At 47.7% G+C, this 40,557-nt stretch carries 33 protein-coding genes, 1 pseudogene and 1 riboswitch; of the genes and pseudogenes, 3 read left to right on the forward strand and 31 right to left on the reverse strand.

Annotation, left to right across the window (positions count from 1 at the left end):
• Window positions 1–636 precede the first annotated feature (636 nt).
• The 4 genes from rlmD to AC4EVX_RS09925 form a co-directional block, all read right to left on the reverse strand.
• On the reverse strand, window positions 637–2,010 hold the full coding sequence (rlmD, locus tag AC4EVX_RS09910) for a 23S rRNA (uracil(1939)-C(5))-methyltransferase RlmD (protein WP_177977244.1): 1,374 nt from the start codon (window positions 2,008–2,010) through the stop codon (window positions 637–639).
• 484 nt (window positions 2,011–2,494) lie between these two features.
• Window positions 2,495–3,052: a hypothetical protein gene (locus AC4EVX_RS09915; RefSeq protein ID WP_490160116.1), complete on the reverse strand. Its 558-nt coding sequence runs from the start codon at window positions 3,050–3,052 to the stop codon at window positions 2,495–2,497.
• Between the two features lie 131 nt (window positions 3,053–3,183).
• Complete coding sequence (locus tag AC4EVX_RS09920; protein WP_490160117.1) at window positions 3,184–4,131, reverse strand: 3'-5' exoribonuclease YhaM family protein; 948 nt, start codon at window positions 4,129–4,131, stop codon at window positions 3,184–3,186.
• A 75-nt stretch (window positions 4,132–4,206) separates the two neighbouring features.
• A complete protein-coding gene (locus AC4EVX_RS09925) occupies window positions 4,207–5,520 on the reverse strand; it encodes a S1C family serine protease (protein ID WP_308450793.1) in 1,314 nt (437 codons plus the stop codon).
• Window positions 5,521–5,895: 375 nt separating this feature from the next.
• On the opposite strand from AC4EVX_RS09925, the gene AC4EVX_RS09930 reads away from it, so the two are divergent.
• Entirely contained in the window at window positions 5,896–8,286 is a 2,391-nt protein-coding gene (locus AC4EVX_RS09930; RefSeq protein WP_177977240.1) for an endonuclease MutS2, read from the forward strand.
• Window positions 8,287–8,326: 40 nt separating this feature from the next.
• Window positions 8,327–9,037, forward strand: a complete 711-nt coding sequence (locus AC4EVX_RS09935; protein WP_308450795.1) for a response regulator transcription factor — start codon at window positions 8,327–8,329, stop codon at window positions 9,035–9,037.
• 15 nt (window positions 9,038–9,052) lie between these two features.
• On the opposite strand, the gene AC4EVX_RS09940 is transcribed toward AC4EVX_RS09935, so the two are convergent.
• From AC4EVX_RS09940 to AC4EVX_RS09975, 8 genes are all read right to left on the reverse strand, one after another.
• Window positions 9,053–9,265, reverse strand: coding sequence for a FeoA domain-containing protein (locus AC4EVX_RS09940; RefSeq protein WP_177977238.1), 213 nt, complete (start codon window positions 9,263–9,265; stop codon window positions 9,053–9,055).
• A gap of 238 nt (window positions 9,266–9,503) precedes the next feature.
• A complete protein-coding gene (locus tag AC4EVX_RS09945; RefSeq protein ID WP_490160118.1) occupies window positions 9,504–10,520 on the reverse strand; it encodes an N-acetylmuramoyl-L-alanine amidase family protein in 1,017 nt (338 codons plus the stop codon).
• 243 nt (window positions 10,521–10,763) lie between these two features.
• On the reverse strand, window positions 10,764–12,173 hold the full coding sequence (locus tag AC4EVX_RS09950) for a HAMP domain-containing sensor histidine kinase (protein WP_177977237.1): 1,410 nt from the start codon (window positions 12,171–12,173) through the stop codon (window positions 10,764–10,766).
• Window positions 12,174–12,545: 372 nt separating this feature from the next.
• The gene (locus tag AC4EVX_RS09955) at window positions 12,546–13,451 is read right to left on the reverse strand and encodes a hypothetical protein (RefSeq protein WP_490160119.1); all 906 of its coding nucleotides are present in this window, start codon (window positions 13,449–13,451) and stop codon (window positions 12,546–12,548) included.
• Window positions 13,452–13,531: 80 nt separating this feature from the next.
• On the reverse strand, window positions 13,532–14,146 hold the full coding sequence (locus tag AC4EVX_RS09960) for a cytidylate kinase-like family protein (protein WP_490160120.1): 615 nt from the start codon (window positions 14,144–14,146) through the stop codon (window positions 13,532–13,534).
• 131 nt (window positions 14,147–14,277) lie between these two features.
• Complete coding sequence (locus AC4EVX_RS09965; protein WP_490160121.1) at window positions 14,278–16,329, reverse strand: hypothetical protein; 2,052 nt, start codon at window positions 16,327–16,329, stop codon at window positions 14,278–14,280.
• An 80-nt stretch (window positions 16,330–16,409) separates the two neighbouring features.
• Entirely contained in the window at window positions 16,410–18,638 is a 2,229-nt protein-coding gene (locus AC4EVX_RS09970; RefSeq protein WP_490160122.1) for an efflux RND transporter permease subunit, read from the reverse strand.
• Between the two features lie 103 nt (window positions 18,639–18,741).
• Window positions 18,742–19,554 carry a hypothetical protein gene (locus tag AC4EVX_RS09975; RefSeq protein ID WP_490160123.1) on the reverse strand — a complete coding sequence of 271 codons (813 nt, stop codon included), beginning with the start codon at window positions 19,552–19,554 and terminating at the stop codon, window positions 18,742–18,744.
• A 379-nt stretch (window positions 19,555–19,933) separates the two neighbouring features.
• Between AC4EVX_RS09975 and AC4EVX_RS09980 the strand changes: the two genes are divergently transcribed.
• Complete coding sequence (locus tag AC4EVX_RS09980; RefSeq protein WP_177977232.1) at window positions 19,934–20,551, forward strand: hypothetical protein; 618 nt, start codon at window positions 19,934–19,936, stop codon at window positions 20,549–20,551.
• A gap of 247 nt (window positions 20,552–20,798) precedes the next feature.
• Here the strand turns inward: AC4EVX_RS09980 and AC4EVX_RS09985 are convergent, their stop codons facing one another.
• From AC4EVX_RS09985 to rpsF, 19 genes and pseudogenes are all read right to left on the reverse strand, one after another.
• Window positions 20,799–21,413, reverse strand: a complete 615-nt coding sequence (locus AC4EVX_RS09985) for a histidine phosphatase family protein (RefSeq protein WP_490160124.1) — start codon at window positions 21,411–21,413, stop codon at window positions 20,799–20,801.
• Between the two features lie 898 nt (window positions 21,414–22,311).
• Window positions 22,312–22,809, reverse strand: a complete 498-nt coding sequence (locus AC4EVX_RS09990; RefSeq protein WP_490160125.1) for a tRNA (cytidine(34)-2'-O)-methyltransferase — start codon at window positions 22,807–22,809, stop codon at window positions 22,312–22,314.
• An 80-nt stretch (window positions 22,810–22,889) separates the two neighbouring features.
• Window positions 22,890–24,050: pseudogene (locus tag AC4EVX_RS09995) on the reverse strand (aminotransferase class I/II-fold pyridoxal phosphate-dependent enzyme); the annotation flags it as partial.
• Window positions 24,047–24,529: an Lrp/AsnC family transcriptional regulator gene (locus AC4EVX_RS10000; protein ID WP_177977229.1), complete on the reverse strand. Its 483-nt coding sequence runs from the start codon at window positions 24,527–24,529 to the stop codon at window positions 24,047–24,049. The pseudogene AC4EVX_RS09995 and the gene AC4EVX_RS10000, both read right to left, overlap by 4 nt.
• 31 nt (window positions 24,530–24,560) lie before the next feature.
• Complete coding sequence (locus tag AC4EVX_RS10005; RefSeq protein ID WP_490160126.1) at window positions 24,561–25,295, reverse strand: AIR synthase-related protein; 735 nt, start codon at window positions 25,293–25,295, stop codon at window positions 24,561–24,563.
• A gap of 37 nt (window positions 25,296–25,332) precedes the next feature.
• Window positions 25,333–27,024, reverse strand: coding sequence for a VanW family protein (locus AC4EVX_RS10010; protein ID WP_177977228.1), 1,692 nt, complete (start codon window positions 27,022–27,024; stop codon window positions 25,333–25,335).
• A gap of 20 nt (window positions 27,025–27,044) precedes the next feature.
• Window positions 27,045–27,170: a hypothetical protein gene (locus AC4EVX_RS10015; protein ID WP_490160127.1), complete on the reverse strand. Its 126-nt coding sequence runs from the start codon at window positions 27,168–27,170 to the stop codon at window positions 27,045–27,047.
• 61 nt (window positions 27,171–27,231) lie between these two features.
• Window positions 27,232–27,954, reverse strand: a complete 723-nt coding sequence (locus tag AC4EVX_RS10020; protein ID WP_490160128.1) for a 3'-5' exonuclease — start codon at window positions 27,952–27,954, stop codon at window positions 27,232–27,234.
• A gap of 46 nt (window positions 27,955–28,000) precedes the next feature.
• The gene (locus AC4EVX_RS10025) at window positions 28,001–28,501 is read right to left on the reverse strand and encodes a deaminase (RefSeq protein ID WP_177977226.1); all 501 of its coding nucleotides are present in this window, start codon (window positions 28,499–28,501) and stop codon (window positions 28,001–28,003) included.
• 88 nt (window positions 28,502–28,589) lie between these two features.
• Window positions 28,590–29,645: an L-threonylcarbamoyladenylate synthase gene (locus tag AC4EVX_RS10030; protein ID WP_177977225.1), complete on the reverse strand. Its 1,056-nt coding sequence runs from the start codon at window positions 29,643–29,645 to the stop codon at window positions 28,590–28,592.
• Between the two features lie 166 nt (window positions 29,646–29,811).
• Window positions 29,812–30,438: an ECF transporter S component gene (locus AC4EVX_RS10035; protein ID WP_177977224.1), complete on the reverse strand. Its 627-nt coding sequence runs from the start codon at window positions 30,436–30,438 to the stop codon at window positions 29,812–29,814.
• 440 nt (window positions 30,439–30,878) lie between these two features.
• Window positions 30,879–31,013, reverse strand: a riboswitch (FMN riboswitch).
• A 157-nt stretch (window positions 31,014–31,170) separates the two neighbouring features.
• On the reverse strand, window positions 31,171–33,150 hold the full coding sequence (locus tag AC4EVX_RS10040) for a fructose-1,6-bisphosphatase (protein ID WP_490160129.1): 1,980 nt from the start codon (window positions 33,148–33,150) through the stop codon (window positions 31,171–31,173).
• Window positions 33,151–33,342: 192 nt separating this feature from the next.
• A complete protein-coding gene (locus AC4EVX_RS10045; protein WP_177976682.1) occupies window positions 33,343–34,050 on the reverse strand; it encodes an N-acetylmuramoyl-L-alanine amidase in 708 nt (235 codons plus the stop codon).
• A gap of 84 nt (window positions 34,051–34,134) precedes the next feature.
• Entirely contained in the window at window positions 34,135–35,751 is a 1,617-nt protein-coding gene (locus AC4EVX_RS10050; protein WP_490160130.1) for a metallophosphoesterase, read from the reverse strand.
• A 119-nt stretch (window positions 35,752–35,870) separates the two neighbouring features.
• Entirely contained in the window at window positions 35,871–37,550 is a 1,680-nt protein-coding gene (locus AC4EVX_RS10055; RefSeq protein ID WP_177976684.1) for a glycosyl hydrolase family 18 protein, read from the reverse strand.
• A gap of 266 nt (window positions 37,551–37,816) precedes the next feature.
• Entirely contained in the window at window positions 37,817–38,338 is a 522-nt protein-coding gene (locus AC4EVX_RS10060) for a hypothetical protein (RefSeq protein ID WP_490160131.1), read from the reverse strand.
• 1,074 nt (window positions 38,339–39,412) lie between these two features.
• Window positions 39,413–39,679 (reverse strand): 30S ribosomal protein S18, encoded by a 267-nt coding sequence (rpsR, locus tag AC4EVX_RS10065; protein ID WP_177976686.1) that lies wholly within the window; start codon window positions 39,677–39,679, stop codon window positions 39,413–39,415.
• Between the two features lie 60 nt (window positions 39,680–39,739).
• Window positions 39,740–40,207 (reverse strand): single-stranded DNA-binding protein, encoded by a 468-nt coding sequence (locus AC4EVX_RS10070; RefSeq protein WP_177976687.1) that lies wholly within the window; start codon window positions 40,205–40,207, stop codon window positions 39,740–39,742.
• 24 nt (window positions 40,208–40,231) lie between these two features.
• Entirely contained in the window at window positions 40,232–40,525 is a 294-nt protein-coding gene (rpsF, locus tag AC4EVX_RS10075) for a 30S ribosomal protein S6 (RefSeq protein ID WP_177976688.1), read from the reverse strand.
• Window positions 40,526–40,557 lie beyond the last annotated feature (32 nt).

A 40,557-nucleotide genomic window follows, 5' to 3' on the forward strand; every position in this document is an offset into this window, starting at 1 on the left:
TCAGGGTTTTAAACACTGTTCAATCTTTCATTTTCAAGGTTCAGTTTGTTGCTTTGTTTTTCAGCGGCAACTTTTACATTTTATCACGTTGCTTTTGAATTGTCAAGCACTTTTTTATTTTATTTTGAAGTTTTTTGACTTCTTCGTTGTTCACATCTCAGCGGCAACTTTTATATCATATCACATTGTCATTGATCTGTCAATAACTTTTTTATTTTTCTCTGATTTTCTTTTTAAATCAGCGCCCCTTTTTCAGGGGCGAGATTTATAATATCACACACAATCGAGAACGTCAAGCATTTTTTCTACTTTTTCTGTTTTTTTCGTTTATATATATTTTCACGTTTTTCGCGGATATATATTCGCCTTTTCTTTTTCTCTGTTGTTCTCCTCTGCTATCCGTGGATCAACCGTTTCCCCGATCTTCTGCCAGACCTATATCCTACCACAAGAACCAATAATTTCATATAGTAAAATCTCTGACTTAATCTCCGCCAGATAAAAAAATACTGGCAAGAAAGCTATGATCACTCGCCTGCCAGTTTTGATTTTCTGCTCGTTCCAATCGTTCCAATAATTTAATCAAGATAATCAAGACACAATCCCAGCATCGCTAGACCGGTCACTTAATCTTTTCTAATCTTCTCTTGAAAATAAAATCACGGTTTCCACATGACCCGAATTGGGGAACATGTCGCAACCGCGGACGCGCACAACCCGATATCCATGCTCCCCTAAATACTTCACATCCCGTGCGAGTGTCGCGGAATCACAGCTCACATAGACAACGCGCTTCGGTGCCATCTTCACAATCGTGTTCAGGCAGACTTCGTCACAGCCCTTGCGTGGCGGATCTACCACAATCACATCCGCATAGACCTGATTTTTCTCATACTGCTCAGGCAAAATCTCCTCCGCCTTTCCGACAAAAAATTCCACATTCCCAAATCCATTGATCTTGGCATTCTCGCGCGCATCATCGATCGCCTGCGGGACGATCTCAACGCCATAGACCTTCTTCGCCTTCTGTGCGAGGAACAGAGAGATCGTTCCAATTCCACAGTAGAGATCCCAGACGATCTCTCCGCCGTTTAATCCAGCATACTCAAGCGCAGTCTGGTACAGACGCTCGGTCTGAACCGGATTGACCTGGTAAAACGAGAGCGGAGAAATCTGGTATTTGACATTTCCAATATAATCCGTGATAAATCCCGGTCCGTACAGGTTCACGATTTCCTTTCCCATAATTACATTCGTCTTCTCAGTGTTAATACTACAAGAAATACTCATCATGTTCGGATAAAGGATTCTCAACTTTTCCACAAGCTGATCGATTGCCGTAAACTTCTTTACTTTTCCATTCAGGACAAGGCACACCATCATTTCTCCGGTTCGGAAGCCTTTTCGGATCAGGACATGGCGAACAAGCCCGGTATGCGCCGTCTCGTCATACGGGGCAATGTGATATTCTTCCATATGAGTGCGAATGCAGTCGAGAATCTTCTGGTTCTCCTCGACTCCGAGCAGACAGTCTTCGCTCTCGATAATCTGGTGGGTTCTGCCCGCATAGAATCCTGTGATGATTCTTCCGTTCTTATCTCGTCCAAATGGAAACTGTGCCTTGTTGCGATAGCGCCACGGCTCCTCCATCCCGATGATCGGCTCCATCGGAATCTCCGTCAGCCCACCGATTCTCTGCAAATTGTTGCGGATCTTATTCTCCTTGAATCGAAGCTGTGCCTTGTAGCTCATATTCTGAAGCTGACATCCTCCGCACGGACGGGCAACCGGACATTTCGGCTCCGTGCGATCCGGCGACGGCTCTATCACGCGGATGAGTCTCGCAAACCCATACGACTTTTTCGTCTTCATCACACTTGCTTCCACGAGGTCTCCGGTCACCGTGTCTTTGATAAACCATGCAAAACCATCGGTCTTTCCGATTCCCTCACCCTCACTGCTCATGTCCTCGATTCTTACCTGAAACACTTCATTCTTCTTAAATTCCATACACTTATTCCTTTGCTCAATTCTTAACAAAAACTCAAAATTTCGTTATACTTTCTTTCTAATCTTCCCAAATCCTTTAGAAACCGCTCAAACTTTAGACACATTTTTCCAGTAAGATATAACCATGATGTGAGGGAGACAGAAAAACCTTCCGAAACATTCCATAATGAACAATCAACTAAAAAGGTTCGTTATATTATTTACCATAAAAGGGCCTGGTGGCAAACCGCGCGCAACCGTTACCAGGACCGTCCAAAAATATGACGTGACATGATTCCATGACAGAAGACATCACAACATTACATCATAACATTCATCGTCGCGTTTTACCATAGATAGAAAACACCATACAACTACCTCCTTTTGAAAAGGGCTACCACAGGATACGGAATGAATCCGCTTTCTGCGGTAGCCCTTTTCTTTTTCACTTCCACTTTCCACTTTTATTTCGGTATTCTCGGTACTTTTTCTATCAAACAGTTACTTAAAAGTACTCCCTTTGTTTTAGCAGGATAAGACCGCCTTTTTCCCGGTATCCAGTCTCCCACAGCTCCTGAAAGTCCAGCCACTGTGATTCACTGTATGTAACCGTCTTCACCCGCAGACGTGCGTTCGGCGCATCCGGTGTATCCTCCACCTTATAACCAATGAGGAGAAACCAGTGCCACACATAGTCTTCCATCTTAGGATTCTTGTGTTTGAGGATCAGGCATGGAACCGGGTAGCCCGCATCAATCTGATTGCGCAGTCTCTTCCCCGCTTTCTCCCATGGAAGATCTCCGGCGAGAGGTTCGGTGACAAGCTCCGGTGATCCCGCATCACGAAAATACTTCTCGATTCCCTCCATATAGATGTCGAGGCGGTTGATCCCCATCGGACGCGGACTTAAGTATGGGCGCATTTTATCCGCAAAGCGCACATAGTCATCTTTCTCCACGGGATCAAGACTGTACGGGTACAGGTTCGTCATGCCGAAATACTTTGCCAGATAAACGCTGATATCACACGCAGTCTCCGCACCGCATCCGCCTTTTTTCATCATAAATCCCGAGAACCACTCCTGGTTTCCACCAAGAGAGTCCCCAATATAGAAATAGTTCAGTTCTTTTTTCATAATTAAATTAAAACAGTATTCAAACAGTCTTTCCGTCTTTTTTGTTCTCAAAAATCAGATCAATTCTCAGAAGTCTTTCGGATATTGGTCTCGAGGAAACGGTTGTATCCAAGCCATCCCGGATTCTCGCCACCACTCTCAAGTGCCTCAATCATCGTCTCCAGCTTTGCGTCTGCATTGTCTGCAAAGTTCAGTGCAAGCGCCTCAAGCAGAGCCGGCTTCTTCGGGGAACCGTACTCCAACTCACCGTGATGCGCCAGAATACAATGTTCCAACTCAGATGCCAGCTTTTTCGGGAATCCCGGAATCGTCTTGATTCGCTCGCTGAGCATCATCGTGCCGATGATAATATGCCCGAGGAGCTGACCGTCATCGGTGTAATCATTCTCTGGGAACACGGACAACTCTTTCATCTTGCCAATATCGTGGAACATCGCCGAGGTCAGCAAAAGATCACGGTTGAGCGTCGGATATGCATGGGAAAAATAATCGCACATCTTTGTGACACCGAGCGTATGCTCGAGAAGACCGCCCACAAATCCATGATGAACACTCTTTGCTGCGCTGTGAAACTGGAAGGCTTTCGCAAAATCTGCATCCTCCACAAAGTAGCTCTCTGCCAGCTTTTTCAGGTAAGGATTCTTCATGCTTGCAATCAAGTTCAGAAGCTCTGCGTACATCTTTCCAATGTTCTTCTTGGAAACCGGAAGATAGTCTGCCGGAATATACTCGTCCTCGTCTGCCTTGCGAATTCTCTTTACATTGAGCTGACAGGAACCCATGAACATCGTCACATCTGCATCCACAGATACATAGTCCATCGCATCAAAATTTCCGATTCCCGGGGAACCCAGATCCCAGATCTTTGCATCCACGGTTCCCGTCTTGTCCTGAAGCACCAGACTTCCGTACTCTTTTCCCGCCTTCGTCAGAGAGATCTGTCTGCTCTTGCACAGATACACCTCCGAAATTCGCATTCCTTCCTTCAAGCTACCAATATACTTCATTTTTTTCGTTTCCTCTTCTTTCTTTTTTACCTCGTCTGACTTACTTTTCTGACTTTTTTATGCGATCTCTGATCTTTACCTTGAACCGATCGTGACCGGAAATTCCAGCTGTGCGTACTGCTCACGCCCGTTGCGCTCCACGCTAACTGTCGCCTGCTGTCCGACTTCCATTCCATCGACAGCACTCTGATACTCTTTCATCGAAGTAATCGAAGCTCCATTGATTCCGACAATCACATCACCGCTCTGGATGCCCGCATTGTAGGCAGGGCTGTCCGTAACTACATTCATCACATAAATTCCGCTCGGCAGTCCCTGAGCAGTCATGCTCTCAGACACTTCCTGACCAATTACACCGAGATATGGCGCTTGAGCACCATTTGTCAACCTTTCGAGAATCCCCTTATAGTCAGAGATACCCATAATCTGTACCGTCGAATTTACGCTCCCGTCCGCATTTCCCTGGGGTTCCATCGCCCATCCGATGAGTTCTCCCGACGTATTCAGCAGAAATGTTCCCTTCTGAGCATCTGCCGAAATGCGTGAGTACAGCACACGGCACACACGATCTGCCATCAGGGCATTTTTCTGCACATAGGATACATACCCGTAATCGAGAGAATGTACAATTCCGGAAGGACCTCCGACTGCCAGAATCAGATCGCCCTGCCGAACGGTGTAGGAATTTCCCAGTGTGAGAACCTCGAGAGAATCTTTCACACTGTTCTCGAGTGCTCCGATACTGACACTGACAACTGCCATACCCGACACGGTATCTTTCTGCTTGATCTGACCATCCGTCTCCTGTTTCTCTCCAAATACTACCCGGATCGAATCGGCATTCTCAACTGCTGAATCGGGAGTCAGAATCAGGATCTCCTGCCCGTTATCTGCCACAATGGCTCCGGCATACAGACCTGTCGTCTCCATGGAATTGTCGAACCAGTCTGTCCCCTGCTGAACGGAATGAACCGTCACAATTCCCTTCTCTGCCTTCTGCACCTGCATCCGCAGACTGCTCAGCATGGAATTCATATCGTCCACCGTGAAACGGTAATTTTCCATAACCGTCTGCACCTGCTCTTCAATCGGCTCACTCTCTGTCGGTTCCGTCTCATCAGGTGCTGAGACATCGGTCGGTTCATCTTTCGGTATGAATACGGGTGTCTCAGTCGGCTCTTCCTCTCCGAAAAGCCGTCCAGCAAACGGCTTCACTGCCATAAAACTGAACGCAGACACCGCACCAAATATCAGCGCCGTACAGACCACAAAGACCCCGCGCGTGGCAACCTGCCTCTTTGTCAGAGGTTGCTTTACGATCTTTTCGCTGATAAACTGCCGGCTCTTTTTTTCGCCAGATCCTTTCTTAGGACCCTGTATTTCAGGCATCGTAAACCTCCTAACCTCATAATCCTCCCTGAAAAACCTAACCTAATTATAAGGTTCTTCGTTTAATTCTGCAACTACAAACTTTTCGCCATCCTTGTTCCGAATTTGAAGCAAAAGTACATTTCTGTCACGAAAAAACTTTCCGGAAATGATTTCTCAAATTTCAGGAGGTCTTTCACGAAAAAAAAAATCATGATATAATGAGCGTTAACAAGGGAAAACAAGTTTACTTGTTCATCCCGAGTGGCGAATGGCGATCACGATAGCTACGAAGTAGCTTCAAGTACCGAAGGTATGAATCGTGGTATAATGAGCGCAAAAGAAAACCCATAAAACATTATAGAATTTTAGAAATGAGGATTTTGAGATTTAATTATGAATAAAAAAGCATTAAAGACTCTCGAATACGAAAAAATCATCTCCCAGCTGACCGAGTACGCGGGCTCTGCTCCCGGAAAGCTGCTCTGCAAAAATCTTGTTCCGTCCTCGGATTTAAACGAGATCCGTCAGGCACAGGCAGAAACCAGCGATGCCGTAACCCGTGTCCGCATGAAAGGAAATCTCTCGCTGAGCGGAGTTCGCGACATCCGCGACTCCTTAAAGCGTCTCGAGATCGGAAGCGCCTTGAGCATCCCGGAACTGCTCTCGATCAGTTCCCTTTTGACTGTCTGCGCGCGTGCACGCTCCTACGGTCGCCACGATGTGTCCGAGGAATTTCCAGATGACTCCCTCGATGAGATGTTCCGCGAACTTGAGCCCCTGACTCCTGAAAATAACGAGATCAAGCGCTGTATCCTCTCCGAGGATGAGGTTGCCGACGATGCAAGCCCGGGACTCCACAAAGTCCGCCGTTCGATGAGCACCATCAACGACCGGATTCACACCCAGTTAAACAGCGTACTCAATTCCTGCCGTACCTATCTTCAGGATGCCGTCATTACAATGCGTGACGGTCGCTATTGTCTGCCGGTCAAGGCAGAGTACAAGGGACAGGTAAACGGTATGGTTCACGACCAGTCTGCAACAGGTTCCACGCTCTTCATCGAGCCGATGGCAGTGATTCAGCTGAACAACGAACTTCGCACGCTTGAGATTCAGGAGCAGAAAGAGATCGAGGCAGTGCTTGCAACCTTGAGTGAGCGTCTCGCCCCGTACACCGAAGTTCTCGCGATCAATTTACAGCTTTTGACTCACCTCGATTTTGTGTTTGCAAAAGCCGCTCTCTCCCGCCACTACAAGGGAAGTGAGCCGGTTTTCAACACCGAGGGACGCATCCACATCAAGGACGGTCGCCATCCTCTGCTCGACCCGCAGAAGGCAGTCCCGATCACGATCTGGCTCGGTCAGGACTTCGACCTGCTGATCGTCACGGGTCCGAACACCGGTGGTAAGACGGTTTCTTTAAAAACCGTCGGTCTGTTCACTTTAATGGGACAGTCTGGTCTCCACATTCCGGCATTCGACGGCTCCGAGCTTGCTGTCTTCGATGAGGTATTTGCCGACATCGGAGATGAGCAGAGCATTGAGCAGAGTCTGAGTACATTCTCCGCTCATATGACAAGCATCGTCGATATTCTCGGAAAAGCCGACAGCCACTCTCTCTGCCTCTTTGATGAGCTTGGTGCCGGAACTGACCCGACCGAGGGTGCTGCCCTCGCAATCGCAGTGCTGAATTTCCTCCACAATATGAAATGCCGGACGATGGCAACGACCCATTACAGCGAGCTCAAAGTCTACGCCCTCAGCACACCGGGCGTTGAGAATGCCTGCTGTGAATTTGATGTTCAAACGCTTCGCCCGACCTACCGCCTTCTGATCGGTGTTCCGGGAAAGAGTAATGCATTTGCGATCGCAAGCCGTCTCGGTCTTCCGGATTACATCATCGAGGATGCAAAGAGCCATATTGAGACCGAGGATGAGACATTCGAGGATGTGATCAGTCGTCTCGAGGAGAGCCGTGTGACGATCGAGAAAGAGCGCGAGGAGATCCAGTCCTACAAGGCTGAAATCGCAAGCCTGAAGTCCCGTCTGGAACAGAAGGAAGAGCGGTTTGATGAGCGCAAGGACAAGATGATCCGCTCTGCAAATGAAGAAGCCCAGCGCATTCTGCGTCAGGCAAAAGAGACAGCCGACCGCACAATCAAGAACATCAACAAGCTCGCTGCCTCCTCCGGCGTCGACACCCGCGCACTTGAGGCAGAGCGAACGAAGATCCGCGAAAACTTAAAGAAAGTCGACAGCAAGCTCTCATTAAATCAGGAGAGCAAACCGCACAAGGCGATCAATCCGAAGACCCTGCGTCTCGGCGACAGCGTCCGCGTCCTCTCGATGAACCTCAAGGGAACGATCAGCTCCCTTCCAGACGCTCAGGGCAACCTCTTTGTCCAGATGGGAATCCTTCGCTCCAAGGTAAATTTGAGCGACCTTGAGCTGATTCAGGAGAACTCAATCAGTGCACCGGGACTTGACACCCGCAGAAAGGGAAGCGGAAGCAGTTCGATCAAGATGTCGAAATCTTCCACGGTTTCGATGGAAATCAACCTGCTCGGAAAGACTGTCGACGAGGCAATCCCGGAACTCGACAAGTACCTCGACGATGCCTATATCGCCCATCTTCCGCAGGTTCGCGTCGTTCACGGAAAGGGAACCGGTGCTCTGCGCGCAGGTATTCACCGCCATTTAAAGAAGCTGAAATATGTAAAAGAATTCCATCTCGGCGGTTTTGGAGAAGGCGATGCCGGCGTTACGATCGTTGTCTTCAAATAAACAATAAATACTAGACTAACAGGAAAGGGATGAACCGATCATGGCTGAAAAACAGCGAATTTTGATTGTAGATGACGATGAGAACATTGCAGAATTAATCTCTCTCTATCTCATGAAAGAATGTTACGAGACGAAGATTGTAAATGACGGAGAGATGGCACTTCGGGTCTTTCCTGATTTTAAACCAAACCTGATTCTGCTTGACCTGATGCTTCCGGGCATTGACGGATATCAGGTCTGCCGGGAGCTTCGCATGACCTCCCAGGTTCCAATTATCATGCTCTCCGCAAAGGGCGAGATCTTCGACAAAGTGCTCGGTCTTGAGCTTGGCGCAGACGACTACATAATCAAACCGTTTGATTCGAAGGAACTTGTCGCCCGCGTCAAAGCGGTTCTTCGCCGTTATCAGGCAGTTCCGTCACCGGCGACGACAGAGCCGAAACAGCAGGGCGAATATGTGGAATACCCGGATTTAATCGTAAATCTGACAAACTACTCCGTCACCTACTGCGGACACTCCGTGGAAATGCCACCGAAAGAGCTTGAGCTTCTGTATTTTCTGGCTTCCTCCCCGAATCAGGTGTTCACGAGAGAACAGCTTCTCGACCACATCTGGGGATATGAGTACATTGGTGACACAAGAACTGTGGATGTCCACATCAAACGTCTGCGTGAAAAGATCAAAGATCACGCAAATTGGGCACTGACAACCGTCTGGGGAATCGGCTACAAGTTTGAGGTGAAAAAGTAATAAAAAAAGAGCGGATCAAATTTTGATCCGCTCCGCTACTTCCCCGGCAATCGCAAATCGTCGATTTCCAGTTCCGGCAATCACACCGCTCTTTCCTTTCTGAAACACTCGAATCAGATTTCCCTCCTTAATCTCGTGCCTTCTCAGAAATTCCATCACGGCAGAATTCCCCATCATCCATTTGACTGTACCAGATTCTCCAACTTTCATTTCCCACAACGACTGCATGATTCACCCTCCCATGCCTGTGTATGCAACACACAACTCTACTGAATCTTTCCGGTTTTTCTATGTTATTGATCTATCAATACATTTCTTATCCTTTGCAGGTTCTTTGGTTTCTATTCGGTTTTTATTCCTTTTTTTCAGTATAATCATGCAGAGGGCTGTTAGTCAATAGCAACATTTCCAGCTAAATTTTCTGACATTTATTGCTGTTCGCGCACTGCACAAATAGCGACGACATTTACGAAATCCACACTCCGTCTGCACCCACCGAATATCCGTCCGGCGTCTTTGTCCCAGTAAGCATCGCTCCACTCTCGTCACAGTAATACCATTTTGTCTTGTACTTGATCCAGCCAGTCTTCATATAGCCATTTTCATCAAAGAAATACCACTTGCCATTGATTTTTGCCCAGCGTGAACTCGGATAATTGCCATCTGCATAGCGATACCACCACCCTGTCTCATCTTTCTCCCAGCCTTCCGCAGACTTTCCATCTGTCACCGGAAGAACACTCGTTATAGCAGAACGTTCGGAAGCCGTCATCCCTCCCGTCAGATCCTGATCCTCATCTGCCAGCACATGCCAGATTTCAGACGTCTCCCACGCTCCGCGCTCAGACCCGGTTCCAACAGCGCGCACCATAAAGCGATACCGTCCACTTTTGGAAGTTGCCTCCGAAAAATCGTAGGTTGTGTTCTTTGTCATCCGTGTCGAGCCAACTGCAACATCATTGCGGTAAAGTTTTACCTGATAGACTCTCGCGTTGTCATTCTCCTCCCACTCTGCAAATCCGTCTTCCTCGTTCCAGGAAAGTCCATGCACACTCAGATCATCCTCATCACTTCCGAGCGTAAAAATCAGGGTCATGCCAGAACCATTGTTTTTCACCTTTGCAGAGACGAAGGTGACCTCATCTCCCTCGAATGAAAACATTTCCTCATCCGCAGTTCCGAAATAATATCCTTTCTTCGCCTTGAATTCGACAGAGATTTTCGGTGCAGCCTTGCTCCAATCCTCATTCTCATTCAGAACCTCAATATTTCTGATGCGATAGGTCGTGTCCCCGGTACTTACACTCACATCGCCTCTGCTCTCTGAATCTTCCAGATATGCCTCAATCTCCAAATTGACTTCCATGATCTTTTCCGACTCCGACGCAAAAGCAGAGCACGCAATATTCAAAGCAAAGATCATGACAAGCAGAGGTCTCAAAAGTCCTTTTGTTCTTCCCATAATTCCTGTGTTTCCCATCATTTTGACTCTTCCTGCCTGTTTTCCGGCTTGTTTCACACTGTCTCTCCTTCCCTGAAAACTTTAAATTTCATTTTCTTCTATTCAAAATCACTGCGAATCTCCGTTCCACTGCGGTCGGTGCATAACAAGCGCCACTGGCGCTTTGCACCCTCGCGGAGCATATAACTCAGAAGAGGATTGTCTCCCCTCCCGAGAAAGTTTGCGATACCCACACCTATATAGGAGGGGGATATCCGCTCTGAGTTACAGGTTCGTGGAACGTGGCAGGGAGAAGATAAATTCTGATCCAACTCCCTCGGTGCTGATCACATCAATATTTTCTCCATGTGCCTGAATAATCTCCTTGACGATCGCGAGTCCAAGTCCGGTTCCCTTCTTATCCTTTCCGCGCGAGAGATCCGTCTTGTAAAACCGCTCCCAGATCTTTTTCACACTGTCACGCGGAATGCCGATTCCGGTATCCTTTACCGAGACAAAAATCTTTTCGTTTCTCGTATACGCCTGCACAAAAATCGTCGAACTGTCATGACTGAATTTGATCGCATTGTCGATCAGGTTGTAGAGCACCTGCTGAATTTTTCCGAGATCTGCATACACCATCAAAATCGTGTCGGAAAACGTCAGATCAAACGTGATGTCTCTCGACCCGCAGATTCCCTCAAACGAGGCGACTGTATCCTTGATCACCCTCGTAATATCAAAATTGCTTCTGGAAAGATAACCTTTGCTGTCGAGGGAATTTAACGTCAACATTCCCTGAGTCAGCTTTGTGAGTCGCTCCGTCTCAGAAATCACCCTCGTCAGATATTTCTCATAAAATTCCGGCGGAATCGTTCCGTCGATGATCGCCTCCAAATAGCCCTTGATCGAGGTCAGCGGAGAGCGGAAATCGTGGGAGACATTTGCAATAAAAGTTCTCTGGTACTCCTCCATCTTGTTGAGTTCCCCGGACATGTAGTTTAAAGTTCCCGCAAGGTATCCCATCTCATCCTGCGAGTGAAGGTCAATGCGGTAATCCAGATTTCCTGCGGCATACTCATTTGCTCCCTCCGTGATCTTCTTTAACGGAAAATAGACGGTCTTTGTGAACACCACCAGGATCACCAGCGAGAGTAGGAAAATCATCGCGGAAGAGATATAAATCACATTCAGACTGCGATTGCTCTCCTCCCAAATCTGGGAAATTGGAAGATGAATCAACACATATCCGTAAGTCTTATAATTTCCGGTAATCGGTGCGCATACCGTCAGCACCTGATGCGAAAACTGACCAAAGTAATCTCCGATGCAGTAAGGGCGATTGCCGGTGACTGTCGGGTCAAAGCCCTCAATCGTGTTTCCCGCGCGTGTAGGGGACTCGCTGTCCACAGTGATCACGCCATCGCGGTTGACCATCCAGATTTGCGCCTGAACAAACTTCGACACCGCCTGAAGCTGTTGACTCACAGACTGTAAATCCTGCTTTTTTCCGCGGATGTAAATATCGCTGTATGTACCTGCAATCGTGACTGCCTCATCGTACATGGCTTCCGAGCGTTCTTCTACGAGGTGATTGTACATCATCTTCGAGGAGAATGTGGAAATCGCCACAAATCCAAGCAGTCCAAAAACCAGATACCCTAGAATAAATTTGTAGTAAAGGGAATGTTTCATGTTTTCTGCCTCATCTTCCTGTGTATTGTATAAATATCATTCCATATCTTCGTTCTTGTTCAGTATAACATGGATGCAAGACAAAAAGAAAGAGTCTGGCATCTTTCTCTGATTCCAGACTCTGAATATTGGTTTCAAATCGACGCAGGCTTCGACTTGGTGCGTGATTTTGGTCAGCTTTGCTGACATCTTCTCATCAAAATAACTGCGCATCTCCGTTCCACTGCGGTCAGTGCATAACAAGCGCCACTGGCGCTTTGCACCCTCGCGGAGGGTATGACTCAGAAGGGGATTGTCTCCCCTCCTGAGAAAATTTCCCGTCTTCGTCGCTACCACAATAGACGAAACAGACCCTGACACGATTTCTACGGTCTATTGTTCCTGAATAGAGAAACTTCCGTCCTCCTGGACTGTCATAACATTCGACAGCACCCAGTCGCTCTTCGCATTGTTTCCACTGCGGACGGAGCGCACCTTAAACTGGTAAGTTCCTGCGCCCGGAAGAAGATCGGAGAAATCATAATTCGTGCGGTAGATCGAGCGCATAATTCCGATCTCTCTGCCATCTTTGACAAGGAAGATCTGATAATACTTTGCTGACTCAACCGGAGCCCAGACGGCACGCCCTTTGACTGACGGTTCCCAGCCTCTGACCGTCTCCGTATTGCTACCCGTGCCACTATTACTTGAATCTGTTCTCTGGTCGGTGCCTGTCCGATCTGTTCCTGCTTCCACGGAAGTTCCCGCACCGATGACAGTTGCCCCTGTCGTCTCTGTTGTCCCTGCTGTGCCAGAGACTGCCGGCGAATTTACCTTTCTTGTGTCTGCCTTCTTGTCGAAAATCAAACGCCCCCGAATCACAAGCTCAGAATTATCATTCTGGCGTTTTGCACTGATCAGCTCCACCTTGTCATACTTCGACTTTGCGGTCGTCGCAAGATCAAGGCGAACTGCCGAACTTCCAGTCTTTGCAAAATAATATTCTTCCTCGTCCTGTGAGACGAGCGTGATCTCAAATTCCGGTGGATTCGTGTTGCTGAACTCTTCCCCGCCATCGTTGACGAGCTGAACATCATCGATGCGGTAGCGGTCCGTATTTCCTCCGTCCGGTGTCACATACACATCCCCGCTTACATCCGCCTTGATTCCGACATCTGCATCCACAACCAGCCAGACTTTTCCGATCTTCGTCTTCTCACTCTCGCTCTTCTCCGACGCCCAGACTTTTACGGTCGGACAGCTTGCAACTGCAACACAGGTTGCAAACAGAAATGCCATCGCGCACTGTCTTCCCCTTCGCCAAAACGGAGTCCTCTTTTTTTCTGTCCTTGTTTTTACTCTAAATATGCTCATACTATTTATTTCATCTCCATCTGATTATAGAGCGCACAAATCATTTCTACACAACCATTTAAGCCAAGGCGACCGCTGTTTAATGACACATCATAGCTCTCTGTCGATCCCCAGCGTTTTCCGGCATAACACTCATAATAATTTCTTCTCGCCTTGTCTTCCTTTCGGATCAGATTCAATGCCTGATCGCGGAGCACCCTGTGCTTCTCGCTGACTCTCTCAATCCGACTTCCAAGATCCGAAAAAATGAATACCGAGCGCACATCCTCCTGCTCCCTGAGCACATAGTCTGCACAGCGTCCGACGATGATACAGGACTCCCGCTCCGCGAGCTGGCGAATCACTGCTGACTGGAGGTTGAACACCATATCGTTGATTGATCCGCCATGTCCGGTGCGATCATTCTGAACCTCGCGCGGAACAGAAAACAGAAATGGATTTGCACGTTTCTCCTCCGCGTCCTTCATTCGCTCAAGATCCACATTTCCATACTTGCACGCCAGCTCAATCAAACGCTTGTCGTAGCACTCGATTCCCAGTCGTCTTGCCACTTCCCGTCCAATATAGCTTCCTCCGCTTCCAAGCTGTCTTCCTATCGTAATGACCCGATTCTTTCCCATAGCTTCTGTCTCTCCTTCCCGTAGTCTTCTTCGTTCCATTCCACCCAACACGAACACGACTCTATCCCGATTATCCTGATAATTCTAATAATCCCTGTCTTTCCAATAACAACTTCTCTTTGATTAACGGATTAACGGTTCTTAAAGATCTCGATAATCGCCTGAACCATCTTTACAAGCACATTCCACATTCTCTTTAATGGTCCCTCAGATGCCTTTGCAGACTCCGCATCGAGCACTTCATCGTCATCATCAAGGCTGATCTCCTTCGTTCTCAGAATGACCTGAAGTGTATCCGGCTCCTCGTTCTGATCCGAAGTGAACGAAACTTTCTCCGCGGACGGGTCCATGTAGAGAAATCTCGTATCGCCGTCGAGATCATCCCACTCACGATCCATCGTATCCTTCATCGTTCTTCCCGCCATACGCATCGACGTCGTGCTGTCGAGAACACGCAGGCTCTTGTCGAGAACCTCCATGCTTCCGCGAATGCTGTCGCGTGCCGCTGCATCGAGGGAATCGCTGCTTGCTCTCATCGTATTCTGAATCAGCGTCAGCGTGCTCACACTCGTGTCGAGCGCATTTGTTGTCCGGTTTACCAGCTCCTCAGAATCATCAAGTGCAAGCTGAAAATCTGAGTAATACGTCTCAAGAGAATCATACAGAGCCGTGCTGTCCTCAAGGATGAAATCAATCTCATCGACGAGCTCTCCCATCGAACGAGATGCGTCTGATGTATCATCGAGAAGTGACGAAAGTTTTCCTGCAAGAGAGGTACTTGCTGAGGAAAGTTTTTCAAGGTAGGCTTTCTTCTGCGTCAGAGCAATAAGAAGCTGCTGAGTATTCAGCGTCACCCCCGGAATTCCAGCCGCCATTGCAGAAGACGGGGTTGCCGTCTGCGCCGATGCATTTACGTCATCGATCAGATCCACATCGCCGTCGTAATAATCATTCTCCACCTGCTCAAGGCTGACTCCGAGAGAAGCAAGCTGGGTCACATAGATCTGCTCGCTCGACTGAAGCGTCGCGTCAAGCGCAATCAGCGTCTGCATCAGCTGATTTAACGGAGCGACACCGGCAGCAAGATCCTCGGTATTGCTCTTGATTCCGCGCAGGCTCGTGTTGAGCTTTCTCAGCGGATCCTGCATCTCTCTCATCGAATTCACAATGTCACCGAGACTGTCATGAACGATCTCGGCTGACTCTTTTGCGGACTCAATATGAGGAACCATCGCCTGCATCTGCTCCGACACCGCAGTCAGAGAAGCAAGCGCCTTATCATTGTTGTCCAGGATATTGTCCTTAGAACCGCTCCAGACACCTCTCACATTCTCCGCTGATCCAAGTCCGCTCTGGAGATCATTGACTCCATCACGCATCGACTCCACAGAGAGTGCCATCTGTTCCATACTGTCATAGAGCTGGTCTCCGGCTTCCTTCCAGGTATCCTTTGCATCCTTGAGATCCTTGACATGCTCAAGATCCTTTGTCGTGCCCGGAATCATCGTCATCAGCACGCCATCACTCTCAAAGCTGTCCGAACCGATGCGAACCGTGTAGTCTCCATCCTCACCCGGAAGTGCCGTGAAAACGACTCCGGTCTGACTGCCGATGTTCTGAACCTGAGCCCCGTCCGCCTCAACGCTGTAACACTTTGTCAGATCAACAAGGACTGCGACTGCGAGCATCATGTTGTTGCGGTAGTACTCGCGCGCATTCTCATTTGCCGTCGCATCAATGTGAATCTCAACCGTTCCGGATGCCCCTGCAAGTTTATCTGCATCCGTCGGAACTCCATTTAACTTATAAGATACATCAAATGTCCACGGCAGAGTCACCTGGTCATTCTTCATGACTCCCTTATAATAGAACCGTCCATTCTGATCCGGTGCAAAGTTCCAGGTGACGCTTCCATCCCCGAGAACCGGTTCCGTATGATCTGTCATATTTGTTACATCGGTGTAATCGCCGTAATCCGTGAAACTCGAAGTTCCATTCAGGCTGATGCTCTTGACCATATTCACCTTGTCAATCTGACCATAGTAATCAAGATTGACGTACATCGCCTCATCCACACTCGCAGAGGCCTCTCCTGCCAGCACTGCTTGCGCCGGAACCAGACTCGTGGCAAGCGTGACAACCGTCATCACGGTCGCACCCATTCTTCTATATCTGTTTTTCATCTTATTCTCCCTCCGATGATCCCTGACTCTCTAAAAAATGCATTTCTCATTTCAATGCAATCCTTATTCCAATGCAAGTCTTATGATTCAAAATGCTTTGCAAGTTTTGCTTTCACCTGACCCTGCATCTGTTTCCGCTTTTCGCGCATCTTTTCCCGGTAAGTCTGAATCGGATGCGTCCACGCCTTGTCGATGATGATCCTGTCACACAGCACAAGGAGCGACGGAAGCAGGAAAAGCACAAGAACCAGACTAAACAGTCCTCCTCGTCCGATCAGATGTCCCAAATCTCCGATCGCTGCGGTCGTCGAAATCAGATGAACGATATAACCGGCAAGCGTGATGATCGTGCCCGATGTGAGGATCGAGGAACAGGACTGGGCGATCGCTGAAATGCACGCCTCTTTCTTCGGAAGTTCCTGACGCTTTGCAATGTAGTTGTTTGTCAGCAGAATTGAGTAATCCACGGTCGCACCGAGCTGAATACTGCTGACAATGATGTATCCCATGTAAATCATGTTGACACCCTGAATATACGGCATCGCCATATTGAAGTAGATCGCAACCTCAATTGGAATCATAACGATGATCGGAATCAACGCCGACTTAAAACTGAACATGACGACAATGAATACACCGAGCAGAGTCAGCACATTTACGCGGGCATTATCTGCAATGATCGTCGTCTTGATGTCCTGTGTGGACGGTGTCTCACCGACCAGATAGGAGTTATCCGGATAATATTTTTTCACAATCTCACGGATCTGATCGGTGTACTCGAACGAAGCATCACTCTCGCCTTTCGTGCGGATGTAAATCAGCATGCGCGCCGTGTCTCCGCGGTGCAGAAGTTTTGCCGTCGAGTACGGAATGATGTCCTCCGGAACTCCCTCCGGAAGTGTTCCTGCCATTGAGGTCACACTCTTCACATACGGCAGATCCTCAAGCTCATCCGTGAGCTCCTTCTCCGTCACATTGGAGGTGTTCGGGTAAATCGCAAGAAGCATATTGCTTCGTCCAAACTTTGCGACGATCTCCTGATCGTCCTCGTAAACCTTCGTTCCCTCTGAAGAACCAACCGCATCATTTCCAAACAGGAAATCATTCATTCCCTGTGCGACATAGGCAGGAGGTGTCAGCACAATGACAAGCGCTAGGATCACATATCGAACTTTGTATACAAGTTTTCCAAGCGGTGTGAAATTCGGAAGGAACGAACGATGTCTCGTCTTGTCGTTCCACTTCGCAAACTTCAGAATCATCGCCGGCATGAAGAAGACAACTGCAAGCAGACTGCAAATGATTCCCTTTGCAAGCACCAGTCCCATATCGAAGCCAATGTTGAACTTCATCGTCACAAGCGCAAGGAAGCCGACAACCGTCGTCAGACTGCTCGCGAAAATCGAGTTGATCGCTTCCTCAACTGCCTTGACGATCGCCTCCTCCTCGGAGAAACCTGCATTTCTCCATCTCAGGAAGGCATCGAGCAGGAAAATCGAGTAGTCCATCGAGGTCGCAAGCTGAAGAATAATCGCCACATTGTTCGTCAGAAACGAAACGGTTCCGATAAATATGTTTGTTCCACGGTTCAAAAGCACCGCCACCCCCATGACAAGCATGAAAAGAATCGGCTCCGTCCACGCCGTCGTCGTCAGTGCAAGAACCGCAAAGATCATGATCACGGCAACGACAAGAATTGTCTGCATCTCGCTCGCCGTCGTCTCAATCAGAGATTTGTTCTGGATTGCCATTCCGGAGAAACATCCCTTATCTCCGGTGATCTCCTTCAGCTCGGTGATCGCATTCTTCGTGCGGTTGGAATCCGACTCCTCATCAAACGTGATATCCATGACCGCACAATTATCCTTGTAGTAATCTTTGATGTCGTCCATGTTGATGAAATCTTCTCCGGCATACACATTGACAGTCGTGTCGCACCAGAGCACCTGATCGACTCCATCGACGGCTTCAAATTTTTCTTTATATTGTTTCGCCTCATATAGCGAAACGTCCTTTATCATGACTCTCGCCGTTCCCGGGTATCCAAAGACTTCCTTCATCTTGTCAAGTCCCTGAGCGGACACGGCACTCTTCGGCACATACTTTGTCAAATCATAGTTTACATCGACAAAAAGCATCGCAAGCAGAGAAAACAGACACCCAATTGCAAACAGAATCTCAATGAATCCGCGCTTTTTGATAATCTGGTACGCCAGCATCGTGGAAAATCCACCCTCTGCCCCTTTCTCCGCCATCGGTTTTTCTCTGTGTCTCAGGCCTTTTATCCGATTAAACAGTTTCTGTCCCATCTCTTCTACTCCTTCTGATTCTGTTTTCTTTCCTGTTCACAGGTATTCTCGCAACTGTTCAGTAGCTTCACAGTCACGAGCAAAAACCCATCGAAAATGTCTTCTATCTCATCAGCACAATCATAAAATAGTGTGCGCCGTCTTTCTCTGCATGCGCCATTCCGAGACTTCGATAATATTCCAGCGAATAGAGATGCTTTCCAGAAGTATCATACTTCTTCTGAGTCCGATCCATCACCTTGTCAAACGCATCGTCGGCATCATCCCGCCTCTGTATGTAGAGTTCCAGACTCGTCGCATGTTTGCGGTAGCCAAGCTGCCCTAAATAATCTTTCAGGCTTCCTTCTCCCGGAATTGTGCTGTCCACGCTGTACCCGTTCTCCATTGCCATCTCAAGTCGATGGGAAGCAATCTTGTTCAGATTCACATCCATCTTGAATCCGGCATACCGGTCGTACATCGCATGGTCATCACCATCGTACTCATCCTCGCGATCCGGATATTCCTCAAAGAACAGATCTTTCTTCTCGTCATTGAGCTGATCGAAGAGCGCCTGCTCCTCCTCATCATAGCAGACAACCGGATAAGCACCTCCTCCGGTATTCGGAATCCAGTGTGCGCTCTGAAGCGTTCCATCCTTCTCAAACTCGTAAACGGCATCGTCAAACGTCAGCTCTTTTCGGTTTTTTGTCCCATCCTCCAGATAGTAAAACCACTCGCCTTCCTCAAATCTCCATCCGGTCGAACTCTGTTCCGTTCCCTGATTCTTTTGTATTTCCTGAGTCTGCTGTATCTCCTCTGTACCCTGCACTTCCTCTGCCCGGACCTGCCAAACCTGTCCCGGCATTCCAGCCATCAGAAAAACCATCGCCGCAGCGATCGTCCAAAGATATGCTTTACAACATTTCTGAGACATCCTCATTCCTCCATTTCTATCTTTTTACGCTTGCCTTTGCAAATCTCGCTCTCATCCACACTCCGCGCAGCTGCCAACAACTCCTGCAAAGGCTCCGCCCTGTAAACTGAAAAAATCTGCTACCGCCACGGTATCATACGGCATTTTCCGTTCAGAAAATGCCTATCCGTGCACAGTAACTCCTCTGTTTCTGAACATATTGAAGTAACTATCATTTCTTGCACTATTATCTATGTTTATGGTAAAATACTCAAGTATCATATTTTTGTGGAGCGTTTCAAATGAAACAGTTTTATGCGCTTTGTCCTATTTGACACAAAAGTGTTATTCCGTTTCTTTTCGCTTATTTTTTAGAATTTTTTTGGAGGAGCAATCTATTATGAGCCGAAATAACCCATCAAAAGAGCACATTACAGTACGGCGCACCTATGCCCTGCTTCGTGGCGCATTTTTGAAAGAACTGAGCATGCTTCCACTCGAACAAATCACCTTGACGGAGATTTGCAATACCTCTCTGGTTTCCCGATCAACCTTTTACCGCTACTTTGAAGACAAGTACGATCTTCTCCACTACTGCCTTCTCTCTCTAATCGAGGAAGTTGGTCTGACAGAAGAAGTCATCAGCCTTCAAAACATCGATTCCCTGAAAAACTTCCTGACGATCCTGATTGATCACATCAGTGAAAACAAGATTCAGTATCAGAAAATTTATCAGGCAAATAAGAACGGAGATCTGATCCGGATTCTGAGAAAAGGACTTCAGGATATTCTCGGTGACAAACTGCGCTCTGCAGAAGAAAACGGCTATCATGCAAAGATTGCCTCTCCGATCTTTTCTTCCATGCTCGGCGATCTGTTTTTCAGCATCATCAAATGCTATTTAGAGGAAGCTGACCAGTTCGATACGGAGACTTTTATCGAAAACGTCAGTCTCTTCATCCGAAGAGATTTCTTTGAGTCGATCTCACAGACTCCTGTTCACACACACAATCAATAAACAAAACTATTTTCAAAACATTCCAACACAACTTTTCAAATCAACACTTGCAAAAGTTTGAACACAAAAAGGCGCTCTGCTTGCGGGACAGAGCGCCTTTTCATAGGAGTTGAGTCGTTGCCTCCACGGGTCAGATGGGGCAATGTTGAAATGTATAGAATATTCACATGTGGTTAGCTATTGCTAACTGTCTATATATTAGCATAAGGTTTTTGGAAAATCAAGTACATTTTTTCGTACAATTTTCTCATCTAACAGTTTCTTCCTTCTCTGATCCATCATCGAGAATCCGGTATTCTCCGTCTTTCAATTCAAGAATGGAAATCGCACAGTTCGGGAGCTTAATTTTCCAGAAATCACCAAGCGCAATCCCGGCAATCGGATTCAGGATCGTTCGGTTGACAACTGCATGAGCGACAAGAAGAACGGCATCAAAGTCGTGTTCCCGTTTCTTTAAGTCTTCCATGAAAGCGCCCGTACGGCGATATACAGCCTCAAAGGTCTCTGCACCCTCCGGCGGAAGATAGTGTGCCGGATCACTGAAAAAGTTATGAACCGGATCAGCTAGGTTTGCCTCAATTTTTTCTCTCTCCCGTCCTTCTTCCACACCAAAAGCAATCTCCGCAAGACGGTCTTCAGACTTCAAGATCCCCTTCTGGTCTCCGAGAATAATCTGGGCAGTCTCCTGAGCACGAATCAGAGGAGAGCAGAAGGCGCCATCAAATACAACATCTCTCAATTTTTCCGATGCTTTCTCTGCCATCTCACGTCCACAGTCATTCAGAGAAATGTTGTGTCTTCCCTGAATCTTGTGCGCCTTATTCCAATCCGTCTGACCATGTCTCACCAGATAAATTCTCATCTCAGCCGTTCCCTTTCTTCTTTATCCATCTCTCTATTTGTTACCGTTCATGCATGACACAAACGGTAATCGATTTCTTTCTCTTATTGCAATTTTTTATGATCTTTTTTCACACCGTGTATATTGCTCTCTATTTTGACCTCCCACGTTCAAAAAGTCAAGTCTATTTTTCCATACAACATCGCTTTTATTTTATGATAGGACGCAATTTCCTATGTAAAAAAGAATGTGCCTTGGCACATTCTCGCGCCGAGGCGCGGTTGCTTCGGCAACCATCTACTCCTGCGCCGAGTGCGCATCCTTGCGGAGCATTTATTATTTCATAGGACGCAATTTCCTATGAAATAAAAGCACCCTGCTTGCGGGACAGGGTGCTTTCTTCATAGGAGTTGAGTCGTTGCCTCCACGGGTCGAATGGGGCAATGTTGAAATGTATAGAATATTCACATGTAGTTAGTTGTCGCTAACTGAGTATTATATTAGCATACGCTAACCATATTGTCAATCCTTTTTTTCATATTTTTTCATCTGATTTTATTTACTTACACAAATCAATTACCCGCCATATTTCCAATCGCTCAAAGTCAATGCCCAATGATTTTAAGTCGGGGTAGTTCACAGAGCCAATCCTAATACCTGCCCAGCCTTTGCAAACGGACGATGTAAATAAAACCTGAAAGAGATTCCTAAAGCGACGAAGGGCGGGCAAGTATATGCAAACGCGTTCGCATAACCTTGCCCGCCCGTAGGAGCGAACTCAAAATATAACTCAGAGTGGAGGCGCAGTAATTCTGATGGGAAGATGTCAGCAAATCTGACCAGAATTACGCACCAAGTCTCCGCGAGCGTCGACTTGAATTTTATCTCTATATCTCATTCACTATAAAAAAGTCCTCAATCACTCATTCCACTGAAGCCGATGAAGATTTCCCTCCATCGTCATCGCCTCAAACCCATTCTGGCGCAGCGCCTCATAGAGCACAATCGCCACAGAATTCGCCAAATTCAGAGAGCGGATGTCTCCCCACATCGGAATCCGCACACAGGTCTCCTCATTCTCCACAAGGATTTCCTCAGGAATTCCTGCACTCTCCTTTCCAAACATGATGTAACAATCCGGCTCATACCTGACATCGGTATAGACATGCTTCGCCTTTGTCGTTGCCATATAGATCTTTGCGCCCGGATTCTTGTCGAGGAAATCCTGATAATCGCAGTAGACCGTCACATCGAGCTTGTCCCAGTAATCGAGACCCGCACGGCGGATTGCCTTCTCATTGAGCTTAAATCCCAACGGTTCAATCAAATGAAGTCTCGTGTTTGTCGCCACACAGGTACGCCCGATATTTCCCGTATTCAGTGGCATTTCCGGCTCAAACAAAACAATGTTCATCATTTTGCTTCACCTGCTTTTTCCATGTTCACCACATTTTCCACACTTCCCTCAGCCCCTCCTGGAGCACTCTCACTCTCCGCATCGAGATGCTTGACAAAACGCTCAATTCTGCTGAGTGCTTCCTTCAGGCTCTTCAATGAGTACGCATAGGAGATTCGCAGAAATCCCTCTCCACACGCACCAAACGCCGTTCCCGGAACAACTGCCACTTTTTCCTCCTCAAGAAGTCTGAGTGCAAACTCCTCCGAAGTCATGCCGAAACGCTTAATGCTCGGGAAGATGTAAAATGCGCCGAGAGGCTCAAAACACTCCATTCCCATCTCGCGAAGCGCATGAAGCAGATAACGTCTGCGCTGGTCGTAGGACTCTCTCATATGAGCCACATCCTCATCGCTGTTCTTGAGTGCATCGACTGCCGCATACTGGCTTGTCGTAGGCGCACACATGATCGCATACTGGTGAATCTTGAGCATCTGCTTTAAGATAATCTCCGGTCCGCACGCATATCCAAGTCTCCATCCGGTCATTGCAAATGCCTTCGAGAAACCATTGATCAGGATCGTGCGGTCTCTCATTCCAGGAATCGAGGCGATCGTGACATGTGGCTCCTCTCCGTAAGTCAGCTCTCCGTAGATCTCATCAGAGAGCACAAAGAGATCATGCTCCTCCACAATCTCTGCAATCTTCTCAAGATCCTCGCGGGTCATGATCGCACCGGTCGGATTGTTCGGGAACGGAAGCACCAGAATTTTCGTCTTCGGCGTGATCTTCTCAAGCAATTTCTCCGGAGTCAGGCGGAACTGATCTTTCTCTTCCAATTCGATAATCACCGGAACTCCATCTGCAAGAACCGCACACGGATCATAGGAGACATAGCTCGGCTGTGGGATCAGAACCTCGTCCCCCGGATTGAGCATCGCACGCATCGCAAGGTCAATCGCCTCACTGCCGCCGACCGTCACAATAATCTCAGAGTCCGCGTCATAGGAAACGTTGTACTTTCTGTGCACATAATTGTGAATCTCCTCACGCAGTTCCTTCAGACCTGCATTGGAGGTATAAAACGTTCTTCCCTTTTCCAGAGAATAGATGCCTTCCTCGCGGATGTGCCACGGCGTATCAAAATCCGGCTCGCCCACGCCGAGGGAGATCGCATCTTTCATCTCGCTTACAATGTCAAAGAACTTACGGATTCCAGACCACGGAATCGATTCAATCTTGTCAGATAATGGATTTCTCACGGTGTAATCAGCATCCTTTCATCCTGGATCTCGTCACAGAGTACCGTTCCGTGATCCTTGTATTTTTTCAGAACAAAGTGGGTTGCTGTGCTGAGCACAGAATCAAGCGGAGCCAGCTTGTCAGAGACAAACTGTGCAACCTGGCGCATCGTCTTTCCCTCGATGATGACCATGAAATCAAAAGCTCCCGCCATCAGATACAGGGAATTGACCTCATTGTACTGGTAAATTCTCTCTGCCAGCTTGTCAAATCCCATTCCTCTCTGAGGAGTTACCTTGACCTCAATCAGAGCGTTGACCTTTTCCTCGCTGGTATTATCCCAGTTAATCAGAGTATGATATCCGCAGATGATATGCTCTTTCTCCATCTCCGCAATCTCGTTCGCCACCGCGACCTCACTCTCACCCAAGAGAATGGCAAGATCATGAATATCAATTCTGCTGTTCTTCTCAATTACCGCCAGTATCTTTTCTCTCATTACGACATTTCCTCCCGTTCCGAATCTTTCTTTATCTGAATTCTTTTTTGAATCCTTCTTTATCTTTCTTTTCTGAATCCTTTTTATGCTCTTGATCAGTCATCGATTCCTTCTGATCGTTCGCTTTCCAATCACTGCTCATCCCGGGTGAACTCCCCCGACTTAAAGGAGTTGGAGCTTCCTGCTTAAAATATCCGGGAAAAATCTTCTCGAGTTCATCCGGCTGTGGGCGCTCAAGAAAACCATGTCCATTCTCCACAATCATCTCTCGCGCAATGCCCTTCGTCACACTTCCGATCACCTGAGCCGGAATTCCCTTTTCTCTGAGATTCTCGACTGTCCGACCACCGTTTTTCGACGACAGCAACCAACATCCCTGACTGTAAAGTCGATAAGGATTCAACTCCAGACGCTCGCAGATCTCAATCGTGTCCTGACGAACCGGGATTTTTCTCAGAGCAAATTCCACTCCGGTACCATAGGCTCCGGAGAGACACCAGATCGCAGACAGGATACCGCCCTCGCCTGCGCTCTCCCAGTCTGTCGCTCCGACCTCCGACCAGTCGATTTTATCTTGCTCAGGCGAGATCTCCATCTCGCCTGCCTGATCGAGCCATTCCTCCGAAAACCACCCTCTCAGGCGCTCATACTGATCTTTCTCTTTCACCAGAAGTACACTTCCGGCCAGCCCCGCATATCCCGCCACAACCAGGTCTTGTCCCGGTTTCAAAAGCCCGGTATTCTCTCGCTCAATTTTCCGCATCATACAAAAATGCTCCTCTCTGATCGAAGTGAACTTTCATTTACTGCGCGGCTTCCACAACAGGAGAGGCAGCAGGTGTCTCAGACTCCGGTGCCGGCGCTGGTGCTGGTGCTTCGGTATGAGACTCTGTCTGGGCTTCAGTCGGTGCCGGTGCGCTCACGCCCGGTCCGCCATTCTCCCCCTCGACTGCCGGAGATTTCGTCTCAGGTGCAGTCTCCGCCGAAGTCGTCGTCTCCGCACTCGTACCACCACCATTATGAGCGCCAGATGTCTCCGATGCCGATGTCGGCTGTTCCGGCGTAGCCGGCTGAGTAGTCGGGGGCGCTGTCTTCGGTCCAACCAGAACGATCGCTTTTGACGCGTTGTAAGTATCCGTGTGGAGAATCGTTCTCTCCGTCTCGACTCCATCAACCGTCACAACCTTCCAGAGACGAGACTTCAAACCGGTATGTGCAGACTGAACCTGCTTTCTTGTTCCCGGTGCAAGTGAATTGTCTACCTTCTCCTGCGGTGCTCCCGGATCGGTCGTACCGAGTGTCTCCGAGATGTACTCCACCTTGCGGTTTGCCGGACGAGTCTCCTTTCCGTAAATCGTGAATGTGAGCTTTCGTCCGCTCGTTCCACCCTCAACATAAATCGGAGTGTCATATGGATTTGTGATCTTAATATCCTTGTAGGTTCCCGCGATCGCCGCATCCATCGACGGCTTTACATAATTGACAATCATAGAGTGATTCTGTCTCTGTGTGATCGTCAGCTCAGCCATCAAAGAGGCATCATAAAGTGTCGTCGCAATCTGGCAAACACCGCCTCCGACGCTGTCGACAACCTGTCCATTCTCATAAGCTGCAGCTGTGAAGTATCCATTATCGGTCGTAAACGGACTCATGCACTCATATCCGGAGAGCGTATCTCCCGGCATCAAAATTTTTCCGTTGATCTTCTTCGCCCCGTTTGCAAGATTCTTTGAGCGCGCCTCTCCACTGCTCGAAAAATCGGTCGTGCAGGTGCCGAGCACATCTTTGATGCTCTTCAAATCATCTTCCTTGATTCTCGGCTCTTCCTCATTCACCACAGCGCTGACCTTAATTACCATACCGTCGGCATCTTCCGCCGGCACTGCCTCTGCAGTAGCAGTGTCCGTCGTCTTATTTTCCCCGCCGGTTCCAGAGGCTCCACCTGTCAGCGCCTCATCGATCGCCTGACTCGTCGCATCGAGATCAACCACCTTTCCGGAGCTTCCCGGAGTAATCTTAAAGGTTCCGTTCTCACGGACAATCGACGCATCCACCGGCGCGCCCACAATTCCGGCACACGTTTTCTTAATGAACGCATCCACCTTCTCCTCATCCACAGATGCCTCGATCTCAATGTGAACCGGATTCTTTTCCAGATCCTTCGTTCCCATATATCGACGGATCAGATTGCCCTCAAGTGCATGACTCGCGGCCTCCTCAACGACATTCTCATTGCTCCAGGCATATCCCAAATCACGCGCCGTCGTCTCCACCGTCATTCCGTCCACATCGAGGGAGATCGTTCTATCCGAAAGCCCGTCCACATAGGTCGCGACTTCCTCCTCCGCCTTCTCCTTTGTGAGTCCTCCCAGACTGAACTCACCGACATAGATTCCATCCGGTATGGTTTTCTCCTCTGCATACGCCGGCACTGCAGAACTGATTCCTGCAACCGCAATCAGAGCCATACCACTCAGCAATCTCAATTTTCTCATATATTCTCTGCTCCTCTTATTTACTGGAACACGCTGATGAGCGTTCCCGCTACCATCGGAACCACCATCGCAAGAATCAGGATGATGACAATCACTCCCGATACGATTCTCTTTGTTTTATTCTTATTATTATGTGAGTTTGCCATGATACATGAACCTCTCTTTCTTTTTCATCTTATTTTTTTCTTGTTCCAAATACACCCGCGCTCATTTTTTGACAATCCTGCCGTATTGCAAAATCAACTGATCATGAAGTCTTGAGGCTTCGCTACGGCTCAATTCTTCAAAGCGCACAGGTAAACTTATTTTATGATATTTTATAAAATACCGCAAGTCTTCTTTTTGCTTTTCCGATGCCGGCTGATCCCGTTTTACCTTGTAAATAAGCGGTTTTGGAACAAAAAGCTCCGGCTTGTTCTGCCCGAATCGTCTCGCAATCTTTGTATACAATCTCACCGTGTCCCACGCATCCGAGCATGCCCGATGTGCCCGCTCCCGCTCAATCCCAAAAAACGCACAGGCGACAGCTAGGTTTTTCCTCTCCTCCACCGGCATAAATGCCCGGCAGAGCGCAAGCGTATCAATTCCGTTCCGCTCAAAAGATTCCCCCTGATTTACTGTCGCCCGTTTCAGAAAACGGTAATCAAACATCACCTGATGCCCCACAATCGGAAGTTCTCCACAGAATTTCAAAAATTCATCGAGAACCTCCCCGATCATCGGCGCTTTTTCCACCATCTCATCCGTAATTCCGGTCAGATCAGATACAAAATCGGGAATCGGACATCCGGGATTGACTAACTGCTGATACTCTCCCGCGACCTCTCCATTCTCCACGCGAATTGCGCCGATCTCGATAATCCGATCTTTCTTTGGATCAAGTCCCGTCGTCTCAAGATCAACCGCCACAAAACTCAACTGTTCTGCCAAATTTCCCTGATCACATTCCCATTTTTTCTCAGATTTTTCAGATTTTTCAGACATCGATCTCAATCTTTCTTCCACTGCACTCATACTGGTAATAGCGAACACCCGCTGCATTTAACATGCGCTTTGACGCACGGACAGACGGAGAATCCGGATACTTGTCTTCCTTATAGATAATCGTCTGAATTCCTGCCTGAATGATCGCCTTCGCACACTCATTGCACGGGAACAGCGTCACATAGAGCTTGCTTCCCTCAAGGCTTCCGCCCCGATAATTCAAAATCGCATTGAGCTCACTGTGCGTCACATAGAGGTATTTTGCACTGTACGGATCTGTCGTCTCCGCCTCTTTTCCCCACGGGAACTCATCATCGGAACAACCCTTCGGAAATCCATTGTATCCCATCGACATGATTTTGTTATCCTGGCTGACGATGCAGGCTCCTACCTGCGTGTTCGGATCTTTCGATCGACGACCGGAAAGGTCTGCAATTCCCATAAAATACTCATCCCAGGAAATGTAATCCCGACGCTTCTTCGTCTCTGACATAAAATTCTCCTTTTTCTATTTTTTATCTTTTTTGGTGCACGATTATCTTTCTCAAACTCAAATTATCTCTTATCTGTCTTTTGTCTCCTCAGACTTTCAGGATATGGTATCCTGCCGCCTTTGTCAGACGGTTCATGATCGCCTGACCGAGATGATCTTTAGAGAAACTCTCCGAATAAATCACATCGACATCGAGATCATCAAACTCTCTGAGAACAGCAAACAGGTTGTGGGCGATCGTCTCTTCCTTTGCACGCTCTCCGACACTGCGGACAAGTCCGTCCGGATAGCTCGACCGGCTCTCATCGGTGCAGATCACACCTACCCGCAGATTCTGCTCAAGTCCTTCTTTTACAAGCTCATTGATCTTGTTTGCGACTGCCTCTGCCTCGCCCTCCACAAGTGTCATCTGTGCATGAGGAGCGTAGTGGCGGTACTTCATGCCCGGAGCCTTCGGATGAAAATCAGCAGTTGGCGGTCCCTGAATCGCCGGATCGATCTCGACATGACCGACGGTCTTTTCAAGCATCTCCATCGTCACAGCTCCCGGACGAAGAAGCGTCGGCACCTCACCGGACACATCGACAATCGTCGACTCCACACCGATTCCGACCGGACCTCCATCAAGAATCATCTCAATTCTTCCATTCATATCCTGCCATACATGCTGAGCTGTCGTCGGACTTGGACGACCGGAAGTATTCGCACTCGGCGCTGCAACCGGAACCTTCGCAAGATGAATCAGACGGTTTGCAACCGGATCGCTCGGCATCCGCACCGCCACGGTCTCAAGACCACCCGTCGTTCCATACGGCACGATACTGCTCTTCGGAAAAATCATCGTCAACGGTCCCGGCCAATATGCCTCGGCAAGTTTTCTTCCCGCTTCCGGAATTTCCTTCACAAGGGGTTCAAGCTCCTCCATGCAGGAAATATGCGCGATCAGCGGATTGTCCGACGGACGCCCCTTCGCCGCATAGATTTTTTTCGCTGCCTCCTCATTCAGAGCATTCGCACCGAGTCCATAAACTGTCTCCGTCGGAAATGCTACAAGCCCTCCATCCCGAAGAATCTGCGCTGCCTCCGCCAGCTCCTCATCTCGTATCTCTGCTGTATCCTGTATTTTCACCATCTTTGTTTCCATTGGTGTGTTCCTCTTTTCTTTTTCAGATAAATATTTCCCAATATCATATCTCGTATCATATCACAAAAAAACCGGAAAGGAAATATAAAGCCTTCCTTTCCGGTTTTTCCAGATTCTGCTATTTATTATGTTCTTTATCTTATTGTTCTACATCCTTTATGCGAAGTTATGCCCGAACGCCCCGTCTCGCCTGACTGGCTGTGCTGTGAATCACAACACTGACTCTCTTATACACAAGAGCGGTGATCAGGGAAACCACAATGCCCTTTACCACATTGAACGGTCCCACACACAGAAGAGCGAACGTCCACACATTGCTGACTGCCGGATTGATCTGTGCTCCCATCGAGATGATCGTGTCAAGTGGCATGAAGTGAGAATAGAACGGAAGCATCACGACAGCATTGAGGACAACTCCTGCCATTGCCATCAGAATCGTTCCAACTGTCATTCCAATTCCGGCGCCTTTCTTCGTGCGATTGAAGTGGTAAATCAATCCTGCCGGGATCACAAGTGCACATCCAATCGTAAAGTTCGCAAACTCTCCGACAAATCCGGTGCTCGTCGGCTTAATCACGAGCTTCACCAGAATCTTCACTGCCTCAATCACAATCCCTGCAACCGGTCCAAGTGCAAAGCTCCCGACAAGTACCGGAACCTCACTGAAATCAAGTCCGTAAAAACTCGGTGCCAGAAATACGAGCGGCACCTCAAACATCATCAGCACACCCGCCAGCGCGCCGAGCATTCCCATCAATACCACATTTCTTGTCGTAAACAGTTTCTCTCTCATTGTTGACTCCTCCTCTTGCCATGATGTAAGTTCCTTTCAGTCACAGCACATCCGTCCTCGCCTTCTGAGTACTTTCACTTTCTTTATGAAAAAACTTCACCCAGAAATAAATTTTTGATGCACCGCAGGGAGTATCATGCGAAACAAATGAGTGTTTGAGTCGACGCTCGCAGAATATTTTTCATGAACACAATCTTCCATCTTTTATGCTTCTATGAATAAAAAAGAATGTGCCCTGGCACATTCTCGCGCCGAGGCGCGGTTGCTTCGGCAACCATCTTCCCCTGCGCCGAGTGCGCATCCTCGCGGAGCGTTTTTGTATGATAGGACGCAATTTCCTATCATATCAAAAAGCCCCAGATTTGCTTGAAATCTGGGGCTTGCTTTTTGAGTGAAGATCTGTCACTTTCTAACTCTCTATATTCTGACATCTATTCGCATAATCTCTTCTTTCATCCAGACTTTACTGTCGGTTCCGGAATCTCACCGGATCAGCCACTTGCGCAGGTCGCGGACTTCTCTTCTCTCAAAGAGTCACCGCCGGTGGGGAATCGCACCCCGCCCCGAAGAACTTATTTTTTATTTATTTGCTGTCAGTATAATCACTTTTTCCTGTCTCGTCAATCCTTTTTTACAAAATCTGTTGCCGTTTGTGCCACACATGAACGGTAACGAAGATTTTTATCACAAAACTCATTCCCATCCATGCGCAATACCCACAACAAAAATGCTTTATCTCTGACCATTTGAATTGTGAGACGGGAACTTCTCGATGATACGTCCACTTCGGTATGCCTCAAGCAGATACTCAAGATCTGCAATATCCGCTTTAAGTTTCCGTCCGCTGTCCGTATCTCCGACGAGCTCCCTCTCCGTCGATCTCTGAATAATCACACTGTCGGAGTGAATGTCACTCTCATTCTCGATCGCAGACTCGGTCGACTCAAACGGCTTATGCGCCGCAAGAATCAGTCCGTAAGAATTGTAAATCAGTGTATATCCGGCGATTCCGGTCTCCTTCTGGTAAGCGCGCGAGAAACCACCGTCAATAACGAGAACCTTTCCTCCACACTTGACCGGGCTCTCTCCATTCTTCGTCTTGACCGGAACATGACCGTTGATGATGTGACCGTCCTCTGGTGACAAACCAAATTCCTCAAGAATCCTGTTTGCAACCTCCTCGTCCTCGATCAGCGTGTAGTATGGATTCTTCTTCTCCCTGTGTGTCTCCTTCTCCGCGAGGAAATACCGCTCAAATGTCGCCATCTTCGTCTTTCCAAACAGCGGGGAATTCTCGTGAAGCCAGATATACCACATCAGATCACGACCGCGCTTGCGCTCCACAAGATCCTCTGCGACAAAGCCTTTTCGGATATACTCATCAAAAAACTCGTAGAGAGATCTGCCACTGCAACGATGTCCGTAAAGCTCCACCTCGCGGAAACTGCCGTTCTCATTTAACGGCACACAGCCGTGAAAGAGCAGATTTCCGTTGTATACTTTGTACAGACTTCCCTTTGCAAGCAGGAAACGCATGTGTTCCTGAAGTTTTTCACACTTCTGGAAGGCATTCTCGAGACGCTCCATCACCTGCTCCTCGGCATCACTCAGGCGATACGGGGCTTTCGGATCTACAGTTGGGAAATTCATATCCAGAAGTTTATATTCTTTTCCGTCGAGCGTGATCACACCGCGCTCATAGTCAATGCGGTGAAGAAGCGCACGCCCCTCCAGACCGAACTCCGGATGCTCCTTGCTCATCTGTCCCTCGACCTTGAACTGAATGATTGAGATCGCCTTGTGCATCTTTAAGTTCATCTCTCTCTCATTCTTGTTTTTCGGAGGCTCCCCTTTCAGTGCAAAACAGGTACACGGATCATTCTCATACGCCTGCATCGCAAATGTCGCAAGCGGAAGAAGATTGATTCCATAGCCCTCCTCCAGAATATCCAGATTGCCATAACGGGCACAGATTCGGAGTGCATTTGCAATGCAGGCTCTCTGTCCGGTCGCTGCTCCCATCCAGAGTACATCGTGATTGCCCCACTGTACATCCACGGAATGATATGCCATCAGATCATCCATAATGATGTGCGGGCCTGGACCACGGTCATAGATATCGCCGAGAATATGAAGATGATCGACGACAAGTCTCTGAATCAGTTCACACAGAGCCGCGATAAAATCCTCCGCTCTTCCAAGACGAATGATCGTCTGCACAATCGCATCGTAGTAAGATTCCTTGTCTCTGACATCGTCCTTCTCAGTAATCAGCTCCTCGATCACATACGCAAATTCCGGCGGAAGTGCCTTGCGGACCTTTGATCGCGTGTATTTGCTGGCAGCTCTCTTGCTGACTGCAATCAGACGGTAAAGCGTGATCTTATACCAATCCTTCTTGTTCTTTGTCTTTGCGAGAATCCGTGCCATCTTCTCGCGCGGATAATAAATCAGGGTTGCTAACGTGCGCTTATCCTGATCGCTCAGCGTTGTTCCGAATACCTCGTTCACCTTACGTCGCACAGCACCCGAACCGTTCTTGAGCACATGGGCAAACGCCTCATACTCTCCGTGCACATCCGTCAAAAAATGCTCGGTTCCCTTTGGCAGGTTCAAAATTGCCTCCAGATTGATGACTTCCATCGATGCGGCTGCAATCGTCGGATACAGTTCTGACAATCTTTCCAGATATCTTGTCTGTAAATCGTGCATACCCCAAACTCCTTCCTTTTCTTCTCCCCTCATCACTTTCTGCCATGTATACAATGTATCTTTATTATAACAGATTTGGAGACTTCCAAAAAGAGTTTTGCCTTATGTACCTTCCAAAGTGCATGTTATCCGTTACTGTTCACACGCCCTGCAAACGGTACATGATGTATGGCACAAATGGTAACGCCCCAATCATCTCTGATTCAAATATTCCAGAATTCCGACATGAATTGTCCACGCAAGTCGATCCTGGTATTCCTCTGTCTTTAACTTTTTCGTTTCCTCCCAGTTTGAGAGGAAACCACACTCCACAATCGCAGAGACGCACTTCACATTTTTGAGCAGATAATAACTCCCATTTGCCTTTGCAAGTCTCGTATTCTTATCCCTTAAGACATAATCAAAGCGTTTCTGCAAAATCTCCGCCAGTTTCTTTCCCTCCTCCGAGTTGGAAAAGTAAAAGACCTGACCACCAGAGATTGCTTCCTGATGATAACTGTTCTGGTGAATGCTGACCATGAGATCTGGCTTTTCTTCGTTGATCTTCGCACAGCGATTTCTCATATCGGCCGTCTTCTTCTGCGTATCGGTCTCCTCATAAAGTCCTCTGTCATCCTCACGAGTCAAAATCACCTCCACATCCGATGCCTCGAGATAATCTCTTAATTTTTTCGCAATGCTTAAATTGATCTCCTTCTCCGGTGTTCCATCGACCGCAATTTTTCCCGGATCATTGCCCCCATGACCTACATCCACACAGACCACCGGGTGCTTTTTTCCAGAAGCCTCTGCCATTGCCTCCCGGTTATCCAGAGTAAGCTCTCCTGCCCTTTGCGAGATCAGAAAGACTGCCATCAGAAAGAGGATTGCCATCAGATGTTCCGCTCTTCGATTCTTCACGCCACACCTTTTCGGACTGTTCTCTCTCCTATTATATCTTTCCGACTGGAGGAAAAGACATTGCAGTTAAAAAATACATTCCGGTTACTTGCTTCTCAACAGATTATAATCCGTTTTTGCGTCTCTCAAAATATACTCGATGTATTCCGGCAGCTCTGTAAGCGCATTGTTGTCCATCCAGAGCTCATATGCCGGATCTTGATACGCCTGTTTGCAAATCCGATAAGCCGTTCCCTGATAGTAGGCATCATTCAGATCCGCATAATAATCCGACATCTGCTTCTTCTGCGCATCCGTCAAACCTGGAATATTTTCCAGTGCTTTCTGGGACTGATTATAAAATACCTTTCTCAGAAATTCTCCCTGAAACTCATCAAAGTTCAGAAGATCTGCCTTCTTGCTTCCATGTTCTTTCGCCCACTTTTCGACATCCACCGCCCAGGTTCGATAATAAAATTCTCCGTCCGGGGAATAGCTGAGCACTCCATACTTGCATCCCGGTGTCGCCAGCGAACTCGTCACCATCTCAGGAAGTCCTTTATTATCAGAGGAACGCTTATAATGCTGAACATGGAGATGACCGCTGAGGAAAAACGGTGCATCCCACTCTTCAAGGAGATCCACAAGCTGTTCTCCATGTTCAATCGTGCAGTCATCTACATAGATCTCACTCTCATCGAGAAGATTGTGATGGGCAATCGGAATCAGCATCACTCCATCCTCCCACGCTGATCGCAGTTGCTCCTCAATCCAATCATAAGTATCTGAGAGAATCGCGCCTCCGACTTTTGCAACCGGGCGATACTGGCAGGTATCGAGCATCAGAATTCTCGTCTCATCATCCAGCTCATAGACATAACTCAGACTTGTCTTGTCCTCACTGAGCGCCTCATCATAGCCAAAATTGCGGTATATTTCGCGAAACTCCTCCGGTGTCGTGTACTCTGCGGGCATTCTCTGTGTTCCCTTATACTTTCCGGCTTTTCGGTTATTGATATCATGGTTTCCCGGAATTACGAGAACCGGAATTCCGGCATCCTCCACTTTTTCGAGCTTTTTCGCCAACTCCTGATGGCTCTTCTTCTCACCCTCAAGTGTCAGATCCCCGCTCAAGATCAATGCATCCGGGCAGTACTCCATCACCTCGTCGAGAAAGGCATCCGTGATCGCATCGATATAAGTGACAATCTTTCCGTCTCCATACTCCACCATCTCCTGAAAACGCGGTCCGTTGTCCGTCAGCTCCTTTGCAAAGTAGTGGATGTCCGATCCCTGAATCAGATGACTCTCCCACTCGCCATCTCTCTCAAATCTCTTTTTTTCGTCTTTTCGATCCCAGCGATTAAAGCTCGAAGACATAGAACTTGAATTTTTGCTCTGATCTCCGTCAGAACCTTTGGTTTGATTGTCCGCCTGATTCTCTTTACCTTGATTCCCATCATTTCGATTTTCGTCATTTGCTTCTTCGGATGAGGCTTCGGCAGACGAGGATAGGGACGAGGATTCCGAGGAAAATTTCGACGGAGAGGATTCCGCTGAACCTGAGGACGACTGCGAAGAATCCTCAGAAGCGGACTCTGAAGTTGACGACGAAGATGCCAGATCCCCATTCGCATTTCTCGCACATCCAGAGCTCCCCAACAGAACGCTTCCCGCAATCAAGACCACGGATGTCAGTTTCCAGAATTTTCGTTTTCTCATATCTCCATCCTCCATTTCCACAACTGTTTCATCTCATCTTAATCCACAAATATCTCTGCCAGAATTTTAATTATCCGTAATATTCCTTCCGAGTATTTCTGTCTTACAATTCCTATCTCCTACGGCAGCTTCACAATATCCCAGATATCCGATGGCTCAAATCCAAGTTTCCAGCATGCAACACCCGCCAGATTGTTCGTTCGGATCAGATCCATCTTCAAGCCGATCGACCGCTCCTCTTCCATCCAGATGCGGTACGTCGTTCCATTTTCTGTCTTCTCTCCGTAATACTGTCCGAGTGCATCCTCCCAGGTCAATTCAACCTGATTATCCTGAACCCACTGCTTTGCCTTCGTGATTCCCATCGCCTGAGACGTCACTCCATTTGCATCCTCCTGCCATACCCGTGTGTAGAATGGAATCGCACTGATCAGCTTCTCCTTCGGCACCTCTCTGAGGGCATCCTCAATTCCCTGTTTCTCATATCCAAGAGAGGCAACTGAGCCGGCATCTCCACCTGCATAGTGCTCATCATATCCCATAATCACGACATAGTCTGCCACGCGCCCCTGCTCAGCACGGTTGTAAAATGCGGTGTACGCGGATGGAACATAAGTATCCACAGAGAGAATGATTCCATTTTTTCGACAATCCACAGAAAGCTCGCGGATGAATTCCACATAGTGCGGACCCACGGAAGATTTAATTCCCTCAATATCCAGATTGATTCCGTCTATTCCATACGCCTGCACATCCTTAATCAGCCCCGCAATCAGCTTTTTTCTCGCTGAGGTATCTGCAAAAAGGACACCAGAATCCACATTGTCTCCCTTATTGAAGTTATCAAGAACCGCCCATACCTGCACATCCATCGCATGTGCCTTCTCCACATAGGAACGATCTGCCAGACACTCATAATTTCCCTGATTGTCTGTCAGAAGAAACCACGTCGGAGCAATTACATTAACGCCCTTTGTATTCGCCATCAGCTTTTCCATCGTCTTATTCGCATCCCGGGTCGTCACCTGATGCCAGACAAGACAGATCGGCTCATCCAAAGAAATATTCGTGTAGACTGGCTCCTCAAAATGACTGACTGGCTGTTCTTCCGTGCGATCTTTCAAGGTATTATTCTTGATATAACCCAGATAGCCGTCCTCGGTTCTGACTCTCGACCAGTTCTCCATCTCATCGAGAATCGTCACCTGCATCCCTTTTGCTTCCTGAGTGACAACCTTACTCTTCACACCTCCGCGAATACGAATGGTCGTCTTCTTTTTCAGGACTGCCGTTTCCTCTGTATCCCAACTGCTATCGAGAAAGAAGCGGTTTGCGTCCCCATCTGTAAAAGTCTCCGTCCGGATATCGGTGTACTCCCGAACGAGATCTGCCAGCACCCAAACCTGATCATCATCCTCCACAAACAGAGAGCTTCCATCATCCGAGCAATCCGTCTCACTAATATAACGAATGGATTCTGGAAATGTGTAAATCATCTGTTTATCCGCCTCATCCCAGTAAAATCGTTCATTGATGCTGTTGCTCACCCAATCCAGCGGAAGATAAACCGTTCCCTCAATCAATTTTCCCTTGATTCCATCCGTCCGCTGTCCATTCCAGATGATTGCCACCTCATCCTGACTGCTAACCGCAAACACTTCTTGAATATCCGCCTGCTCTTTCGACGGCGCTAAATATTTCCAAACGGTAAATCCTCCTGCCACAGCCGCAAAGATCAAGACTACCGTAGCCAATCTCGCAAATGAAATAAAATGTTTCTTCCGTCTTCTCCGCTTCATTTCCGGATTCTCCTCTTTTATGATCAAAATTTTGTCTTTATTATAGCATAAAACAGGAGTCCCCTCTCTTACATTTTCCTGACTATTCCCTCCCCATGCTTTTTTCCAGGCTGAATTGGAATTCTCTCAAAGCCCCTCCCCTTCCTGCGATGGACAAGAAGAAATCAGCTTCTTCCACTGCAGACCAGTCAGTCGTTTGTTTTGATTGCTTATTTCAAATTGCTTATTTCAGATTACTTGTCTCAAATCACTTCATTACCTATCACTCATTTATTGTATACAAGATCAAAACGAATCTGTCTCAAAATCTTTCTCCCCGCTGTGGCAGTCCCAAGTCCCACCTGTGCACTTCTCGCCTGAATATTCGATAACTCCGGAAACATTCCTCCATTCTCCATTCCATCATCATCTACATTGCCAGTCGCACACGGGCAATAACCGCGCCCCTGTTCTCTCACACTTTCGACCAGACGACTCTGGCTCCTGTTGCTCTCATTCTGTCCGAAATCCTGCCCAAACTTCTGACTAAAATCCTGGTTGAAATTCTGACAAAAATCCTTACGGAATGCCTCACAACAATCGTCATCTCCATCTTCCGGAAGATCCTCAAGGATATAATCTCCCATATAAAATCCACCGTCACTGCGAATCTCAAACAATCGCTCCCACAGCGTGTCATCCGCCTCCTTTCCGTCAATTAAAACAGAAACTCCCTTCGCCTGATAACGCTTGAGTCCCTGCACATAAGCCATTCTGCTTCGTGCATTCATTCTCAACTTTTTCTTCATACTCCCCCTTCTGTTCGGACAGCAGTCCAGACGACCAGGGAGGGATAAGCCGTGACACAAATTCTCCTGTCTGTTCTACTGTCCCGGGCTCTGCACCCGTTTCTTCCGTCAGCCGGATTTTCTTTTTCAAATTCCGCCAACAGGCAGAGATGATTTCTGTCTTCCGATCTTCCGCGACATTTCCTCTTGCTTATTTTGCCCAATCTGCTTACTCTGCCGATCTTTCTGACGGCACTTTTTTCCATGCTTTCCTCTTTCGGGAATGATTCAGATTTTGGCACTCTGGCTTTCTGCCGTTCCACATTCCAAATTCACACTGGCTTTCACAAACCATTTTTAACACGTTACTTTCATACAAATTCCATACGGAATATAGATTTTGTCTGCGCGCAAAAGGCAGTACCAATGGCAAAAAGGATATTTTGTTTTGCGTTTCGTTCTTTCATGTGATTTCTGTATTTTGTGTGATTTCTGTGAATGTTTCTATGAGCTTCCATGAATTTCATATAGAACTGTATCCCGCTCAGATTTTTCATCATACGCAAGATGCACAGGCAGAATCAGCGCCCCCATGTCTGCCGGATTTTATGGCAAAAGCATATCGTTCTGATCGCAGAATTGCATTTCACTTTAATATTAAAAACAGGGTTTTCTCACTGAATATAAGATCTTTTATTCACCGGACGGCTGTTGAGAATCCTTCGGACTTCTCACTGCCATTGAATATGTCCCTTGCAAGAAACAAGGAACGCATAAGAAATCGTTTTGATGCTGCTCTCTTCAAAAATGTCGTTTCCTCTGTTCGACAGCTATCATCTCTGTAAAGCCCATTCTAATACAAACACCGACATTTATCAAGAAGATTTTTCAATTTTTATGTCTTTATTTTCTTTTTTCATAAAAAATCATCGCCTAAAACGCGCCAAATGTATATTTTTGTTGCATATTTTCAAGTGGAGCGTTTTTGTATGATAGGACGCAATTTCCTATCATACAAAAAAAGAGACCCTGCACGAATCTCATGCAAGATCTCTCTATTTTCAACATTCTGCTGTTTCCAACACAGAGTATATCTTACTCCATGGTGTACGGCATCAGAGCGATGTGACGTGCTCTCTTGATAGCAACGGTCAGAGCTCTCTGGTGCTTTGCACAGTTTCCGGTAATTCTTCTCGGAAGAATTTTACCTCTCTCAGAAACGTATCTCTTCAGCTTATTTGTATCCTTGTAATCGATTACGCCGTTCTTGTCGCCACAGAATACGCAAACTTTCTTTCTTCTGCGAATGCCGCCTCTTCTAACCTTAGCGCCATCAGCTTTATCAGTCTTATTGAATGCCATTGGTAGTGCCTCCTTCTCTCAAATATCGTCGCACGCTCAATTTCTCACGCCAACCTGCGCTTAGTTGAACGGCAACCCTTCGTCTTCCACACCATCCGGAATGTTCATGAATCCGTCACCGATCGCACTTGAAGGAGCTGGACGGGAGGTCGGCTGGTAAGAACCACCGCCCATACCACCGTTGCCTGCGCCAGCACCCTTGCTGTCTGCAAATTCCTGATCATCTACGATGATGTCTGTGGTATAAACGCGCTGACCTTCTTTGTTGGTGTAACTGCCAGTCTGAATTCTTCCGGAAACGAGAACTCTCATTCCCTGACGGAAATACTTCTCTGCGAACTCACCTGCTCTGTCAAATGCTACGATATTGATAAAGTCTGCGGTCTGTCCCTGATCGCCATCCTGACCTCTGCGACCTCTGCGGTCTACTGCCAGAGTGTATCTTGCGATCGCCATGGAACGCTCGCCCTGTGAGTACCGAACTTCCGGATCTCTGGTCAATCTTCCCATAAGGATTACTCTATTCATACCATCACTCTTTCTAAATTGTATTTACTGCTCGTCCTGCTTCACGCAAAGATATCTTACAACCTGCTCCATGATACGGATGTGTGCTTCCACTTCGTTAGAGCAGTCAGAATTCTCAGACTCGAACTTGATGAAGTAGTAGAAAGCCTCCTTGGACTTCTGGATCTCGTATGCAAGTCTCTTCTTGCCCCAGTCGTCAACGCCGGTAACAGTACCGCCAAAGCGGGTGATGTATCCCTGTACCTTCTCCAGTGCTGCTGCTCTCTCCTCGTCTTCGAGTTTTGCGCTCAGAACAACTGCTAATTCGTATTTGTTCATTGCTTTACCTCCTTGTGGTCTCTGGCCCTTGA

Source organism: Brotaphodocola sp. (assembly GCF_983179755.1).

Bases quoted from the DNA above. Each gene is read 5' to 3' on its own strand.
- AC4EVX_RS09940 (WP_177977238.1), bottom strand. From the start codon at position 9,265: ATGCAGTCGTTGTGGGAAATGAAAGTTGGAGAATCTGGTACAGTCAAA.
- AC4EVX_RS10070 (WP_177976687.1), bottom strand. From the start codon at position 40,207: ATGAATAGAGTAATCCTTATGGGAAGATTGACCAGAGATCCGGAAGTT.
- AC4EVX_RS09945 (WP_490160118.1), bottom strand. From the start codon at position 10,520: ATGATGGGAAACACAGGAATTATGGGAAGAACAAAAGGACTTTTGAGA.
- AC4EVX_RS09980 (WP_177977232.1), top strand. From the start codon at position 19,934: ATGAGCCGAAATAACCCATCAAAAGAGCACATTACAGTACGGCGCACC.
- AC4EVX_RS09970 (WP_490160122.1), bottom strand. From the start codon at position 18,638: ATGGGACAGAAACTGTTTAATCGGATAAAAGGCCTGAGACACAGAGAA.
- AC4EVX_RS10005 (WP_490160126.1), bottom strand. From the start codon at position 25,295: ATGATGCGGAAAATTGAGCGAGAGAATACCGGGCTTTTGAAACCGGGA.
- AC4EVX_RS09950 (WP_177977237.1), bottom strand. From the start codon at position 12,173: ATGAAACATTCCCTTTACTACAAATTTATTCTAGGGTATCTGGTTTTT.
- AC4EVX_RS09960 (WP_490160120.1), bottom strand. From the start codon at position 14,146: ATGGGAAAGAATCGGGTCATTACGATAGGAAGACAGCTTGGAAGCGGA.
- AC4EVX_RS10050 (WP_490160130.1), bottom strand. From the start codon at position 35,751: ATGAGAAAACGAAAATTCTGGAAACTGACATCCGTGGTCTTGATTGCG.
- AC4EVX_RS10040 (WP_490160129.1), bottom strand. From the start codon at position 33,150: ATGCACGATTTACAGACAAGATATCTGGAAAGATTGTCAGAACTGTAT.
- AC4EVX_RS09920 (WP_490160117.1), bottom strand. From the start codon at position 4,131: ATGAAGTATATTGGTAGCTTGAAGGAAGGAATGCGAATTTCGGAGGTG.
- AC4EVX_RS10025 (WP_177977226.1), bottom strand. From the start codon at position 28,501: ATGTCAGAGACGAAGAAGCGTCGGGATTACATTTCCTGGGATGAGTAT.
- AC4EVX_RS10060 (WP_490160131.1), bottom strand. From the start codon at position 38,338: ATGAAGAAAAAGTTGAGAATGAATGCACGAAGCAGAATGGCTTATGTG.
- AC4EVX_RS10030 (WP_177977225.1), bottom strand. From the start codon at position 29,645: ATGGAAACAAAGATGGTGAAAATACAGGATACAGCAGAGATACGAGAT.
- AC4EVX_RS09935 (WP_308450795.1), top strand. From the start codon at position 8,327: ATGGCTGAAAAACAGCGAATTTTGATTGTAGATGACGATGAGAACATT.
- AC4EVX_RS10055 (WP_177976684.1), bottom strand. From the start codon at position 37,550: ATGAAGCGGAGAAGACGGAAGAAACATTTTATTTCATTTGCGAGATTG.
- rpsF (WP_177976688.1), bottom strand. From the start codon at position 40,525: ATGAACAAATACGAATTAGCAGTTGTTCTGAGCGCAAAACTCGAAGAC.
- AC4EVX_RS09990 (WP_490160125.1), bottom strand. From the start codon at position 22,809: ATGATGAACATTGTTTTGTTTGAGCCGGAAATGCCACTGAATACGGGA.
- AC4EVX_RS09925 (WP_308450793.1), bottom strand. From the start codon at position 5,520: ATGCCTGAAATACAGGGTCCTAAGAAAGGATCTGGCGAAAAAAAGAGC.
- rpsR (WP_177976686.1), bottom strand. From the start codon at position 39,679: ATGGCATTCAATAAGACTGATAAAGCTGATGGCGCTAAGGTTAGAAGA.
- AC4EVX_RS09955 (WP_490160119.1), bottom strand. From the start codon at position 13,451: ATGGCATTTCTGTTTGCAACCTGTGTTGCAGTTGCAAGCTGTCCGACC.
- AC4EVX_RS10035 (WP_177977224.1), bottom strand. From the start codon at position 30,438: ATGAGAGAGAAACTGTTTACGACAAGAAATGTGGTATTGATGGGAATG.
- rlmD (WP_177977244.1), bottom strand. From the start codon at position 2,010: ATGGAATTTAAGAAGAATGAAGTGTTTCAGGTAAGAATCGAGGACATG.
- AC4EVX_RS09930 (WP_177977240.1), top strand. From the start codon at position 5,896: ATGAATAAAAAAGCATTAAAGACTCTCGAATACGAAAAAATCATCTCC.
- AC4EVX_RS10015 (WP_490160127.1), bottom strand. From the start codon at position 27,170: ATGGCAAACTCACATAATAATAAGAATAAAACAAAGAGAATCGTATCG.
- AC4EVX_RS10010 (WP_177977228.1), bottom strand. From the start codon at position 27,024: ATGAGAAAATTGAGATTGCTGAGTGGTATGGCTCTGATTGCGGTTGCA.
- AC4EVX_RS09985 (WP_490160124.1), bottom strand. From the start codon at position 21,413: ATGAGAATTTATCTGGTGAGACATGGTCAGACGGATTGGAATAAGGCG.
- AC4EVX_RS09915 (WP_490160116.1), bottom strand. From the start codon at position 3,052: ATGATGAAAAAAGGCGGATGCGGTGCGGAGACTGCGTGTGATATCAGC.
- AC4EVX_RS09965 (WP_490160121.1), bottom strand. From the start codon at position 16,329: ATGAAAAACAGATATAGAAGAATGGGTGCGACCGTGATGACGGTTGTC.
- AC4EVX_RS09975 (WP_490160123.1), bottom strand. From the start codon at position 19,554: ATGTCTCAGAAATGTTGTAAAGCATATCTTTGGACGATCGCTGCGGCG.
- AC4EVX_RS10000 (WP_177977229.1), bottom strand. From the start codon at position 24,529: ATGAGAGAAAAGATACTGGCGGTAATTGAGAAGAACAGCAGAATTGAT.